This is a genomic window from Anoxybacillus sp. EFIL (assembly GCF_013096955.1).
Taxonomy (GTDB): Bacteria; Bacillota; Bacilli; order Bacillales; family Anoxybacillaceae; genus Anoxybacillus; species Anoxybacillus ayderensis.
Window position 1 is genome coordinate 115,344 of sequence record NZ_SDLH01000005.1, and the last position, 56,023, is coordinate 171,366.

A 56,023-nucleotide genomic window follows, 5' to 3' on the forward strand; every position below is an offset into this window, starting at 1 on the left:
TCTCACATTTGGAACTGAAGACGAGCACAGGGGAAGGTCCGGGAACGTTGCTCATCTTAAAAGGTGGAGAGCTTGTACAAAATGGTCGGACGAGCAGTCGAAAAGGAACGGATATTACCGTTTCGCACTTATTTTTCAATACGCCAGCTCGCTTAAAATACATGAAAACGATTCATACGGAACTTGGTCATATTGTTGATGTGATGAATCGTTTAGCACTTGCTCATCCACATATTTCGTTTCGATTAACACATAATGGGAAGCAGCTGTTTTATACGAACGGAAATGGGGATGTGCGGCAAGTATTAGCAGCTATTTACGGATTTGATGTTGCGAAAAAAATGGTTGCGATTTATGCAGAAACGCTTGATTTTACGATTGACGGCTATGTTGCTTTACCTGAAGTGACGCGCGCTTCCCGGAACTACATGACAACGATTGTAAATGGACGATATATTAAAAACTATCCGCTATATAAAGCGATTGAAGAAGGATATCACACGCTTCTTCCGATTGGCCGGCATCCGATTGCATTTTTAAATATCGTCATGGATCCGCTTCTTGTAGATGTGAACGTTCATCCAGCGAAGTTGGAAGTGCGTTTTAGTAAAGAAGGGGAATTAAATGAACTTGTTCAACAAACGATTCGTCAAGCATTTCAAAAAAAGACGTTAATTCCTGAGGTAACGGCACCGCGAGTAGAAAAGCCGAAAACAGAGCAACAAACGTTTTCGTTTGAACATATTGTGAAAGAATCGCATATTGTTCCTCCGCGTACAACGATTTCACATCATGAACAAGAAAAGAAAAAAGAAGAACGAATGGTGTTAGAGGAACGGGAAGAACGTGTTTACGAGAAGGATACGAAGCCGCTTGATGTCGAACCAATCGTTGAAAATAAACATGTAACAGCTGAAACAAATCAAGAGCGCATTCCGCCATTATATCCGATTGGACAAATGCATGGGACGTATATTTTAGCTCAAAATGAAAATGGTTTGTATATTATTGACCAACATGCGGCACAAGAGCGGATCAAATACGAATATTTCCGTGAAAAATTAGCAACCGTTACAAATGAATTACAGCCGTTGCTTATCCCATTGACGCTCACTTATTCATCAAGCGAGTATGTACTGATCGAAAGCTATCGCGAACAGTTAGCTGCTTGCGGTGTGTTTTTAGAGCCATTTGGTCATAACAGTTTTATTGTTCGTTCTCATCCTCAATGGTTTCCAAAAGGGGAGGAAGCTACAATTATTGAGGAAATGATTAAGCAAGTGTTAACGATGAAAAAAGTAGACATAAAGCAACTTCGCGAAAAAGCAGCAATCATGATGAGTTGTAAACAGTCGATTAAAGCGAACCAATTTTTGCGCAACGATGAAATATTTGCGTTGCTTGAATCGTTGCGTAAAACAAGCGATCCGTTCACATGTCCACACGGTCGTCCGATTATTATTCACTTTTCTACTTATGAATTAGAAAAAATGTTTAAACGAGTCATGTAAAAAGCGGATGTTTTTCATCCGCTTTCAAATAAAAATTTTTTAAAATGAGATGATAAAATGTACATCGTTTGTCTATAATAAATAAATGTGAATTAGCGTGGAAAGTAGTGGTATTTTATGGGAGAGAAAGTCGTTGTGTTAATTGGTCCAACGGCTGTAGGGAAAACAAAAATGAGCATAGAGTTGGCCAAGCGTTTACATGGAGAAATTATTAATGGAGACTCGATGCAAGTATATAAAGGATTAGATATTGGAACCGCTAAAATTCGTCAAGAAGAAATGGAAGGCGTACCACATCATTTATTGGATATAAAGGAACCGCACGAATCTTTTTCTGTTGCAGAGTTTCAGACGCTTGCTCGTTCGCTCATTACAGATATAACAAAACGCGGAAAACTGCCGATCATCGTTGGTGGTACAGGGCTATACATTCAATCTGTGATTTACGATTATCAATTTTCAGATGCACCATCAAATGAAGCGTATCGCCAGTCGCTAGAACAATGCTCACCGCTTGAACTTTACGAGCGACTCAAACAAATTGATCCGCTAAGTGCGGAACGTATTCATCCGAATAACGTTCGTCGTGTCATTCGTGCATTAGAAATTTATCATTGCACAGGGAGAACAATGACAGAATGGCTAAAAGAACAAAAAAGGAGACTCGTGTATAACGCAGCGCTCATTGGATTGACGATGGAACGTGAGAAACTATATGAGCGCATTAATGAACGGGTAGATCAAATGATTGATCGAGGGTTGATTGAAGAAGTGAAACGATTGTATGAACAAGGTTTACGCGACTGTCAAGCGATTCAAGCGATCGGTTATAAAGAGCTATATGCATATTTAGATGGACAAATCACGCTTGAAGAGGCGATCGAACAGTTGAAACAAAACTCTCGTCGTTATGCGAAACGTCAGTTTACATGGTTTCGTAATCAAATGCCTGTTCAATGGTTTGACATGACTGATGATACAATGTTTGAAAGGCGAGTAAATGAAATTTCGCATTACATAGAAGGAAAGTTTCACTTTGAGGCGAATATATAGACGTAATGTAGAGAGAAAAGAGGAGGACGAAGTAATGAAAAACACAATAAACATTCAAGACCAGTTTTTAAACCAATTGCGCAAGGAAGAAACGACGGTTACTGTATTTTTACTCAATGGATTTCAATTGCGTGGTTTAGTAAAAGGATTTGACAATTTCACGGTGTTATTGGAAGTAGATGGAAGACAACAATTAATTTATAAACATGCGATTTCTACGTTTGCACCTCAAAAAAATGTGAAAATTGAAATGGAGTAAGCCAAATCGCTCACCATATCGGTGGGCGATTTTTTCGTTAGGCATTTGTCACGAAATGGGCGACAACAGCGTATATTGATAAAAGAAGCAACGATGAAGGAGAGGTGACGTCGCCTTGTCAGAGTTGACGATGAAGCAAACAAAAAGTCAAATTAATATTGTGCTTAATGCAAAAAACGTCAATTACTTATCGAAAGAAGAAACGACAAATCGAATTGATTATCATCAACATGCTGTGTTAAAAGAGATTCAAAAAGAACTAGATGAATTAGTCGGGTTAAATGAAGTGAAAAAATTAATTAAGGAAATTTACGCATGGTTATATATTAATAAAGCACGTCAAGCCAATGGATTAAAAGGGAATAAACAATCGCTTCATATGATTTTTAAAGGAAATCCTGGGACAGGGAAAACAACAGTGGCCCGTATTCTTGGAAAGTTATTTTTAGAAATGAACGTCTTATCTAAAGGACACTTTATTGAAGCAGAACGTGCAGACTTAGTTGGGGAATATATTGGACATACAGCGAATAAAACGCGCGATTTAATAAAAAAAGCGCGGGGTGGGATTTTATTTATTGACGAAGCGTATTCACTTGCACGCGGAGGAGAGAAAGATTTTGGAAAAGAAGCAATTGATACGTTAGTAAAAGGAATTGAAGATTTTTCGGATGATTTAGTCGTTATTTTAGCGGGATATCCAGCTGAAATGGATTATTTTTTGTCGTTAAATCCAGGATTACCTTCCCGCTTTCCGTTGATGCTCGAATTTCCTGATTACACAACGGAAGAACTTGTACAAATCGCAAAACAAATGCTCCATATAAGAGAATACGAGCTTACTTCTGAAGCCGAGCGAAAGTTGCGCGAACATATTGAACAACTACTAGCTGGGGGATATCAAAGAAAATTTAGTAACGGTCGCTACATTCGAAATTTGATTGAAAAAGCAATTCGGAAACAAGCGGTACGTTTGTTGCATGAAGGGCGCTATGACAAAAAAGAACTAATGATCATACGAGAGAGGGATTTAGTTGTTGAATAGAGAGGGAAAGGGGAATTTTGAAAGATAAAAAAGCAGGAGCCTCCTTTGAGGTCTCCTGTTTTAGTTGTTTGTTTTTAACGATTTATTCGGCAATTTCCAGTTGTATGTATACGATAAAATGCGCAATGTCGCAACGACAATAAACAATACATATAAGCTAATTGGAGAATGTGCGATGCCGGTTCCGACCGCAACGCCCGCTAAAATCGCCCAAACAGCATAAATTTCATCACGCAATACGAGAGGTTTTCTTCCCGCCAATACATCGCGAATCATTCCGCCTCCACTTCCAGTCAATACAGCAGCAACAATGACTGCACTTAACGGGTGATTCATTTGAACAGCATATAATGCTCCTTGAATGGCGAAGGCTGACAATCCGAGAGCATCAAAAAAGTTTCCCCAACGTTGCCAATGTGGTAGCATTTTGTGTGGAAACAAATAGACAATAGTCATCGCGATAAACGCGATGAAAAAAAGTGTTTGCTGTTGCCAAAGAACAGATACCGGTACGCCAATTAATACGTTGCGCACAGCACCGCCGCCGAATGCGGTTACAATTCCGAGAATGTATACACCTAAAATATCGTATTCCTCTTCCATAGCGACAATCGCTCCGCTAATCGCAAAAGCAACAGTGCCAATTATACTTAATACTTCCCAAGTCATCATCGCAATCCTTTCTGTTATGTAACATTACGTTAAAATTTTATGTATAAAATATAAAAAAATCAATGATCATTTTTCGGCCATAGCGCTTTTAAACTAGATTTGTTATGATGAGAACAGATGTTCAATAGGAAAGAGGGGAAATATGGAAAAGGAACGAGTCATTATTGTTGGATGTCAATTGCCACATGTTGATGATGAACGATTTTCGTATTCGCTAGAAGAGCTTGTTTCGCTCGTTCATACAGCAAATGGCGAGGTAGTCATCACCCTTACGCAAAAACGGGATACGATTCACTCGGCTACATATATCTGAAAAGGAAAAGTCGACGAGCTCGTGCGTCTTGTCGAACAATTTGAGCCAGATGTCGTTATTTTTAATGACGAACTGTCGCCAAGCCAAAACCGTAACTTAACAAAGTTGTTAAACGTACGCGTCATTGACCGAACGCAGCTTATTTTAGACATTTTCGCAAGCCGCGCGCGCTCCAAAGAAGGGAAATTACAAGTCGAACTTGCCCAATTGCAATACATTTTGCCGCGCTTAAGTGGGCAAGGCGCAGCACTTTCCCGATTAGGTGGTGGAATTGGAACGAGAGGACCGGGGGAAACGAAGCTTGAAACAGACCGCCGTCATATTCGCCGCCGCATCGATGAAATTAAAGCGCAACTAAAAGTCATTGTCGAACATCGCGAACGCTATCGCGAGCGGCGGAAGAAAAATGCGGTGTTTCAAATCGCGCTCGTCGGCTATACGAACGCTGGGAAATCAACGCTTTTTAACCGCCTAACGAATGCGGATGCGTTTGAAGAAAATTTATTGTTTGCTACACTAGATCCGCTCACGAGAAAACTTGTGCTGCCAAGCGGTTATACCGCGCTGTTGACGGACACGGTCGGCTTCATTCAAGACTTGCCGACAACGCTCGTCGCGGCGTTTCGTTCGACGCTAGAAGAAGTGAAAGAAGCCGATTTTATTTTACATATTGTCGATTCATCGAATCCGAATTATATTCAACATGAACAAACAGTTTATCGCTTGCTCGAAGAATTGGAGGCGACGACGATTCCAATTGCGACGATTTATAACAAACGAGACATTGTCCTTCCAAGCTTTGTTCCAAGCCCGAAAACCGATTATATGTTAGTGAGTGCGTTTCATGAACAAGACGTTCAAAACTTGCGCCAATTTATCGAAGAAAAAATAACTGAAGCAATGGAGCGTTACGACGTGACGATTCCAGCGTTTGAAGGAAAATTGCTGGCACAGCTAAAAGCAGAAACGATTGTGCGACACATGCACTACAACGAACAAAGCGGCATGTATGAATGCAGCGGCTACTTATTGCGAGAACATCCACTTTTGTTACAACTAAGAACATACCAAAAATAGAAAGGGTTTTTTTATGTTTCAACATTTAACACACGGAGAAATGATTTCTGCACTCGTTAAAGAAATTGAAGCACAAATTGCGCCGATTCATCGGGCGATTGACGAGCGCATTGACTACAATCAATATCGCGTATTACAAAGCTTTCGCCGTTATCAAGTAAGCGACGCACATTTTATTCCGTCGACAGGGTATGGCTATGATGACATGGGACGCGACACGCTTGAAAAAGTGTATGCGGACGTATTCGGTGGGGAAGCGGCGCTCGTTCGTCCACAAATTATTTCTGGTACGCACGCCATTACAATTGCCTTATTCGGTATTTTACGTCCGGGTGATGAACTTTTGTACATTACCGGCAAACCGTACGATACGCTAGAAGAAATCGTTGGCATTCGCGGCAAAGGAATTGGTTCATTAAAAGAGTTTCATATCGGCTACAACAGCGTACCGCTTACAAACGAAGGAAAAGTCGATTTTGCAGCGGTCAAACAAGCAATCAATGAACGAACGAAAATGATCGGCATTCAACGCTCTAAAGGGTATGACCCACGCCCGTCGTTTACTATTGCTGAAATTAAAGAAATGATTGATTTTGTAAAAGCCATCAAACAAGACGTTGTCGTTTTTGTCGATAACTGTTACGGGGAATTTGTCGAAGAACAAGAGCCGTGCCATGTCGGCGCTGATTTAATCGCTGGTTCGCTCATTAAAAATCCTGGGGGTGGATTAGCGAAAACAGGAGGATATCTCGTTGGTAAACGCGAATATATTGAAATGTGTGCATACCGAATGACATCACCGGGAATTGGGGCAGAAGCGGGCGCCTCGTTATACAGTTTACAAGAAATGTATCAAGGTTTTTTCTTAGCACCACATGTCGTCGGACAAGCGTTGAAAGGGGCGGTCTTTACGGCGGCGATGCTCGAACGCATCGGCATGAATACGTACCCGACATGGAACGCTACACGTACGGATTTAATTCAATCGGTACAATTTGACGATGCTGAGCAAATGATTGCGTTTTGTCAAGCCATTCAATTTGCCTCACCGGTCAATGCGCACTTTACTCCATATCCGAACTATATGCCAGGATATGAAGATGACGTCATTATGGCGGCAGGCACATTTATTCAAGGGGCAAGTATTGAGCTATCAGCCGATGGACCTATTCGCCCGCCATATGTTGCATACGTGCAAGGGGGATTGACGTACTCACACGTTAAAATTGCTGTTTGTATCGCGATTGATCGGTTGCTTGAGAAACAATTAATTAAATTATAAAATATTTTCAGAAAAAAACATGTGATAAAATGTAACATATTATTGACATATAAAATAACATAGAATAAAATAAAAATACGTATTACGTAAGGAGGGGTCGACATGAATAGTCACATTCGTCGCTCCATGCCGTTATTTCCTATCGGTATCGTTATGCAGTTAACGGATTTATCAGCGCGACAAATTCGCTATTATGAGGAACACGGTCTCGTTTCACCTGCGCGAACAGAAGGCAATCGTCGGTTATTTTCGTTTAACGACGTGGATCGGTTGCTCGAAATTAAAGATTTAATTGAACAAGGTGTGAATTTAGCAGGCATTAAACAAATTTTTGCCTCACGTCAACAACAGCACGTAGACACCGTACCACCTGTCGCGCCAAAAGTAGTGAAACAAGATTTATCCGAAGCGGAATTACGCAAACTGTTACGTGCCGAATTAATGGAAGCGGGTCGTTTGAATCGTGCCTCACTTCGTCAAGGGGATATCGCTCGCTTTTTCCATTAAAATTTATGTTTTTTACACAAATGATTTTTTATTTTGGGGGAGGAATATGTAATGGCTAAGTACACAAAAGAGGATATTTTTCGTATTGTAAAGGAAGAAAATGTAAAGTATATTCGTTTACAGTTTACAGACATTCTTGGCACGATTAAAAACGTCGAAATCCCTGTAAGCCAACTACAAAAAGCGCTCGATAATAAAATGATGTTTGACGGATCGTCAATTGAAGGATTTGTCCGTATTGAAGAATCAGATATGTATTTATATCCTGATTTAGATACATTTGTTATTTTCCCATGGACAGCTGAAAAGGGAAAAGTAGCTCGTTTCATTTGTGACATTTACAATCCAGATGGCACACCATTTGAAGGTTGCCCTCGTTATAATTTAAAACGTGTATTGAAACAAATGGAAGAGCTCGGATTTACAGAGTTTAACCTAGGCCCAGAGCCAGAGTTTTTCTTATTCAAGTTAGATGAAAAAGGAGAGCCGACGTTAGAGTTAAACGATAATGGCGGTTACTTCGATTTAGCACCAACGGATTTAGGTGAAAACTGCCGTCGTGATATCGTATTAGAGCTAGAAGAGATGGGTTTTGAAATTGAAGCCTCTCACCATGAAGTCGCACCGGGCCAACATGAAATTGACTTCAAGTATGCCAATGCGGTAAAAGCGTGCGATGACATTCAAACCTTTAAACTTGTTGTAAAAACAGTAGCACGCAAACACGGTTTACATGCGACATTTATGCCAAAACCTCTCTTTGGTGTAAACGGTTCGGGCATGCATTGCAACTTATCGCTCTTTAAAAATGGTGAAAATGCCTTTTTTGATCCGAATGGTCAATTGCAACTAAGCGAAACAGCATTGCAGTTTATTGCGGGTGTGTTAAAGCATGCTCCAAACTTTACAGCGGTAACAAACCCAACAGTGAACTCATATAAGCGTCTCGTTCCGGGTTATGAAGCCCCTTGTTACGTTGCATGGTCAGCACGCAATCGTAGCCCATTGATTCGTATCCCGGCATCACGTGGCATGAGCACGCGTATTGAAGTGCGTAGTGTAGACCCAGCGGCAAATCCATACTTAGCGATGGCTGTATTGTTGGCTGCTGGATTAGACGGCATTAAAAATAAATTGACACCGCCAGCACCGGTTGACAGAAACATTTATGTGATGACGAAAGAAGAGCGTTTAGAAGAAGGTATTGTTGATTTGCCTGCAACATTAGCGGAAGCGCTCGAAAACTTAAAATCCGATGAAGTAATCGTAAATGCACTTGGTAAACATTTATTTGAACATTTCGTTGAAGCAAAAGAAATTGAATGGGATATGTTCCGCACAGCGGTACATCCGTGGGAACGCGAACAATATATGAGCCTTTACTAAAAAAGCTAACGGTTTTTCCGTTAGCTTTTTTAATGAATTGAGCGGTATACGCCAATCACTTTTCCTAAAATCATTGCATTCGAAACAATGATCGGTTCCATGGATGAATTTTCAGGTTGCAGGCGAATATGGTCTTTCTCTTTAAAGAAGCGTTTGACGGTTGCTTCGTTTTCTTCTGTCATCGCTACAACGATATCTCCGTTATTAGCCGTTTGTTGTTGACGGACGATCACGTAGTCTCCGTCTAAAATACCAGCCTCAATCATACTTTCTCCGACAATTTGTAACATAAATACTTGGTCATCTGGTGAGACGAATCGTTCTGGAAGAGGGAAATATTCTTCAATGTTTTCGATTGCGGTAATCGGTTGTCCAGCTGTTACTTTTCCGACGATTGGAACGTTGACGACGTTTGTCTTTGGGATGGATTCGTACTCGTCCAAAATTTCAATGGCGCGTGGTTTTGTTGGATCGCGTCGAATGAAGCCTTTGCTTTCTAAACGAGCTAGATGACCGTGAACGGTTGAACTTGATGCTAAACCGACTGCTTCTCCAATTTCCCTCACTGATGGTGGATACCCTTTTGTGCGTACTTCTTGTTTAATGAAATCTAATATTTGTTGTTGTCGTTTTGATAATTTCGCCATTCTTATACACCTCTTCCTTTTCATCTTTGCCCATATTATAACATAATTTTTGTTTTGAATACAAACATAAGTTCGAAAATATAGTTGACACGAACAAAAGTTCTCGTTATTATAAAAACAAACAAACGTTCTGTTTTTAGGGGGTAGAAGGTATGGGGAAAATACATTATGTCGTGATGTTTTTATTTAGTGTATTGTTTGTTTGGGCGTTTTTGCACGTCACACAATCGGTTGATAAACAAAAATATGTTGAGATTACTGTGTCAGCTGGTGATACGTTATGGAAGCTTGCGGACAAATACAAACATGAACATCAATTGTCCCATGAACAATTCATTCAATGGGTGATGTCAGTAAACAACCGTTCAGACGAACGATTAATCATTGGTGAGAAAATTGTCATTCCTGTGTTAAAATCAAATAGCGAAAATCGGCTTGTTGCGAATAGACCGTAAAGAAAGGGATGACGAATGAACGCCATTATTTATTGTCGTGTAAGTACAACGAAAGAAACGCAAGAAACATCGTTACAAAGACAAAAAGAAGAGTTAGAACAGCTTGCGGCGGAATACGAAATGAATGTTGTCAAAATTATTCAAGAGCAAGCAAGTGGCTACGACATCGAACGGGAAGGGATTATGGAGTTGCTTGATACGATCAAGCAACATCGCATTGATGTCGTTCTCGTACAAGATGAGACAAGACTTGGACGTGGGAATGCAAAAATTGCTCTCCTTCGTTGTTTACAAAAAGAAGGTATTCGGGTGTATACGGTGAGCCATCGAGGGGAGCTTCAGCTATCAGAAGCGGATTCGATGGTGTTAGAAATCATTAGCATTGTAGAAGAGTATCAAAGGAAAATACATAATTTAAAAATTAAACGTGGGATGCAGCGAGCTGTTCAAAACGGCTATCGACCAGAAAACAATTTGCGCAACGTAGGTGAACACGCTGGACGTGATCGAAAAGATGTACCAATTGAAGACATTATTCGGTTGCGTCAAAATCGCTTAACGTTCGCTGAGATTGCTGCAACGCTTCGTTCGTTTGGTTATGATGTATCAAAAGCGACCGTGCATCGACGATACAAAGAATATGAGCAACTTGTCAACAATGAAAAATTTTTGTATGATGGTACGGACGAGAAGTAAATACAAAAGGATGAGGCTAAATGTTATCTTCTGAGAAAATAGCAAGAATTAATGCGTTAGCTAAAAAAGCAAAAATGGAAGGTCTTACGGCTGAAGAAAAACAAGAACAGCTTCAACTTCGCACAGAGTATATTGCTGCGTTTCGTGCGTCGATGATCGAAACATTGCATCACGTAAAAGTCATTGATCCAAACGGAAATGATGTCACTCCAAAAAAATTAAAAGATAGTAAGAAAAAACGAATGCATTAATATGCGCATGATGGAGAACATACTGATAGATGTTCTCTTTTTTTCGTCAGTTTGTCAAAAAAAATGTTGTGAAGCATTGTACATTTTACGAACTTTTCTATATCATAAAAGGTGAGAATGTTTGCAAATGAAAGGATGAAGATGATGACACACTCTATTGAACAATTATCGATTGCAGCGATTCGTACGTTGTCGATTGATGCAATTGAAAAAGCAAATTCAGGTCACCCAGGAATGCCGATGGGGGCTGCGCCAATGGCGTATACATTATGGACGAAGTTTATGAACCATAATCCGCGCAATCCAAAATGGTTCAATCGCGATCGTTTTGTATTATCAGCAGGACACGGTTCGATGCTACTGTATAGTTTGCTTCATTTAAGCGGTTATGACGTCACAATGGAAGACATTAAACAGTTTCGCCAATGGGGGAGTAAAACACCAGGCCATCCGGAATATGGTCATACACCAGGTGTAGAAGCAACAACAGGACCGCTTGGACAAGGAATTGCGATGGCTGTCGGAATGGCGATGGCGGAACGTCATTTAGCAGCTACATACAACAAAGACCAGTTCGAAATGATTAACCACTTTACATATGCGATTTGTGGTGACGGCGACTTAATGGAAGGAGTTTCTGCAGAAGCTGCTTCGTTAGCTGGTCATTTAAAACTTGGACGCCTCATCGTTCTTTATGATTCGAATGATATTTCACTTGATGGCGAATTGAATCTTTCTTTCTCAGAAAGTGTAGAACAACGGTTCAAAGCGTACGGATGGCAATACATTCGTGTAGAAGACGGCAATAACATTGAAGAAATTGCTCAAGCGATTGCTGAAGCTCAAAAAGATTTACAACGCCCGACATTAATTGAAGTGAAAACAACGATCGGTTATGGCTCACCAAACAAAGCAGGAACAGCCGATGTGCACGGTGCTCCGCTTGGGAAAGATGAAATTAAGTTAACGAAAGAAGCGTATAATTGGACGTTTGAAGAAGACTTTTACGTTCCAGATGAAGTGTATGCTCATTTTGAAAAAGTAGTAAAAGAAGCAGGAGAGAAAAAAGAAGCGGAATGGAACGCTTTATTTGCTGAATATGAGAAGGCGTATCCAGACTTAGCAAAACAATTACGCATGGCGATTGATGGTAAACTTCCTGAAGGCTGGGAAAAAGCATTGCCGGTATATGCAGAAGGAAAAAGTTTAGCAACACGCGCTTCTTCTGGGGAAGTATTGAATGCCATCGCCAAAGTTGTACCGCAATTTTTAGGTGGGTCTGCGGACTTAGCTGGTTCAAACAAAACGTTAATTAAAGGGGCAGGAGACTTCTTGCCAAGTAGCTATGAAGGTCGCAACATTTGGTTTGGTGTCCGTGAATTTGCGATGGGGGCTGCGCTAAATGGCATGGCGCTTCACGGTGGTGTGAAAGTGTACGGCGGTACGTTCTTTGTCTTTTCAGACTATTTACGTCCAGCCATTCGACTTGCTGCGCTGATGGGATTGCCTGTCACATATGTATTTACGCATGATAGCATCGCTGTCGGTGAAGATGGTCCAACGCATGAGCCAATTGAACAACTTGCCTCCTTACGAGCAATGCCAAATGTATGTGTTATTCGTCCGGCAGATGCAAATGAGACAGCTGCTGCATGGCGCTTGGCTGTGGAATCTACAGATCGTCCGACTGCTCTTGTGTTGACACGTCAAAACCTTCCTACGCTAGCGACGACAGCTGAGCGCGCTTATGAAGGGGTGAAAAAAGGAGCATATGTTGTTTCTGAAGCCAAAGGAGAAGTACAAGCATTATTGTTAGCATCCGGTTCAGAAGTTAGCTTAGCTGTAGAAGCACAGAAAGCGTTAGCAAATGAAGGGATCCATGTTTCAGTTGTAAGCATGCCTTCATGGGATCGTTTTGAAGCGCAAACAGCTGATTACAAAGAAAGTGTGATTCCGAAACATGTGAAAAAACGCCTTGCAATTGAAATGGGCGCATCTCTTGGTTGGGAGCGATATACAGGAGATGAAGGAGATATTTTAGCGATTGATCGCTTCGGGGCTTCTGCACCTGGAGAAAAAATTATGCAAGAATATGGATTTACAGTGGAAAATGTCGTTGCACGTGTCAAAGCATTACTAAATAAATAATAAAACGGGGAGCGCATCTCCCCGTTTTATTATCGAATAAAGATTTTTTACTGAACATATTGTACAAACCGTCATTGTTTAGTATAGTGTAATGTAGACAACATGAAGGAGGAAAAAATATGTGGGAAATGATTTTAGTAGGCATTGTAGCGCTTGCTGCCGGCGTTGCGCTCGGATTTTTTATTGCGCGTAAAACAATGATGAACTACTTGAAGAAAAATCCACCGATTAATGAACAAATGATTCGAATGATGATGATGCAAATGGGCATGACTCCATCGCAAAAGAAAATCAATCAAATGATGAAAGCAATGAACAACCAATTAAAATAAAAGGCAAGGCACTCAGCAACGAGTGTCTTTTTTAGCACAGAAAGAAGCTGTTGCTCATATTTGTATTTTTTTGATAAAATATAGGCAAATGAAGAAGAAATGGAGTGTCAATCATATGGACATTCAACTGTTTGTCGCGTTTGGGGCGGGTGTACTTTCGTTTATTTCCCCGTGCTGTTTGCCGCTTTATCCAGCTTTTTTATCATATATCACAGGAATGTCGGTTAGTGATTTAAAATCTGATTATGCGTTGTTGCAAAGAAGAAGTTTGTTACATACGTTATTTTTTTTGCTCGGATTTTCATTTATTTTTATTGCTATCGGTTTTGGTACGTCGATGCTCGGACAATTTTTCCATACATACCAAGATCTCATTCGTCAAATTGGTGCAATATTGATGGTGTTTTTTGGGTTTGTGATTATCGGAATTTTTAAACCGAAGTTTTTAATGACTGATCGTCGTTTATCCTTTCAACATCGTCCATCTGGTTACATCGGTTCTTTTCTTATTGGCATGGCATTTGCTGCTGGTTGGACGCCATGTACGGGTCCAATTTTAGTATCCGTTATCGCTTTAGCAGCGACAAATCCGAGTTTAGGTGTTGTTTATATGGCAGCCTATTCACTTGGCTTTGCTTTGCCATTTTTGCTTTTGTCTTTTTTTATCGGAAAAATGGGGTGGATTCGAAAACATCATGTTAAGTTAATGAAAATCGGTGGATATGTCATGGTAGGGATGGGTGTCGTATTATTTTTTGATTGGATGACGAAAATTACAATTTATATGACAAATATATTTGGTGGTTTTACAGGTTTTTAGTTTTTAAAGGTGTGGAGGGGAAGGAAATGGCGAGAATTTTAATTGTGGATGATGCGAAGTTTATGCGCATAACGTTAGCCAATATTTTAAAAAAAGCAAATCATGAAGTTGTTGGGGAAGCGGAAAATGGGAAAGAAGCTGTTGATTTTTACATGGAATTGAAGCCGGACGTTGTGACGCTTGATATTACGATGCCGGTGATGAGCGGACTTGAAGCAGTGAGGGAAATTAAGCAACGCGATCCGCATGCAAAAATTATTATGTGCTCAGCTATGGGACAACAAAAGATGGTCGTTGAAGCCATTGAAGCAGGGGCGCTTGATTTTATCGTAAAACCATTTGATGAAAGCCGTGTGATTGAAGCGATTCAACGTGTGTTGCAGTAAAAAAGAGAGGGAGATTCACTTTGGCCATTTTTAGTTCGGTATTCGCTGTATTGATGGCTGGATTTGCGTTTTTTATTCGAATGAAAGCAGCAGAAAAACCGACAAACGCAAAAAAAATTATATTACCGCCTATTTTTATGAGCACAGGTGCATTGATGTTTGTGCATCCGACGTTTCGGGTAACGGCGCTTGAATGTGGAGAGGCCATTTTCATCGGGGCACTTTTTTCTATTTTGTTAATTAAAACATCTTCGTTTGAAGTTCGAGGCAATGAAATTTATTTACAACGCTCAAAAGCGTTCGTTTTTATTTTTGTTGGTTTAATTGTATTACGCTTAGCTCTAAAAACATATTTAAGCCGTACCATTGAGTACGGAGAGCTTGCCGGAATGTTTTGGATCCTCGCTTTTTCGATGATTGTTCCTTGGCGAGTAGCGATGTATGCATCATATCGTCGTCTTCAACGCGAAATAACAGAAAAAAGCTAATCAACGAAGGGTGATTAGCTTTTTTTCGTTAGCAGATGTTCGTATTTTGCAAAATCAATTTGTTTTTCCCGAAGAGCTTTAATTAAAAATTTATGGTCGCGTTTTGGTGTGGCGAGAATATAGCCACGAACAACTAAATCTTCTGTAATCCGATTCGCTTTTTCTTGTAACGCCAACTCTCCGATTTTACCAGCGATTTTTTGACGGGCTACATCCCGAAACAGTTCAGGAACAGGACGAACTAAATCCTCGAGCAACGCTTTTTCTTTTTCAGACCATAAATGGCGTGTTTGTTCAATGTAATATTGCTGCCAATCTAATTCGGATTTCCCATCTTCTTTCGGCAGCCGTTTTAAAAATTTCCGGAACATAAAAAAGCCACCGATCGACATCGTAACAAGGAGAAAAACGACCCAAAATAAAATAAACCATAAAAACCAACCTGTTAGCATACATTCCACCTCAACGTTTATTATGTAAAAAAATAAGAGCGGAATCAAGAAAAAGAGCTGACGTTGCGTCAGCTCTTTCACATATCGTGACTGGAGTTATGCTTTTGACGGGTATGATTTTGATTTTTTACTTTTTTCGATCCGCTAAGTGGTTCTGGTTGTCCTGGGTTATCTCCTTTTGGAGCATTTTTTCGCATATCTTTGCTTGTATTTTTGTTCATACCATACACTCCTTTCCTTCATATGATGGCATGGTAGATGAGATTTATGCATATTTCGCTCATGAATAGGCACGATAAATATTAAAAAGAGAGGAAGTGAATGAGATGCCTTATCATAAAAATAAGCAACAAGCGTTTGAAGCTGCCCAACAAGGAACAATGGAGGCGAAAGAACGGTACGATCATCTTGTGAAAAGTGATGCAGATTATGGAAGTCAATTGCATCATTTAAAACAAGAAGTAAACGAAGCGTTTGAGCAAATTAATAATGCGCTTGAAGTAGCTTCTGAAAAACAGCGAAAACAGCTTGAACAATTTCGCGATGATTTGCAAGCGATTGTAGAGGAAGTAAATATGTATGAATAATCCCGCTTCAAGCGGGATTATTGATTTTTCTTACGTTTTTTATTATTTTGTTTTTGAGCTTCAGTAAGTGGTTCATTAGAGAGTTCTTCATTGTAACCTGCGCCTTTTCCTTGAGCGCTTGCATCATTCATGCCCGGAATGACATGATTTGCTTTTCTTTTTACCATCTTTTTTCACCTCCTACAACTATTGTTGGAAAGAGAGCAAAAAAATATGCATTTATCTGAAACTTATAAACAATTATTATTTACTTATGTAGAGCATTGTATTAAGATAAAAGCGTAGGAATTTTGTGGGTTTGGGAGAAGATGACTTGTTAGAAGGGGGTAATACATAATGGTGAAAAATGATGTATTTCAAGCGCGTTCTACATTTGAAGTAAACGGGAAAACATATCATTATTATCGCTTACAAGCGCTTGAAGAAGCGGGAATTGGAAACGTATCACGTCTTCCGTATTCGATTAAAGTACTTCTTGAATCAGTACTTCGTCAAGTTGATGGACGTGTCATTACAAGAGAGCATGTTGAAAATTTAGCGAAATGGGGAACGAGCGAACTAAAAGATGTAGATGTTCCATTTAAACCATCTCGCGTTATTTTGCAAGACTTTACAGGTGTTCCTGCTGTCGTTGATTTAGCTTCGATGCGCAAAGCGATGGCGGACATTGGTGGAGATCCGTATGAAATCAACCCCGAAATTCCTGTCGATCTTGTCATTGATCACTCTGTTCAAGTTGATAAAGCTGGAACAGAAGATGCGCTCGAGTACAATATGAATTTAGAGTTTGAGCGTAATGCAGAACGCTACAAGTTTTTGAAATGGGCACAAAAAGCGTTCAGCAATTATCGTGCTGTCCCACCAGCAACAGGTATTGTGCATCAAGTAAACTTAGAGTATTTAGCGAATGTGGTACATGTCGTTGAAGGAGAGAACGGTGAATATGAAGCGTTCCCGGACACGCTTGTAGGTACAGACTCTCACACGACAATGATTAACGGCATTGGCGTGCTCGGTTGGGGTGTTGGTGGTATTGAAGCGGAAGCAGGTATGCTTGGACAACCTTCTTACTTCCCAGTACCAGAAGTCATCGGTGTACGTTTAACAGGAAAGTTACCAAACGGTACAACAGCAACAGATCTTGCGTTAAAAGTGACACAAGTACTCCGGAAAAAAGGGGTCGTCGGCAAGTTTGTTGAATTTTTCGGTCCAGGTGTGGCAACATTACCTTTAGCTGACCGTGCCACAGTAGCAAACATGGCGCCTGAGTATGGTGCAACGTGCGGCTTCTTCCCAGTTGATGCAGAAGCGCTTGATTACTTGCGTTTAACAGGCCGTGATGAGCAGCATGTTCAAGTTGTTGAAGCATATTGCAAAGCTAACGGTTTGTTCTATACACCAGATGCGCAGGAGCCTGTATTTACAGATGTTGTTGAAATTAACTTATCAGAAATTGAACCGAATCTTTCTGGACCAAAACGTCCACAAGATTTAATTCCGCTTTCAAAAATGAAAGAATCGTTCCGTCAAGCGGTAGTTTCTCCACAAGGAAACCAAGGCTTTGGCTTGACAGAAGCGGATTTTGATAAAGAAATGACAGTAACGTTAAACGGCGAAGAAATGAAAATGAAAACAGGTGCGATCGCGATCGCTGCGATTACAAGCTGTACGAACACATCGAACCCATATGTGTTAATTGGAGCAGGTTTAGTCGCGAAAAAAGCAGTGGAAAAAGGATTAAAAGTTCCAAAATACGTAAAAACATCGCTTGCACCTGGTTCAAAAGTCGTCACAGGATACTTAAAAGATTCAGGACTCCTTCCTTATTTAGAGCAAATTGGATTTAATATCGTTGGTTACGGTTGTACGACATGTATCGGTAACTCTGGTCCACTTGCTCCAGAGCTTGAAAAAGCAATTGCAGAAAATGATTTGCTTGTGACGAGTGTATTATCGGGTAACCGAAACTTTGAAGGACGCATTCATCCGCTCGTCAAAGGTAACTATTTAGCATCACCGCCGCTCGTTGTGGCATATGCACTTGCTGGAACGGTTGATATCGATTTATTAAATGAGCCGATCGGTAAAGACCAAAACGGAAATGACGTGTACTTTAATGATATTTGGCCGTCTACAGAAGAAGTGAAAGAAGTCGTAAAACAAGCGGTGACACCGGAATTGTTCCGCAAAGAATACGAGCGAGTATTCGACGATAACGCCCGTTGGAATGCGATTGAAACGACGGACGAGCCACTTTATCAATGGGACGAAAATTCAACGTATATTCAAAACCCTCCATTCTTTGAAGGGTTATCACCAGAAGTGGAGGAAGTGAAACCACTTACTGGATTACGAGTAGTTGGTAAATTTGGTGATTCTGTCACGACAGACCATATTTCTCCAGCTGGATCGATCGGTATAAATACACCAGCAGGACAATACTTAATTTCTAAAGGTGTTGATCCGAAAGACTTTAACTCGTATGGTTCTCGTCGTGGTAACCATGAAGTGATGATGCGAGGTACGTTTGCTAACATTCGTATTCGTAACCAAATTGCCCCTGGTACAGAAGGTGGCTATACAACATATTGGCCAACAGGCGAAGTCATGTCGATTTACGATGCTTGCATGAAATATAAACAAGACGGTACAGGACTTGTTGTTATTGCTGGAAAAGATTACGGCATGGGAAGTTCGCGTGACTGGGCAGCAAAAGGAACATATTTACTTGGCATTAAAACGGTCATCGCTGAAAGCTTTGAGCGTATTCACCGTTCCAATCTTGTGCTTATGGGTGTGTTACCACTTCAATTTAAAGAAGGGGAAAATGCCGAAACGCTTGGATTAACGGGCAAAGAAGTATTTGAAGTACACATCGATGAACATGTAAAACCGCGTGACTATGTAAAAGTTACAGTAACAGACGAACAAGGAAACAAAAAGGAATTTGAAGTACTTGTACGCTTTGACAGCGAAGTGGAAATTGATTACTATCGCCATGGCGGTATTTTACCGATGGTATTGCGTGAAAAATTAAAACGATAAGAAGAGAGCAGATCGCTCTCTTCTTTATTTTTTGTTTGTTTTTTTCGCCGCATTTTCTAATGCGCTTTTTGGATCTGGGGTAAATGTGGCATCATATCCTTGTGGATTGACACTTGGAGCGTTTTGGCCGCGATTTCTTCCATTATTTTTGCTCATGACGTCCACCTCCTGTGCATATTGTATCCGTCTTTTCGAAAAATATATGCAAGGAGGCAAGGACATGAATCGAGCCATTCAAACAGCATTATGTACAATTGCGTTAGCACAATTTTTAAAAATTCCATTGGCGAAAAGAAAAACAAAAAAATGGGATTGGTCACTGTTTTTCGAGACAGGTGGTATGCCAAGTTCGCATTCCGCGGGAGTTGCTTCACTTGCCACGTATGTTGCTTTAAAAAGAGGAGTGCAGAGCATAGATTTTGCCCTTGCGACCATTTTTGGCTTAATTGTTATGTACGATGCTCAAGGGGTGCGTCATCAAGCAGGGGAGCTAGCTATTCGTGTGAATGAGTTAACTGAAGAGATCGAAAAGATAAAAGGAGCTCCTGATGATGGGAAGCTTGACCGGAAAGAGGAGTTATTGCGTGAACGGCTTGGTCATCAACCTATTGAAGTCATTGGTGGAGCGTTTCTTGGTATTGTTACAGGAGGATTATCTTACGTAATAAGTAGGTGGAAGCGCTCGCTATGACAGGCGAGCGCTCTTTTTCCTTTGCCATATATGTTGAGGGAGTTCAGACAAAACCATCCCTAATAAAATGAGTGCAGCTCCGAATAAGGCAGTCTGTTGAAGACGTTCATCATTCCATATATACGCAGTCAAAGCAGCAAAAACAGGTTCTAGAGCAAAAATTAAAGCAACACGTGTTGGAGATGTATATTGTTGAAAATGCGTTTGAATAAAGAAAGCAATGGTTGTTGCGAATAGTGCGGTGATGAGTAAAGCGCCCCATACATCAAATGTTAAAAAAGTGGAGAGCGGAATAACGGACCAATCTTCGAACAAATATGAACATATAAAACAAATAATAGATACGGTCTGAACTTGAACGGTTGTTAGCAGGACGGCTGAAAATTTTGTCGCATAAATGCTTGTTGAAACGATATGTAATGCAAAAGCGATGGCGCATAAAAAGACGAAGAGATCACCTTTGTTCATTGACATATCTCCATTTATAGTCAAAAAATATAGCCCACACGTAGCTAACACACTTCCAACGACAGCATTCAGCGAAGGTTTTTGCTTTAAAATCATAAATGAAAAAAAGGGGACAAGAACAACATTTAGTCCGGTAATGAATCCTGCTTTTGAAGAAGTAGTATACAATAAGCCAATTGTTTGAAGAGCATACCCAAGACATAACCAAATGCCAAGAATAAATCCAGAGAGTATAAGCTGTTTATCTAGCGGTTTTCGTTCAAAGATGAACACCCAAATCCATAGCAGTATGCTTGCGATCGCAAAACGTACGCCATTAAACAACAATCGGGGCAAAAAAGAAACGGCATTTTGAACGACGACAAACGTCGCTCCCCAAACGAATGCAACAAACAATAAACTTAAATCTGCTTTGTATTTCATATTCCTCTCCTTTACAAAAAATGTTGTGCGAGACAGAAGCCTCACACAACATTTTACCATCATTCCATATATTTTGGAGATATTTTTTTTGCGATATATACGAAAGGTGTATCTAACATTGCGACAATCCATTTTAACACATACGTCGTAATAAAAATTTGTATCCAATCGTGAAATGGAAATACACCGAGAAACGCGATCGATGCAAAAACGAGCGTATCGATTAATTGGCTAATCATCGTACTTCCATTATTGCGAATCCAAAGTTGAGAATCGTGCGGAAATTTCTTTTTAAACCAATGAAATAAGTGAACATCAAGTGACTGGCTAATTAAAAAAGCAAGCAAACTGCCAACTGCGATACGTGGCAACAAACCGAAAATCGTTTCTAATGCCGGTTGTGCGAAGTCAGTAGCATGCGGCTTAAATAATAAAGCAAGTTGCATCACGATCGTGAGTGAAATGAGTGTAAAAAAGCCGAGCCATACCGCTTTTTGTGCTTCTTTTTTTCCGTACTTTTCACTTAAAATGTCAGTCACTAAAAAGGCAGTTCCGTACATGACGTTTCCAAGTGTAGCTGTCATACCAAGTAATTCAACCGTTTTAACGACTTGTAAATTAGCGACAACAGTAGAAAAACCGATCCATACGAATAAACCTGAACGACCGAAGAAACGATAAATGAGCAATACAAGTGAAAATGTGACGATAGCAGAAAAAAGACCGAGTATTTCATTGAACATGGTGATCCCTCCTCTGTATGAAAGTATAAAGACACAAAGGATATTATACAATTGAGATCATTTTTTGTCTAAACTGTTATAATAAAATCAAAAAGAAAAGGTGAGCGATGTGAAGGTATTTATGGAGTGGACATATGTAACACCGAAAAAAAAGGAAATGGTGTGGACATCAAAAGAAATGGAAGTGGAAGAAGCTTTCGTTTTTGCGGAAGATATAGAGAAAACGGGAAGAGTAAAACAACTTTTATTTTATGATGCACGTGGTATAGCGTGGACAAAGAAAGAGTTAGCCAAACTAATGAAAGAAATCGAAGCGGATCCGCATGATGTTGTTGCATATTTTGATGGCGGTTTTGATCATGAAACAAAAAAAGCGGGAGTTGGCGTTGTTATTTATTATAAACAAAACGGCGATCCATTTCGCATACGCGCAAATGCGCAGCTAGATGAATTGCAGTCAAATAATGAAGCGGAGTATGCAGCATTCCATTTTTTACTCGAACAGCTTGAACATCTCGGTGTTCATCATTTACCCGTCGTTTTCCGCGGAGACGCACATGTCGTATTTCATCAATTATCTGATGAATGGCCAGTATTTTCAGAAGAGGGGAGATGGATTGAGCGAATTGAGCAAAAAATGAAGAAACTTTGTATTTCACCAATTTATGAACCAATTCGTAGAAAACAAAATGGTGAAGCGCACCAATTAGCGACACAAGCGCTTCGTGGAACGATCATTACGAGTACAATGCGGTTGGGGCGTGAACGATGAATCGAAAAGACGTGTTACTTCGGTTAAATGAGTTGTTTGATACGTATTGCGAAGGATGTTTTGTGAACAGAACATTTCGTAAAGAGTGCGGAAAGTCGTATGCGCAATCGTTTTGCATTCAGACATGTACAGTAGGCAAAAAAATACAACAATACGGTCAGTTGCTTGTGAAACAAAAAGTGTAACAAGGTGTCCCGGATGCTCGGGACACCTTGTGGCTACATGTGATTGATCGTCTCAAATAATTGATGATGTGCGTCTGCTAGTTCCTTTTCACATTGTAACAATAATGGATCGTCTTTGTTTGTTTTGGCGCGCGCAATTGCTTCTTTTGCTTGTTCAATTGCCTGTTTTGCATGATCAAACGCATGGTCATCTAAACTCATTGTTGCAGTTGCAACCATTTTTTTTGCTGATTCAACGGCTAAATGTGCATTTTCAATTTTAGTAAATACGCTATCGGACTGAAGATGCGGCTTTTTTGGATTTTGTGTCATTGCTATCCCTCCTCGTTTGTAGTATTTGTGTGAAAGGAGGGGAGTATGTAATGAAAAAAGACCAGCGTTTGCTGGTCTTTTCGTCGAGCTATATATGAATCATCTCAGACGATTATAATTTCACTACGTTTGCAGCTTGAGGGCCACGGTTTCCTTGAACGATTTCAAAAGAAACAGCTTGACCTTCTTCTAACGTTTTGTAGCCTTCACCTTGGATTGCTGTGAAGTGTACGAATACATCGTCTCCGCCTTCAACTTCGATGAATCCGTAACCTTTTTCATTGTTAAACCATTTTACTTTACCGTTTTGCATAATACTGAATCCTCCTAATACCTTTTAGCCAATAGGCTAATGAAAAAATTTTTCATATAACGGAATATATCCACAGCAACCAATCGGTGCAGGATATATATTCAGTTAGATGATAATTAGACTATACACGAATGACAAGGAAGAGTCAAGACAAAAAGGCGATTTTTTCAAAAAATTTTTTTAGAGGAGGATTTTTGTAATAAGTGCATAACATTAACAGTAAGGAGTATAGAAAGGGAGTGAGCGGCATGTATCGTGGTCAAATTTGTGGAAAAGAAGTCATCATTAAGTTAAGTAACCATGTACGAAAGCAAAAAGTCGATCAAGAAAAGCTATATCAAACGGTTTTAGCGTTTAGCGAAGCAGCATTTGAACAGCAGAAAGAACAATTTGGTATTGTAAGCAAACAAGGGTTAATTGTTGCCTCGGTTGAACAGCATGATTTGCCTGTGATTTCGGTAGATTATATCATTCCGTCTCACCATGTATATGATTAAAGCCCAGATCATCCTGGGCTTTCACTATGATAGGTGTTATTTCGTGATTCATGAATTTTTTTATGGAAAACAACTGTGAAAATATGTATGATCATAAATATATGAGGATAAAGGTGGGAAGATATGATGATGAAACGATGGACGATTCAAACAACGAAGCGAGATGAGTTTGTAGATGTTACTTCGTTTGTTCAATCATTTGTTACAGAAAGTGGAGTACAAGAAGGAATTGCTGTTGTTTATTGTCCACATACAACCACAGGAATGACGATAAATGAAAATGCTGATCCAGATGTGAAACGAGACATGATTCGTCGTTTTGATGAGTTGTATCCATGGCATCATGCGCTTGATCGGCATAGTGAAGGAAATACTGCGGCACATATGAAAGCAAGCACGGTTGGATCATCGGTGCATGTTATTGTCACGAAAGGTCAGCTGCTTCTTGGGACATGGCAAGGCATTTATTTTTGCGAGTTCGATGGGCCGAGAACGCGTACATTTTATGTAAAGGTGATGGAAGGATGAACGGACAACGTATTTTGCCTGCTGTACGTTCGATGAAAGATTTTGATAAACTTATCAAAATGAATTACGAATATGGGGTATTTTTAGATATTCATATTGGTATGCTGAAAAGTGTGTATACATACGCAAATGAACATGGTAAAAAAATGTTTCTTCACGTTGACTTAATTCAAGGGCTAAAAAGCGACGAATATGCGACGGAATTTTTATGTCAGCTCGTCAAACCATATGGATTGATTTCGACAAAAAGCAGCGTAATTACGAAAGCGAAACAAAAAGGTGTGATCGCAATTCAACGCACATTTATTATTGATTCGAATGCGTTTGAGCGAAGCGTTCAACTTGTAGAAAAAACAAACCCGGATTATATTGAAGTGTTGCCCGGTGTTGTTCCGAAAGTCATTTCCCAACTTCATGAACGAACGGGGAAGGACATTATCGCTGGCGGATTAATAGAAAATGAAACAGAGGTCGAAGCAGCGCTTGCCGCAGGGGCTGTTGCGGTAACGACATCAAATGTCGAACTTTGGCGGTATTTTGCTCCGTAACAAATGTATTGACAGCGTTTTCAAAAACGATTAGTCTTATAATTAAGTTTATTATGTTAGTGAGAGAGAGGAGAGACTCACACGCGTTTTGATGAATCGCGGTGTGGGTCTTTTTTTGCAAGGGGGATCGGTTTATGTACATTTTAGCTCTTGATCAAGGGACAACGAGTTCACGTGCCATTTTATTTAATCAAAAAGGGGAAGTTGTGCATATTGCACAAAAAGAGTTTACACAATATTTTCCTCAACCAGGATGGGTCGAGCATAATCCGAATGAAATTTGGGGTTCTATTTTAGCAGTCATTGCAACCGTATTGTCCGAAGCGGCTATTGAGCCGAAGCAAGTTGCGGCTATCGGTATTACGAACCAACGGGAAACGACAGTCGTATGGGATAAACAAACAGGGCAGCCGATTTATAACGCGATTGTATGGCAATCACGCCAAACAGCACAAATTTGTGAACAATTGAAACAGGCTGGATATAATGATGTATTTCATAAAAAAACAGGTTTGCTCATTGACGCTTACTTTTCAGGAACGAAAGTGAAATGGATTTTAGACCATGTTGATGGTGCACGTGAAAAAGCAGAACGTGGGGACTTATTGTTTGGAACAATTGACACATGGCTTACTTGGAAACTGTCTGGCGGGAAAGTACATGTAACTGACTACTCTAATGCGTCAAGAACGTTAATGTTCAACATTTATGAGCAAAAATGGGATGATGAGTTACTAGACATTTTACAAGTGCCGAAAGCGATGTTGCCAGATGTTCGACCATCTTCAGAAATTTACGCACATACGGCACCGTACCATTTCTTCGGACAAGAGGTACCGATCGCTGGAATCGCAGGGGATCAGCAGGCGGCATTATTCGGGCAAGCATGCTTTGAAGAAGGAATGGCGAAAAACACATACGGCACAGGTTGTTTTATGTTAATGAATACGGGTGAAAAAGCCGTTCAGTCAAAGCATGGTTTGTTAACGACGATTGCGTGGGGGATTGATGGGAAAGTCGAGTATGCACTAGAAGGGAGCATTTTCGTTGCTGGATCTGCGATTCAATGGCTACGTGACGGATTACGAATGATTAAAGAAGCAAAAGATAGCGAGGCGTATGCAATAAAAGTGCAATCAACAGATGGCGTATATGTCGTGCCAGCATTTGTAGGGCTTGGGACACCGTATTGGGATAGCGACGTACGAGGAGCGGTATTTGGCTTAACGCGTGGAACGACAAAAGAGCATTTCATTCGTGCCACACTTGAGTCGCTTGCATACCAAACGAAAGATGTGTTAACTGCAATGGAAGCGGATGCGGGTATTACGTTAAAAACGTTGCGTGTAGACGGCGGAGCAGTGAAAAACAACTTTTTAATGCAATTTCAAAGTGATATTCTCGGTGTACCAGTTGAAAGACCGGTTGTGAATGAAACAACAGCGCTTGGTGCGGCATATTTAGCAGGACTTGCGGTTGGATATTGGCAAAGTAAAGATGAAATTGCGAAGCAGTGGAATATTGATCGTGCCTTCGAACCGAAAATGTCTACTGATGTTCGCCAACATTTATATGATGGATGGAAAAAAGCAGTTCGCGCTGCACAAATGTTTAAATGAAAAAAAAACCAGCTACCCACTCGGTAGCTGGTTTTTTTAAAAATAAAACTATGTTCTAAATAATCAATAGAAAAACAGAAATATTTCATCAATATAACCGTTTTCACATAAAAAAAAATGTGATAATATAATCAATAAAAAGACAAAAAATTTTGGTTTTAAAGAAATGTGAGGGCTATATGGTATACGATGGAATTATTTTAGGAATTCTCATTGGCTTATTTCGCGGAGGTAATTTCAAAGGCATCGCAACTTTGAAGTTAAAAGGAGGTTGGATTTTTCCAATCTTATTGCTTGTGCAATGGATTTTTTTCTTGTTGCAGGATCGTATCGCTATTTTAGCGAATATAAGTAACATCACATTTATCGTTGTCTACATCGTTGGATTAACGTTCATTTGGCTTAATCGTCATTATCCGGGGATGAAAACGATTTTTGCTGGTGTGCTTTTAAATTTCATTGTCATTGCTTTGAATGGCGGTAGAATGCCTGTTTCACTTGAAGCGACACAAGCTGTTTTAGGACAAGAATACGTCGAGCTTCTAAAAACAGGACTTTACGGGAAGCATACGGCTATTACAAATGACACCATTTTCCCGTTCTTAGGGGACATTATCCCTTTAGCACCGCCTTATCCGCGTGCAAAAGTGATTAGCATAGGCGATGTAGTCATGAATATTGGTGTGTTTTTGTTTATTCAGTATTTAATGATGAAGGAAAAACAAACAAATTCTCTTCAACCAACACATGAAGGGAGGTGAAAAACATGAACGCACGCGTGAAAAACGTACTTATTAATCTCGTCGTTATCGGTTCTGTTATTGTTGCGTTGACTTCAGGGATTAGAATAATTGGGGTATAAATAAATTGGGGAGGTTTTACCTCCTTTATTTTTAACATTTTTATCCGATTATAGATTCAGGGTGAGTGACTAATATATGGTGAAAACTCGATCGCAGGTATACATTTATATTTTGGGTTTATTTTCCTTTTTTTCGAGTAGTATGGTGTTTCGTTCTTATTTTCACCTTCCGACTGTTGAAGAATGGGTATGGATCTATTTTTTAGCTATCACAGCGTTTTTTTTAACTTATTTTGAGATTCAAGTAGTTGAAAATAAGAACACTTTTTCTATGGATTCAGCTATTTTTCTGGCAGCGGCACTACATTTTGGCCCTTCTGTGGCAATTTGGAGTTTTTTACTTTTTTCTTTGGTTAGAATTATATATCACAGGCATATTCCGTTATGGGCGCATCTTTTGAATTTTTCAATGTATTTATTGATGATGGTAGCAGCGTTTTTGCTCTTTTTCTTCTTCGGAGGTAAAATAGGTGATGAAGTTTCAGAAAATCTATATCCTTACATATTCAGCTTGACTGTATATTTTGCAATTAACATTTTGATTATAGCAGGGTTTTATTTAACAGATAGATCGAAGAAGTTTAATAGGGTATTTAACATAGGTCTTTTAAAAGAAGTATTTTTTGCATATTTCGTCACACTACTTCTTTCTTTAGTGCTTATTATTTTAATTGATAACGAAGGTTTTTTTGGGTTGTTTTTATTTACAGTTTTAGTTGTTTTGTTATCCATTACGTTTGGAAAAGTGCTCGAGTGGTATCAAGAAATGGCTAACCAGGCAAATAAAGATTACCTCACCGGCTTATATAACCACGGATATTTTAAAGATTACTTAAAGGAACTATTTCGGGAGACGAAAAGAACGGGTGGTCAGTTTTCGGTTGCTTTTTTAGATTTAGATGATTTTAAAAAATATAACGATTATCACGGTCATGTGCAAGGTGACCGATTGTTGAAATTTGTTGGGGAGTATTTAAAAAATGAAACGAAAGATCGTGGTTTTACAGTAGCACGATATGGTGGAGAAGAGTTTGCGATCATTTTGCCGAAAACGGAGAAACACGAAGCAGCAGCTTTTATGGATCAATTGCGGAAAAAATTAAATGACACGCCATTTGACGGGGTCGAACGACTTCCATATCGTTGTATTTCGTTCTCATGCGGAATTGCTGAGTATGAATCTGACATGTATGAAGAAAGTGAACTGCTACATAAAGCTGACCAAGCGCTTTATTATTCGAAAGCACAAGGAAAAAACAATGTGCAATTGTATGATGAGAAAAGAATATCTCGTGATGCATTGAAATTTAAAGAAGACTTAGATGCAATTGAAGAGCAGCTGAAACTGTTGCTTTATAAAGACGTGTATACATATCGTCATAGTAAACGTGTATTTACATATGCAATGGAATTTAGTGATCGATTGCCGCTTACAGAAGAAGAAAAACGGACTCTTATTTTAGGGGCACTCGTTCATGATATTGGTAAAATCGAAGTTTCGCGAGACATTATTAATAAAACAGGCAAACTCACCTCTGATGAATGGGAAATGATGAAAAAACACGTCATATGGGGGAAAGAAATTGTTCTCTCCGATGGTCGTTTTGAAGAAGTGATTCCACTTGTTGAACTTCATCACGAGCGTTACGATGGACGAGGTTATCCTTATGGGCTAAAAGGGGAGGAAATACCAAAGTTAGCCCGTATTTTGTGCATTATTGACTCATTCGATGCGATGACGACAGACCGCCCGTATCAACGAACAAAAACATTCTCCGAAGCGATTGTTGAATTGCGCCGTTGTTCTGGTACGCAATTTGATCCTCAATATGTCGAGCCATTTATCCAAATGATTGAAGAATATTATCCTGAGAAAATCACCAATAAAACTGTCTCTACATGAGGCAGTTTTTTATTTTTCTGAAATATGATTGTTTTTGAATGATATGTAAAAAATAATGATAATTTTTGATTAAAATTGAATGAATTTGATTGATTTTTTGGTGATACTTCGGTATGATAAAGATGTAAGCGGTTTAAAAAGGAGGTGTAAAATTGTTAACACCAGAAAGACATCGCATTATTTTGCAGTTGCTACAAGAAAAAGAAGTGGTAAAGTTACATGAATTTGTTGAAGCGACACAATGTTCAGAATCGACGATTCGACGTGATTTAAGCCAACTAGAAAAAGAAAAAAAATTAAAGCGTGTTCATGGTGGGGCTGCGTTGTTGCAACAAAAAAGAGAAGAGTTGAGCGTTTTTGAAAAATCGACGAAAAACATTCATGAAAAACAGCTCATTGGAAAATACGCAGCAAGTCTTATTCAAGATGGTGACTGCATTTATTTAGATGCAGGAACGACAACATTACAGATGATTCCTTATATTGAAGCGAAAAATATCGTCGTCGTAACGAATGGTATTATGCATATTGAGGTACTGTTAGAAAAAGACATTCCAACGTACCTTGTTGGCGGACTCATTAAGAAAAAAACGAATGCGTTAATTGGTCGAGGAGCTATTCACTCGTTGCAACAGTATAGTTTTGACAAATGTTTTATCGGTGTAAACGGCGTTCATATTGATTTTGGTTATACAACTCCAGATCCGGAAGAAGCGATTATAAAACAAACCGCTATTCATTTATCACAACAAGCTTTTGTATTAGCCGATCACTCAAAATTAAACGAAAGTACGTTTGCCAAAATTGCACCATTACAAGAGGCAACGATGATTACGGATGAAACAGATGAAGAGTTGCTAGCAATGTATGAAGCAAAAACGACAGTAGAGGTTGTGAAATCATGATTTATACATGTACGTTAAATCCTTCCGTCGATTATGTTGTGACAGCACAACAGATCGAACTTGGAAAATTAAATCGAGCAACAAAAACGGCATATTTTCCGGGCGGAAAAGGAATTAATGTGTCGCGTGTATTGAAACGGTTACACGTTCATAATATTGCGCTTGGATTTATTGGTGGATTTACAGGTCAGTTTATTGCTGATGAATTGAAAAGGGAGCATATTTTAACAGATTTTATTACTGTGCCTGGACAAACGCGACTAAACATTAAATTAAAAGGGGAAAAAGAAACGGAAATAAATGGGGAAGGACCGATCATTAGCGACGAACATAAAGAAGCGTTAATTGCTAAAATTAAGCAATTAAAAAAAGGAGATATACTCGTTTTAGCAGGAAGCCTTCCACCCTCGGTAGATGATACATTTTACGTCACGATGATGGAAGAAGCAAAAAAACGACGGGTTGCTGTTGTCGTTGATACGAGTGGCAATGCACTGAAACAAGCCGTTGCATACGAGCCGTTTTTACTTAAACCAAACCAAATGGAGCTTGGGGAATTGTTCGGAGTCAGTATTCATAGTCGTCATCAAACGTTGGAATACGGAAAAAAACTGATTAACAATGGTGTCCAGCACGTTATTGTTTCACTTGCTGGGGATGGGGCCATCTTGTTCCATAAAGATGTGATATTAGTCGCTCAAGCCCCAAAAGGAATAGTAAAAAATTCGGTTGGTGCTGGTGATTCGATGGTAGCGGGGTTTTTAGCTGCATATGTGAACGAAGCATCGCTTGAAGAAGCGTTTCGTTATAGTGTTGCCGCGGGGAGTGCCACAGCATTTTCTGAAGATTTATGCACAGAAGAAGAGGTTCATCGCTTATTAGATGAAGTAAAAATTATACGAATGGAGGAGCGTGTATGAGAATAACAGATTTGTTGACAGAGGATACGATTGTCCTTGATTTGAACGCGCGAACAAAAAAAGAAGTGATTGAAGAATTAGTAGACGTTCTTGAGAAGACAGGAAAATTAAACAATCGTCAAACGTTTATTGAAGCTATTTTTGCCCGTGAAGCGCAGAGCACGACAGGGATTGGCGAAGGAATTGCTATCCCTCATGCAAAAACGAAAGCGGTGCGCACTCCAGCCGTTGTTTTTGGACGTTCAAAAGAAGGAATTGATTACGATTCGTTAGACGGAAAACGAAGCCATTTGTTTTTTATGATTGCTGCACCAGAAGGAGCGAATAACACACATTTGGAAGCGTTATCTCGCTTGTCGACATTGTTAATGGATGCATCGTTTCGCTCGAAAATTGAAAACGCTTCGACAAAACAACAGATCATTCAAGCGATTCAAGAAAAGGAGGGAGAAATGGTGACAGAAGAAAAACAACTATATGGAAAGAAAAAAGTGTTAGCTGTTACGGCTTGTCCGACAGGAATTGCGCATACGTATATGGCTGCTGACGCCTTAAAGGCAAAAGCGAAAGAAATGGGAGTAGATATAAAAGTAGAAACAAACGGTTCGAGTGGTGTGAAAAATGAGTTAACACAACAAGAAATTGAAGAAGCGGTCGCCATTATCGTTGCAGCAGATAAGCAAGTAGAGATGGATCGATTTGATGGAAAACATGTCATCCAAGTACCTGTTGCCGATGCTATTCGTAAACCAGAGCAACTCATTGATCGCGCATTAAAACAAGAGGCTCCAATTTATCGCGCAAGTGGTGGGCATCGTTCGTATGCACCGAAAGAAAGAACAGGATTTTATAAACATTTAATGAACGGCGTATCGAATATGCTTCCGTTCGTTGTTGGTGGCGGTATTTTAATTGCGATCTCATTTATTTTTGGTATTAAAGCATTTGATCCAAATGATCCATCATTCCATCCGATTGCAAAAGCGTTGATGGATATCGGTGGTGGTAGTGCCTTTGCACTTATGATTCCAGTGTTAGCTGGTTTTATTGCGATGAGCATAGCGGATCGTCCAGGGTTTGCTCCGGGGATGGTCGGCGGATTTATGGCAGCAAATGGCGGTGCAGGCTTTTTAGGTGGACTAATTGCGGGCTTTTTAGCCGGTTACCTCGTTGTCGGATTGAAAAAATGGTTTAGTCGTTTACCACAATCGCTTGAGGGAATTAAACCGGTTCTTCTTTATCCGTTATTTGGGATATTGCTTACAGGATTCATTATGATGTATGTCGTCATTGATCCAGTAAAAGCGTTAAATGAAGGAATGAAAACATGGCTTGAAAATATGGGAACAGGCAACCTTGTTTTACTTGGTCTTATCCTCGGTGGTATGATGGCGGTTGATATGGGTGGACCGATTAATAAAGCGGCGTTTACGTTTGGCATTGCGATGATTGATGCCGGAAATTACGCACCACATGCAGCCATTATGGCAGGTGGAATGGTGCCTCCTTTAGGATTAGCACTTGCAACAACATTATTCAAAAAGAAATTTACAAAAGCGGAACGAGAAGCAGGAAAAACGTGCTATATTATGGGTGCTTCGTTTATTACAGAAGGGGCTATTCCGTTTGCGGCAGCTGATCCAGGACGTGTCATTCCTTCCATCATCGTCGGTTCAGCCGTTGCGGGAGCGTTGACAATGATGTTTGGTATAGGACTTCCAGCGCCACATGGCGGCATTTTCGTTATCCCGATTGTAAAAGGGAATCCATTGTTATATGTACTTGCCATTTTCATCGGTTCACTTGTGACTGCGTTAATGGTTGGATTATGGAAAAAAGAAGTGAAAGAATAATAGATTATGAGCGCGCGATGAGAAAAATCGCGCGTTTTTTACTAAAATATTTTGACAAAGATAATCATTATCATTTAATATATAATTGTTGAAAATTATTATCAATTATATTTATAGGGGGATTACTGATGGCAAAAGTAATCATGGTATTTACAAGCATGACAGGCAATACAGAAGAAATGGCAGAAGCGATTGCTCAAGGTGTACGTGAACAAGGGGTCGAGTTGGATGTAAAAGAAGTGTTAGATGCTACAGCGACAGAACTTGAGCAATATGACGGTATTTTGCTTGGAGCGTACACATGGGGAGATGGTGAATTGCCAGATGATTTTTTAGATTTTTATGATGAATTGGATGACGTGGACTTAACAGGAAAAAAAGCGGCTGTTTTCGGCTCATGCGACTCAAGTTATGAAAAATATGGTGCTGCGGTTGATATTTTAATCGAAAAACTGCAAGAACGAGGGGCTGAAGTCGTTCTCGAAGGTTTGAAGATCGAATTGACGCCAACAAATGAAGATAAACAGTTGTGCATTGCGTTCGGTAGAGAATTTTCTAAACAGCTATAGAAGGTCGTTTGACATACGACCTTTTTTCATTAATTAAACTATGTTCTAAATAATCAATAAAACAAAAAAAAGAACAAGTCAATAAACAACTTGTTCAAATTGGAATCGCTTTTTCGTTTTTTCGTGAAAATTTCTCGACATCTGTTTTATAATAGGATGGAAAATACATATATACGTCTGTCCCTTCACCAACTTCACTATGAATAAATAAATCTCCTTTCATCGTCTCAACAATGCGATAAACAACCATCATCCCAAGACCTGTCCCTTTTGTTCCTTTCGTTGTAAAATAAGGTTCCCCTAAACGTTCAATTTGTTCTTTTGTCATGCCAACTCCTGTGTCACTAATATGAATAAGTACGTAATCTTTATCGATCGATACGTTAATACGTAATGTACCTCCATTTGGCATCGCTTCAATAGCATTTTTCATGACGTTCAATAAACATTGTTGAAATTTTTGGCGTTCTCCTTTTACCGCAAATGGCACTAGAGACGTTTGAATTTCAATGCTGTTCATATTGGCGAGAGGGCGTAAAATATCAATTACTCGCTCAATTTCGGTTTTTACATTTAACTTTTCGACATGTTCTGGAGCTGGTTTGGCAAACGTTAAATAATCTGTAATAATTGCTTCTGCGCGGTCAATTTCTTCAATTGCGATTTGAATGTATTGTTTATCTTTATAATTCATTCGTTCACTTTGTAGTAACAACTGCATAAATCCTCGAGATACAGTTAATGGATTGCGCACTTCATGCGAAATCGAAGCGGCTAAATGGCCGACCACTTCCATCTTTTCGGCACGAACAATGCGGCGACGAAGATCGTTATGTTTTTGGATCGTTTCAGTAATATAAGCACCTAAAAACGCTGCAACTGGTTGTGCTAGAAAATATGTTGAAATGATATGTAAAATTTGATAGTCATCAACAATCCATATGCTAGAGAGTATCATTGTTAACATAGCTGTTCCGATCGATAAAAGAATAATCGAAGTAATCCGTTGTTTCGGGGAAAAAGACGTTTGGAATTTTCGGTAAAGAAAGAAGGAAATAATGACTTGGATGGTTGTAATGATCATCGTCACAATAATACCTTCCGTGCCACCGATAATGATGCGATAAATAACAGCCATGCTCGAAAGAAAAAGGGCTGACAATGCTCCTCCGTATAAACCGCCAATCCAGATGGCGACTTGACGTAAATCAAAAATAAGACTATCCGTTACGTGGATAGGAAACGTCATACAAAATATAATACATATCCCGATTGCCATCGTTTTTAAAATCGTTTTTGCGTGATCGGATATGCGCCGTTCTTCAAGCCAAATGGGAACAATTAATAGCGCTAATATAATAAAAAATAAATTTAGCAATATTTCTTTAATTAACGAGGGCATATAAAGCCGCTCCTTTCGACATATATTTCGAATAATTTGAATATTTTCGTCGAATCGTCTCTTTACATTGTAGGCGAATTTAGTTATCGTGTGAATATATAACTATTCGATGTTTTATGTCACGTTTCTACAAAATTTGCGCTATTTCGCACCTTTATGTGATGTGATGGGAAGAAAAGGAGATGAGATGAATGGTTGAGAAAGCGTTGGCGAATAAAAACATTGCACTATGTGCCTCACGTAAAATAGAGGAAATGAGTGCGCTTATCGTTAAACAAGGGGGTATTCCAATTTCACGACCTGCTCAAGGAACGATGTTTTTTAATGAAGAACTAAAACAACAACTTTATCAAATCGTCAATGAGCCAGTCGATTGGTTTATTTTTACGACAGGAATTGGTGTTGAAACATTAATGAAAAAAGCAGACGAGTGGGGAGTAGGAGAAATGTTTCTTCAAGCCATTCGTCAAGCGCATGTGGCGGTGCGTGGGTATAAAACGACGAACGTCCTACGTACATACGGCATAAACCCACACATAACGGCAGACGATGGAACGACAAAAGGTCTTGTTCATGTGCTAGAAGAAGTGGATTGGACAGGTAAACATGTTGTTATTCAGCTTTATGGAGATTCAGCTCCGTCATTGCAACAATTTTTAACTAAACGAGGAGCTTTATATCAAGAGATATGGCCGTATCTCCATACTCCACCTGCGCCTCATTTAATGAAACAGCTTGTTGACGAAATTATTTCTCGATCTGTACAAGCAGTTTGTTTTACATCAGCGATTCAAGTACGCTTTTTCTTTTCGTTTGTGAACGAAGGTGGATATGCACAAGAAATAAAACGAGCATTTGACGGTGACGTTGTGGCTGTTGCGGTAGGAAAAGTAACGAAAGAAGCGTTACACGAGGAAGGGATTGCGCATGTCATTGCTCCAGCTCACGAACGGATGGGGGCGATGATTGTTGAATTAGCGAAATATTTTGACAAGAAGTAGACGTGCATAGATGTATGCACGTCTATATACGAAATGATTCCACTGTTGTGCGTAACTGATCGCCAAGTTGGGCAAGCGTTTGGGCAGCGGAAGAAATTTGTTCGTTCATCGCTAACTGTTCTTCCATCGTCACGGCACTTTCTTTACTTCTTTTCATCACTTCGTCCGCTATTTGTTTTAATTGTTTCATTGTTTCGGTTATTTCGTTTGAAATCGCGGTCATTTGTTCAATTGCTGCGGATGTCGTTTGTACTTTAGAAAACACTTGTTCTACCGATTGATTAATAACTTGAAATGAACGTTCTGCTGTGTCATAGTATGTCGTGCCATCAACAAGTTTTTTCGTGTTTTCCTCCATGGCTTGCGCTACTCTTTTTGTTTCGACCTTTATTTGATCTAGCATCGTTTCAATTTCTTTTGCCGCTTCTTTCGATTGTTCGGATAATTTTCGCACCTCATGAGCGACGACAGTAAATCCTTTTCCGTGTTCACCGGCACGCGCAGCTTCAATGGCGGCATTTAGCGCAAGTAAATTCGTTTGTTCGGCAATAGCCGTAATGACGTTTGTAATTTTTCCGATTTTCTCTGAACGTTGTTGGAGAGATTCAACAAGTGTTTTTGTTGTAAACATAGCATCGCGCATATCGGCGGCTTGTGCTGTCACTGCTTGAATGGAATGTTTTCCTTGATTGACAAAATCATGTGCTCGTTCGGCTGATGTAAGCAAATCTTCTGTACTTTCAGCAATTTGATTCATTCCGATCGCAAACTCATGTAAAGAATGATCAGCTTCTTTTAACATACGCAATTGTTGCTCGGCTTGCCCATATGTTTGCTCCGCCATTTCTGTTGCTTTTTCAGCTGCTTGTGTACTTTCTTCTGCACTTGTGGAAAATTGTTCTGCTTGCGATGCCATATGAATAGAAATGTCTTTCATCGTTTCGATCGTTTCTTTTAATTTTGCTTTCATATGATTAATCGATTCAATCATATATTTTGTTTCATCTTTTGTTTTCACGGGTAAAGGTGGGGAAGATAAATCTTGTTTCGCTACGCGCTGTAACTCATCAGAAACGAGATGGATCGGTTTAGAAATTTGACGGCTAATAAAAAAGGAAGCAGCGCTACCAAATAAAATGAGGGATACGATAATTATGAGTGATATCATATACGTTTGTTTCATGTACTGTTCAATGCGTTGTTGATCCGTTGCTAATAATGTTTTTTGTCGCTGTAACATTTGTTCAGCGTTTTGTAAAAAATGGTTCCCTGTTTGCTGAAGCTTCTGGACAATACTTGCTTGTTCTTGTTTATTAGTTGTACGTAAAAATTGTTGTACAAGTTGGAAATATTGATATTCTAGTTGTTGTAATTGGTTAATAATCGTTTTGCTTTCGGTTGTTGTTAACATTAAGCTTATTTGTTCATAATTTTTATAAAAACTCCTTCGTTTTTCTCCATAACTCGCTAAAAATTTATCATCTTTTAGTAGCAAGTAAGTTAGTATATCTTTTCTCTCTTCATAAAAAAGAGTGACCATTTCATCTGTTTTTGTAATGATATTAAAACGATGATCGATTAAGTGATTGTACATCTCTTTTGTTTCAGTCATTCTAAATATTTGGAATCCTCCTAAACAGATCACAAACAATAAAGTGACGAAGTAACCTAAGAATATTTTTCGGCTAATGCTCATATTTTTCCTCCTTTTGCTATTTGTCCGATTTATTATATGTTGGAAATAGGAAGAGGTTTGTGCAAATAAAATAAAAAGACATCCCTAAATTTAACTCGGGATGCCTTTTTTCAGTTTTGAAATCGTTGGGATTGAAAGTGTCCGATGTTCACGCGCTTGACCGATAAAAAGTAAGCTAAATGGTGTGGCGTGTATCATATAACAAATGCCGACCGAAGCCACGGTTGTAATTGTAAACAAGATCACCGCTTGTAACAGTGAATATATCGTTGTCGGAATGGTCGGTGCAAACATATATAAGAAAAACACATGTCCGATATATGCTCCATACGTATATCGGCTAACGAAACGTAACGTTGTATATAGTCGTGATTTTGTTTGTACGATAGTAATTGACAAACCGTATAACAAAACAATTTCTGATGTAACATATAACACCATCGACGGCTTTAAATACGTAATCGCGCTTAAATCGATAGAAAAAACACCTTGAGATATAAACAACTCATAACCAACAAAAATAAAAAGCGATAAAAATAAAAACGTGTTAAGCGGAATGGCTCGAATAACAAATTTTCTCCAAGATGGCAATGTGTACGCAGCCATACTACCTAAACAAAAATAGAAAAAATAAGCTAAAAATGTACGGTCAACGTAATGTATATATGATTTGCTTTGAACGATTGGAGAAATGAATGTAATGAAGCCCATGTAAGTGATCGCACTAACGATAATAAATAATTTCCAATATTTTTTTTCATTCAGCCATCGGAAAAATGTAACAATGGCGACAATAAGCAAATGAAATTGTATAATCATGACGACGTACCATAAATGAGGAGCTGTTTCTCCAAGCAATAGTTGTTTCACCGCTTCAAATGCATGTGAATGACTAGAAAATAATATCAAATAAATAAACGACCATGTTATATATGGAACAATGAGCTCTCTCCATTTATGGGCCATGTAACGTGAATAATGAATCGCATCTGTTTGTTGTGCGATATGAAATCCGACTAAAAAGACGAACACGGGCGCAGAAAATTTGACGACTTGAAACAATATACTGATCATAATCGCTTCCTCAGCATGTGGAGAGCGATGATTCATAACATACAATAACGCACTTTGAAAAACAACAGCGAAAAATGCTAAACTTTTCATAACGCTTAGTTCTGCAGGTGTTTTTTTTATCATTTTTTCTCACCAGCTTCATTTGTCAATTTGTTCATATACTAGTATAATGCTAATAGTTTCACAAAGTTGGTTGAAGAAATGAATATTTATTGAAAAAACAGTCGCAAATTCATGAATGTTAATAATAAATGTCATGTGAAACGTTTACAAAAAGGGAGGTGAAAAACCATGCGTTATCATACTCATATTGTTTCATCATTAGCCATTGGTGCCGGGATTGCAACATATACCTCTATATCTTTTACTGTTACCTATGCAGCCGGATTAGCGATTGGAGGGTTGCTTCCTGATATTGATGAACCAAATTCATATATTGGTCGCCGTTCACTTGGTGTGGCGAAACAAGTGAAAAAGGCGTTCGGTCATCGCGGATTTACACACTCGCTATTAGCATGGGGAGCGATCACAGCCGTTTTATTATTCCAACATTTTTCTCCTTTTACGCTCGGATTATGTCTCGGTTATGCGTTTCATGTGTTAGCTGATTACTGTTCGAGTCAAGGTGTTCCGCTACTTTGGCCATTTTCTAAAAAAAGATATCGTTTTATTATGACTTATCGTACGTCTAGCTTTTTTGAAACGTTGCTTTTTTACTGCTTTCTCGTTTTGTTTATTTATTTTTTAACGAACGGAGCGATAGAAGAGAACAGTTCGTTCTTTTCGCTTTCATTTATTGATTTTTCTGAATAAATTGAATATGATTATGTTGAGATTGACAAAAATGGGGGATGAGGATGAAAACGGCAGATTTATGTGATCAATACGGGGAACGTGTACGCGTTTGTTCACTGACATTTCAAAGTTACGGTGGAAAAACATCGTTTTATGGACCGATTACAACGGTAGATGTTTTCGAAGATAATGTGCTTGTTCGAGAGGCGCTAGAAACAGTACCAGCAGGAAGTGTAGTCGTTGTTGATGGAAAAGGATCAAAACAATGTGCGCTTGTGGGTGATCGGCTGGCACAAATCGCATATGATCGCCAATTAGCAGGTATTATTGTACATGGATGTATTCGTGATTCGAAAGAAATAAGTACGATGCCAATTGGTGTACTTGCCCTCGGAACATGTCCGCGCAAAAGTAAAAAAGAAGGAAAAGGGAAACGGGACACAGTTGTTTATTTCGGGGATATAGAGTGGAAGCCAGGTACATACGTATATGTTGATGAAGATGGAGTGATTGTTTCAGACGAGCCTTTGCATGAATAACGTTTTGTTCGGTTATTCTATCGTCTAGGGGGGATAGACGATGGAGGAAAAACGAACAATGCGAGAAGATGAAGTAGCGTTTGCTGAACAAGAGATCAATCGTTATTTTTATGACCATCGACATGAAGAAGGCGTTCCGTTATATATTGGGAACAACACACCAGCTATTCGTGTTAGCAAGCGAGAAGAATGAGTCGGGCGATCAGCCCGACTTTTTTCATTACTCTGTTTTATCGCTTTGGCTTTTGTTTTGCTTACGGCCTTTACTGTTGTCTCCTGCACCTTCATATAGTTGCCCGTGTTGTGTCGGTGCATTTTGATTTCGACTTCCTTCGTTCACTTTTTTTGTCATGTTTCCGCCTCCTTTCTGCTACAATAAACGTAACATGTTTATTTTTTCAAAAAGGGGTGGAGTTATGCGCGCGTGGCATAAAGAAGCGGAGAAGCAATGGGATGAGCGAGCAGAGTGGTGGCATCAAAGTAGTGAAGACATGTGGGAGAAAGGAAGTCGAAAGGCGATTATCCCGTTTGTGAAGACATATATGCCGAAAGAAGGATATATTGCAGATATTGGATGTGGGGATGGATACGGGTCATATAAACTATGTCAACAAGGATATCGTGTCATCGGATTAGATTTATCAAGCGAAATGATTGAATTAGCGAAAAAACAAAGATATCATGAACATCTTCATTTTCAACAAGCAGACATTATGAACTTGCCTTTTCCAGATGAAACGTTTTCCGGGGCGATGATTATTAACTGCTTGGAATGGACCGAACGCCCACTTGCTGCACTTGAAGAAGTTCGTCGGGTATTAAAAACAAATGCACATGTATGTGTAGGCATTCTCGGCCCAACAGCCGCTCCTCGAGTGAATAGCTATCGTCGTTTATATGATGAAGCAGTCATTTGTAATACGATGATGCCATGGGAGTTTGAACAGTTAGCAAAGGAAAACGGATTCACGATTGTTGCGCAAGAAGGGGTATATAAGCGTGGCGTCGATGAGCATTTCATTCAGCAGCTACCAATAGAATTAAAACAGGCTGTTTCGTTTATGTGGTTATTTATGTTGCAAAAAAGGTAGAGGACGTGTTACTGCCCCCTGCCTTTTTGTTGCACTTCTAATTTTTCATTTCCCATAAAGAGAATTGCTAACGCAGCAAATGCAATCGGAATTAATGCGATAGAAAACGAATACGTAATCGACGAAGCCATCGCATCCACAATTTTTTGTAATACGTTTGGTGGAATTTGTGCCCGTGTCCCTGGCTCAAACAATGCATGGGGATCAGGAATAAATGATGTTGTGCTCGCACCGAACGTTTCGCGTAATTCGCTCATTAGTTTATTCGATTGGATTGTTCCAAAAATGGTTATACCAATCGTCATGCCGAGCGAGCGAAAAAACGAATTGGTTGAATTCGCTGTTCCGCGAAAACGTGGTTCCAAGTTATGCATAGATGCCGATGGTAAAAGTGAGAAAGAAAATCCGACTCCAAGTCCAGTTAATACCATATAAATCGTTAGCCATAATTTTGACGTTTCTGGTGTCATAAAACTAAGCGATAGCATGCCTGTAAAGTAAGCGATCACAGAAATAAACATAATGTTTCGATACGATGTTTTCGTTTGTGAAATACCAGCGAACGAACTGCCTGCAACAGATCCAAGCATCATCGGCATTAAGATGAGTCCAGCATTTCTCGCTGTACCGCCATAAACTGCTTGTACAAACACCGGGATAAAAACAGCTAAAATGACAAATGTCGCACCGTATAAAAAGGCAAGCAACTGCGCTACAGCAAACGTTCGTCGTTTAAATAGCGAAAATGAAATAATTGGTTCCTTTACTTTTGTTTCTACATACAAAAATGTTAGTAAGAAAATGGCACTAATCATAAATAACGATATGATGGTGAATGAATTCCAATCATATTTTTTCCCGCCTAATTCAAGGGCGAACATTAAGCTAACGACTGTAACAATGAGAGTGAGTGCGCCAAACCAATCGATTGTTTGCTTCGTATGTGGCGTTGTTTCTTTGTAATAACGAACAATGAAAAAAATAGACAATAAACCAATTGGCACATTGACGTAAAATACCCAATGCCAACTTAAGTAATCGGTAATATAAGCACCGAGGAGCGGACCAAGCACGCTTGACATTCCAAAGACTGCCCCGAGCAATCCTGTCATTTTTCCTCTTTTTTCTGGTGGGAATACGTCAAATACGATTGTAAATGCAATTGGCATTAATGCCCCGCCACCAATTCCTTGAATCGCGCGGAAAATGCTAAGTTGTACAATGCTTTGTGCTAAACCGCAGAGCGCAGAACCGATTAAAAAGACGATTAACCCGAATAAAAAGAAACGTTTTCGACCATACATATCGGATAACTTCCCGAAAATCGGCATACCAGCCATCACGGTAACCATGTACGCAGATGTCACCCAAACAAATTGATCCACGCCACCTAAATCGGCAACGATCGTCCCAATTGCCGTTGCAACAATCGTGTTATCCATCGCTGCCATTAAAATAGCTAACAGCAATCCTGTCACAATAAACGAAACATGTCTCGTTTGATCAACCATCTTGCACGTCTCCTTCCTTTATGTATACAAGACATTATATGCCTTCTTTACATATTTACCAATAAAAAAGCTCTCGCAAAAAGCGAAAGCTTACTCCCAAATGTATGGCGTTTCTTGATACACATAGTAGTTGAGCCAATTGACAAACAGTAAATTCGCATGGGAACGCCACGTGTTATATGGTTGCTTATTCGGATCGTCATGTGGAAAATAATATTTTGGGATTTGAATGTCCAACCCTTTGGCAACATCTCGCTCATATTCTTCTTTGAGCGTTGTGGCATCATACTCTGGGTGTCCTGTTAAAAATACTTGTTTTCCATCATTTGAAATGACGAGACAGACGCCAGCTTCTTCGGATGAAGATAAAATTGTTAACTCAGAAACCGCTTCGATATGTTCACGTTTCACATCTGTATGGCGCGAGTGAGGGATTTTATGAATATCGTCAAATCCACGAGTAAGTTTGACGTGCTTTTGTTCTAACATATGATCGAATACGCCGAAACATTTTTGTGGCAAATCGTATTTTGGAATACCGTAATGATAGTACATCCCTGCTTGTGCACCCCAACAAATATGTAACGTAGATGTGACATTCGTCTTTGTCCATTCCATAATTTGAGTTAACTCATCCCAGTAATCGACTTGTTCAAACGGCAAATGTTCAACGGGTGCACCAGTAATAATCATGCCGTCATATTTTCTATGCTGAACATGTTGAAATGTTGTATAAAATTGATCAAGATGATGTTTTGATGTTGTTTTCGCTTCATGTGTTTCGGGACGTAAAAAAGTCACATGTACTTGTAGCGGTGAATTTCCAAGCAAACGCAATAGTTGTGTTTCTGCTTTTTCTTTTTGTGGCATTAAGTTTAAAATAATAATGTTTAACGGTCGAATGTCTTGAGAATAGGCGCGATCTTCATCCATGACGAAAATATTTTCTTGTTCTAATATTTCTTTAGCTGGAAGATCACGTGGAATATTAATTGGCAATGTTCTCAACCTCCATTTACATCATATAAATACATTCATTATAAAAATTTTTAGAAAATTGTTCAATGTTTTTTATTTTATTGATTTTTCTATTTGCATTGTTGTATCCTTGTAAAAGCAAGAATGATTTGGAGGGATGCACGTATGTTTATGTCATATGAAGAATATATGCGTCAAGTCGTACAACCGATGCGTGATGAATTAGTCAGCGGTGGCTTTAAAGAATTACGGACGAGTGAAGAAGTGGAACAATTTATGGAACAAGTAGAAGGAACGACGTTTGTTGTCATTAATTCTGTTTGTGGTTGTGCGGCAGGGCTTGCACGTCCAGCAGCTATTCAGGCGGTACAAATGAGCGAGAAAAAACCAGACCATCTTGTGACCGTATTTGCTGGACAAGATCGTGACGCAACGGCTAAAATGCGTGAGTATTTTGTTGGCATTGAACCTTCTTCGCCATCGATGGCCTTATTAAAAGGAAAAGAAGTTGTCCATTTTATTCCACGCCACGATATTGAAGCCAATTCTCTTGAAAATATTATGCAAAATATTATGCAAGCTTTTGAAAAACATTGCTAAGGGTGTCCAATTGACATCCTTTTTCTTTTGGGGTGACCGTATGATTGTGACAACTGCTGGCCGAACGAATGAACAAATGATTGAAAAAGCGAAACAAATTGCCGATGAATTACAAATTCCGTACATCCCGCGTCAAAAACGTTCCATTACAGCCATCCAGCAACAGATAGCTGAACCTGTTCTGGTCGTAGGGAAAGAAAGATTAGAAATCCATTTGATTAACGGAGATGAACCGTTATTTTTTCATCCAAATTCTGCTTCCTTTCGCGCAAAGCGTATTTTAAAAGGGGAAAGTGAACCGTTTTTACAAGCGACGAAATTACAAAAAGGGATGACGTTTTTAGATTGTACGCTTGGATTAGCAGCTGATAGCATAATTGCTAGCTTAGTTGTTGGTGAGAAAGGAAAAGTGGTGGGAATTGAAGGGAGTGCACATATCGCTTACTTAACAAAACAAGGGTTACGTCATTGGGAAAGTGATGTCGTTGAACTTAATGAAGCGATGCGACGCATTCATGTACATCATGCCGATTTTCGCTCTTTTTTAGCGCAATGTGATGATCAGTCATATGATGTTGTTTATTTGGATCCGATGTTTGAAGTAACTATTGATGAAGCGGATGGAGTAAGGGGATTAAAACAGGCAGCGCTATATACGGATGTGACAGCAGAAGATATCGAACAAGCAAAACGAGTAGCTCGACAACGAGTTGTACTAAAAGATCATTGGCAAAGTTCACGTTTTGAGCAATTTCATTTTTTCGTTTATCGAAGAAAAACGGCAAAATTTCATTTTGGTACGATTGAACTTTCATAAATGATGCAAAATAAGACAGTAGGAGGTGAATGAAATGGGTAAACGAAAAAAGGATGCTTCGAAAACAGGATTAAGTTCACCGGAGATCAAAGGACAAGGTACGACTGAACACGAAACAGGAAATATTGAAGTAGATTCGAGTCGCAAAAAAACAAAGCGGATGTAAACTACCACATTATCGTGGTAGTTTTTTTTGTAAAAAAAGAAATTAAACTACTTTTCTAACAATTATATTCATTTTTTCTTTACAATTTTAAAAAAAACATTTACAATTGAATAGGTTCTCTCCCTTAACCCTTTTCCCGAACGAAGTTGAATACGTTTTACAGCAAAAGACGCAGAATTTGATGGAGGTGTGGATATGTCAATGACGAAAAAAATTTTACTAGGAATGTTTGCAGGAATTATCGTTGGACTCATTTTCAACTTAGCTCTTCCAACAGAATGGTTTGACCTCGCAAAAACATACGTACTCAATCCGCTTGGAACAATATTTATTAACTTAATTAAACTGCTTGTTGTTCCAATTGTTTTTGTATCGCTCGTTTTAGGAGCAGCTGGTGTTGGTGACCCGAAAAAGCTCGGTCGTATTGGTATGAAAACAATTGCATTCTTTTTAATTACTACTTCTCTTGCGCTTATAATTGCTTTAACATTAGGATCTGTCATTCGTCCAGGAGAAGGGAATTTTAATTTAGAAGGGGCATCGTTTGAAAAGAAAGAAGCTCCGCCGGTTGTAGACACATTATTGAATATTATTCCAACAAACCCATTCCAAGCCATGGTTGAAGGAAATATGTTACAAGTCATTGTATTTGCGGTGCTTGTTGGAATGGCTGTCGCCCGCCTTGGTGATCGAGTAAAACAAGTGAGAGTCATCGTAGAGCAAGCAAATGATCTTCTCATGTATTTAGTAGAATGGGTGATGAAATTTGCGCCATATGGTGCGTTCGCATTAATTGCGATTGCGATTGGCGGACAAGGATTTGATGCGATTGCAGCGATGGGGAAATATATGTTTGCTGTATTGTTAGCGTTATTTATTCATTTCTTCGTCGTGTATGGTACGGCGGTATGGACACTTGGGAAAATGAGCCCTATCGCATTTATTAAAGGATTTTCTCCAGCGATGGCTGTTGCGTTTAGTACATCGAGCAGCAATGCTACGTTGCCAGTGTCGATGGAAACAGCACAAAAAAATTTAAACGTTCCGAAGAGCATTAGCGGTTTTGTTCAACCTCTTGGAGCCACAATTAATATGGATGGAACAGCCATTATGCAAGGTGTGGCAACGATGTTTATCGCACAAGTGTATGGTGTGGACTTAACATTTAGCGATCTTTTGACCGTCATTTTAACGGCAACACTTGCGAGTATTGGTACAGCAGGTGTTCCAGGTGTTGGTTTAATTATGCTTTCCATGGTGTTAACATCCGTTGGTCTACCTGTTGAAGGAATTGCCCTTATTTTAGGAGTTGACCGCTTACTTGATATGACGAGAACAGTCGTGAATATTACAGGCGATGCGGCATGTGCAGTTATTATTGCAAAATCGGAAGAAAAATACGAAAAACAATATGAGAAAGCAAGTTAAACGAGGGAATACATCCCTCGTTTATTCTTTATAATAAATAAGGTGGGAAAAACAGCGGCAGTCCGATGAGCCAAATTTTTTTACAATCCATTGTCCTTTGTATTGTTGAAACAGCTGTTGGGCTCGTTCACATTCGCTCAGTTCGGAGGAATACGTTTGAACGTGTGTAATTTCACCGTATGGACGAATGTAATCGATATGCCAGCGTTTTCGCTTTTCCAGTTGCATATGGCGCTGAATACGTGATTGAATGTTTCGTTTCGCACTTCCCACATAAATATAGTTTCCGCTCGGGAATAAAAAGCTGCCTAATTGCCCGACTTTTACGGTAATATCGCTAGATATGGTAAAGAAAATAGCGTATACTGTATGTCGATTGTCAAACATTTCTCACACCTCTTAAAAATTTGTCATTGAAAAATGAAGATCTTAGCAATACAATAAAAGAAGCGTATGTATAAAAAAAAGGAGATGACGTTATGCTTTCAAATATCGGAGTACCTGGCTTAATTTTAATCCTTGTCATCGCTCTTGTCATTTTCGGACCGAAAAAACTACCTGAAATCGGACGGGCTTTTGGTGAAACATTGCGTGAATTTAAAAAGTCAACAAAAGGATTGCGTGATGAAGTATTAGAGGAGCTTGATGAAAAGAAAGAAGCGCGTAAATCATAAGGCGGCAACGATGTGTTGCCGTTTTTAACATGGAAAAAGGTTGGTGTTTACGCTCGTGGAAGAAAAGAAACGATATGAAGATAAAGAGATGACGTTAGTCGAACATTTGGAAGAATTACGCAAACGCGTGTTTATTGTTGTTGGGGCACTTATTTTATTTTTTATTTTAGGATTTATTTTTGTGCAAGATTTATACCGTTGGCTTATTGCTGATTTAGATGTGAAGCTAACGATTTTAAGTCCGACCGATATTTTATGGGTATATGTGATGTTAGCTGGCGTGTTTGCGATTACAATGACGATTCCTGTATTCGTTTGGCAAGTATGGATGTTCGTGAAGCCTGCTCTTACACCACGGGAGCGAAAAGTAACGCTGTCATATATTCCAGCTACGTTTTTACTATTTGTACTCGGCTTATGCTTTGGATACTTTGTTGTGTTGCCTATGGTGTTTCATTTTTTAATGAGCCTCGGTGAAGATTTGTTCGCAACGATGTTTACAACAGAAAAATATTTTCGGTTTATTTTGAACATGACGATTCCGTTTGCGATATTGTTTGAATTGCCGATTATCGTTATGTTTCTAACAAGCATTGGCATTATTAATCCATACGCGTTACAAAAAGTAAGAAAATACGCGTATTTTGTATTAGTAATTATCGCGGTTACGATTACACCACCAGATTTTATTTCTGACTTTTTAGTAACGATCCCGTTGCTTTTGTTATATGAAGTAAGTATATCAATCTCGAAATTTGTGTATAAACGAAAAGAAAAACAGTTGAAGCAAGAAGCGTCTTCCGAATAGAAGGCGCTTTTTTATTTATCTACTTATTATAATAAAAACTATTTTCATGTTGTTAATATATTTAAGAACATTTTGTGACAATTAAACCATTAAAATAACATAAAGGGAAATAATCATATATAATTAAATGTAAACGCTATCATGTGAAGGGGAGGAGCTATGTGAAAAGAAAAACTATTTTAGAAGAAGTGCTTGATCGCGGTTTTACGAGACGCGATTTTTTAAAAATGTGTACAGCACTTGCGGCGACAATGGGGCTTGATTTTTCACAAACGGACCAAGTGGTTGCAGCGATGGAAAAGAACCAGCGTGTTCCGGTTATTTGGTTACAGTTTCAAGACTGTACAGGGTGCTCTGAATCATTTATTCGTTCGACGCATCCGAAAGTGGAAAGTGTGCTGTTAAATATGATTTCTCTCGAATATTCGGAAGTGCTTTCTGCTGCTTCGGGTCATCAAGTTGAAGCTGCGCTGGAACATGTTCTTGAACATTATCCGGGAGAATACATACTTGCAGTGGAAGGAAGCTTGCCAACAGACGATGCATTTTTAACCGTTGGTGGCGTATCGGCAAAAGAAACGTTTCTTCGCGCTGCTAAAGGAGCAAAAGCGATTATTGCATATGGAAGCTGTTCATCGTGGGGAGGGATTCCTGCGGCATATCCAAATCCAACAAAAGCCAAACCGATTACGCATTTTGTGAAAGATAAACCTATTATATTAGTCCCAGGATGCCCGCCAATTGCAGAAGTCATGACAGGTGTTATTGCACACATTATTACGTTCGGGAAATTTCCAGAGCTTGATCATCTTGGCAGACCAAAAGCATTTTATCGTCATCGTATTCACGATAAATGTAATCGTCGCGCATATTTTGATGCAGGCTTATTTGCGGAATCGTTTGATGATGAAGGAGCAAGACAAGGATATTGCTTATATAAAGTAGGCTGTAAGGGGCCAACAACATATAACTCCTGTGCGGAAATGCGCTGGAACGGTGGGGTTAGTTATCCAATTCAATCCGGCAATCCATGTATCGGTTGCTCCGAGAAAGGTTTTTGGGATAACGGTCCTTTCTTCGTTCGTCGTGCAAAAATTCCTGCATCTCAAACGACGATTAATCCAGAAACGGTCGGAGCGATTGCGGTTGGTGTGACTGCTGCAGGTGTCGCTGCTCATGCTGCGGTAACAGCAATGAAGAAAAAAGATGAACATCATGATCGAGGTGAATAAAGATGACAGAACGTATTGTTGTCGATCCAGTAACACGAATTGAAGGGCATTTACGCATTGAAGTAGATGTTGATGACAGCGGTGTCATTCAAGAAGCATTTAGTTCAGGTACAGCCGTTCGTGGCATTGAGTTAATTGTACGAGATCGCGATCCACGGGATGTTTGGGCATATGTGCAACGCATTTGCGGTGTTTGTACAACAACTCATGCTTTAGCTTCTATCCGTTCCGTTGAAGATGCGCTTGATATTAAAATTCCAAGAAACGCACATTTGATTCGTGACATTATGAACGCGGCTGTTTTTTTACATGACCATGTCGTTCACTTTTATCATTTACATGCATTTGATTGGGTTGATGTATTAAGTGCGCTTAAAGCAGATCCAAACGAAACAAGCCGCATTGCTCAGTCGCTTTCTAGTTGGCCAAAATCGTCTCCAGGTTATTTTAAAGACATTCAAATGAAAGTACAAAAAGTTGTGGATAGTGGACAACTCGGCATTTTTGCAAACGGCTATTGGGGGCATAAAGCATATAAGTTACCACCTGAAGTGAATTTACTTGCTGTTGCTCATTATTTAGAAGCGCTTGATTGGCAAAAAGAAATTGTGAAAATTCATACGATTTTTGGAGGAAAAAACCCACATCCTCACTATGTCGTCGGTGGGATGGCTACGCCAATTGATATTAATAGCGATAATGCCATTCATGCCGAACGTTTGATGCATGTTTCGCAAATTATCGATCAGGCAGTAGAGTTTGTAAATAATGTTTACATCCCAGACTTATTGGCGATCGGCTCATTTTATAAAGATTGGACATATGGTGGTGGTTTAAACAACTATTTATGTTATGGAGATTTTTCAACAGGCGATATTCGAGACGTTCACTTATACCGTTTCCCACGTGGTGTCATTTTAAATGGAAACTTCAATGAAGTGCTCGATGTCGATCCGAAAGATCCAGAACAAGTAAAAGAGTTTATCGATCACTCGTGGTATACGTATGACGGAAAAGAAGGGGGCGTTGGTAAGCATCCGTGGGAGGGTGAAACGTCACTTCGTTATACAGGACCAAAGCCACCGTTTAAAACATTAAATACAGATGAAAAATATAGCTGGTTAAAATCCCCAAGATGGAAAGAGCATCCGATGGAAACAGGTCCACTTGCACGCATGCTCGTTGGCTATGCTTTAAAGAAAGATGAGTTTGTCGGATTAATAGATGACACGTTGAAAAAATTGAATTGGCCGCTTGAAGCGATGCGTTCAGCACTTGGTCGCACAGTAGCGCGCGGACTTGAGTCCATTCTTGTTGCAAAATGGATGCGTGACGATATGGACGCATTATTGGCGAATATTCGCAATGGAAACCAAATTACATTTGATCGAACAAAATGGGAGCCAAGTACATGGCCGAAAAAAGCGAAAGGAGTCGGATGGATGGAAGCGCCACGTGGAGCGCTAGGTCATTGGATTGAAATTGAAGATGGAAAAACGAAAAACTATCAAGCGGTTGTTCCGACGACGTGGAATGCTTCACCGCGTGATCATAAAGGACAAATTGGTGCGTATGAAGCATCTTTAAAAGGAACGCCATTGCTCGATAAAGAAAAGCCGTTAGAGATTTTGCGCATCGTCCATTCGTTCGATCCATGTTTAGCATGTGCGGTTCATTTAACAGATCTTGAATCGAAACAAACGACTCATATTCGTATTGGGTAGGAGGGGAGTGTATGTCGATCCCGACAAATCCAAAAATTGAACAAAAACGGACGGAAGTCATTTGGAAGCGGTCACGAAAAGCAAAACATATTGAATTAAACGATCACATGGTGAAAGTGTACGTATGGGAGCTACCTGTTCGTATTTTTCACTGGATTAATGCTTTTTCTATTCTAGTGTTAATGATTACGGGCGTGTTCATCGGTCGCCCGTTTGTGTCCGCATCTATTCAAGAAGAGGCATATTATTCCTTTTTAATGGGGTGGGCGCGCTATATCCACTTTTTCGTTGCTTTTCTTTTTACTATTAACTTAGCTGTCCGTTGGTATTGGGTGTACAAAGGAAATGAGCATGCGACATCGAATCCGTTTCGCCTTTCTTTTTGGAAGGAAGCGTTTGAAACAATAAAATATTACTTATTTATGAAAAACAATAAAAAACATTACATTGGACATAATCCACTCGCCCAATTAAGTTATTGGATTTTTATTGGTCTTGGTTCGATCATTATGATGCTTACAGGTTACTATTTATTATTTGAACCACAACCAGAATCAATTTATGGAAAAATGTTTATGTGGGTTGCCCATTTATTTGGTGGCGATAGCTATTCTGTTCGTTCGTGGCATCATCTTGTAGCATGGGGGTTTATCATTTTTACTGTTGTACACGTATATATGGCATTTCGCGAAGACTATTTACAACGAAATGGAACGATGTCATCCATTTTTACTGGCTATAAACTAGAAAGAAAAAAAGAAGCATTAGGTGAACAGGATGAAAAATAAAAAAATAACTGTTCTCGGAATAGGAAACTTACTATATTCCGATGAAGGAGTAGGCATTCATATTTTGCCTTTATTAGAAGAAAAATTGGCGAAATATGACGACGTAGAAGTGATTGAAGGTTCAACTGATGGGATGCGTTTACTTGGGACAATTGAAGAGACGGAGTATTTGGCAATTGTCGATGCTGTCAATGCAGGGAAAGAAGCAGGAACAATCGTTACGTTAATCGATGATGAAATTCCAGCATATTTTGGAATTAAAATGTCCATTCATCAACTCGGTTTTCAGGAAGTGTTGTCAGCCGCCAAAATACGTCAAACATGTCCAAAACAAATGGTTTTATTTGGTGTTCAACCTGCATCTTTATGTCTCGGATTAGAGTTATCGCCAATTGTCCAAGCACAACTTCCACACGTTGTTGAGCGAGTTGTTCACCAAGTAGAGAAGTGGTGTCGTACGCCATGAATCGCCTGCAATTTTTAAAAATGATGCGTAATAGTTTAATTGAAACAATGAAAGAAGCTTCCGCCCCATTATTAGAAGACGAGGTGGAAAAAGTGAAGAAATTATTTTCTAATCATCGCACGTGGCATGCTATTGGCCCGTGCGATGATATATGTGACGTTGAAATCAAAACTGTTGATCGCATCCCGCTCGTTGTTTACAAACATGAAGGGACGTTATATGTAAGAAAAGCTATTTGTTCACATTGTCAAGTCATGCCGCATTATATTCAGCAAGATCATCGTTTTATTTGCTTGTATTGTGATCGTGAATGGCATGTATTTTCACAAAAAGGAACGTTGCATATGCCACTTCTTCCTACAAAACGAGAAGGAGATGAGTGGTATGTGCAAATAGAAAGGGATTCTTATGCATGAGATGGCGTTAATGGGAGAAATCGTTCAGTTAATCGAGCAAGATGCTCAAATGAAAAAGATAAAATATGTGAAAAAAGTAGAATTGCTTGTTGGCACGTTAAGCAATGTGCTTCCGGATGCATTACAATTTGCGTTTGATGTGTACAAAATGCAAGCAAATAACTGTTTAACAATGAATGCTGAATTGATCATTCATATAGAGAAAGCGAAAGCAGTTTGCGCAATTTGTGGAAGCCAATATGAGCCCGTGACAAAAATTGCTCAATGTCCAGCATGTTTACTTCCGAGTGGAAACATTGTAGCAGGAGAAACATTTCGTATATTGGCATATGAAGGGAGTTTGACGCATGAAAATTACATTGGAAGTTGATGTGTTAACAAACAATAACCGTGCAGCTGCGTTTAACCGTCAATTATTTGAGGAAACGAATACGCTTGTCATCAATATAATGAGCTCACCGGGCGCAGGGAAGACAACTATTTTAGAGAAGACGATTGAGGCGTTAGCAAATGAGTTTCGTATCGGTGTCATTGAAGGGGATTTAGCAACAGAAAAAGATGCAGATCGCATTCGTGCCCTTGGTGCGCAAGCCGTACAAATTAATACGCATGGAGGGTGCCATTTAGATGCTCGCATGATTGCGGCTGTTTTACCGCAATTTGATTTTCAACATCTTGATATTTTATTTATTGAAAATGTAGGAAATCTTGTTTGTCCATCCGGTTATGATTTAGGACAGCAACATAAAGTAGCTGTGTTAAGCGTACCAGAAGGGAATGACAAAATCCCAAAATATCCGACGATGTTTATGAGAACAGAGCTTGTTTTACTAAATAAAATTGATTTACTACCGTATCTTGATTTTGATGTCGAACAAGCGAAAGAAGATTTATCATGTATTCATCCACAGTCTAAGTTGCTTCCATTGTCAGCAAAAACGGGTGAAGGAATGGATGAATGGTTACATTGGATTCGAGAAGGGGTTGCTCGATGCAAAAAGCAGTCAATATCACAGTGAAAGGACGAGTGCAAGGAGTTGGCTTCCGTCCTTTTATTTTCGCACTTGCCCAGCGATATCAAGTAAAAGGAATAGTCCAAAATAATATGGATGGGGTTTTTATTCATATCGAAGGCGATGCATATGCAGTTGACCAGTTTATTTACTCTTTACCGATGGAGGCACCGCGGCTATCTCGCATCGATGAGATGGTTGTAACTTTATCACAATGGCGTGCTTTTAAAGATTTTTCTATCATTCCGAGCGAACGAACAGGAAGTTCTTCGCTCGTAATTCCAATTGATACGGCTGTTTGTGAAGATTGTTTACGAGAAATGTATGATCCAAATGATCATCGGTATCGCTATCCGTTTATTAATTGCACACAATGTGGCCCTCGTTATACAATCATTGAACAGTTACCGTACGATCGTCCGTTTACATCGATGCGCTCGTTCCAAATGTGTGAACGATGTGAGCAAGAGTACAAAGATCCTATGAACCGCCGTCATCACGCTCAGCCTATTGCTTGTCCAACATGCGGTCCATCTGTTGCATTATTGATGCCAGATGGGCAAGCGTTGCAAGGAGATGCCATTGAACAAGCGAAGGAATATATTCGTGCTGGGGCGATTGTTGCGGTGAAAGGATTAGGTGGATATCACTTAGCTTGTGATGCGACAAATGAAGTGGCTGTCCGACAATTACGAATAAGAAAACAACGGCCTCATCGTCCGCTAGCTATCATGGCAGCCTCCCTTGATATTGTAGAACAATTCTGTCATGTAACTGTGGAAGAAAAACGGTTGTTAACTTCGCCGGAAGCTCCCATTGTTGTTGTGAAACAAAGAAAAAACACAATGATTGCTTCATCGGTTGCTCCGGGGTTACAAACAGTTGGAGTGATGTTACCGTACACCCCACTTCACCATTTATTGCTTGATGACCGATTGCCTGTTGTCGTGATGACAAGTGCGAATCGTTCAGGGGTGCCCATGATATACGAAGATGAACAAGCTTTACGTGATTTACAAGGCATTGCTGATTATTTTCTTGTACATAATCGTCCGATTGTTCACCCTATTGATGATTCTGTTGTTCAAATAGAGAGTGGCAAGATTCATTTTATTCGACGAGCGCGTGGCTTTGTTCCCGATCCATTAGAGACGAAGTATGACGTTCATGAAATTGTAGCACTTGGTGGGCAACAAAAAAATGCATTCGCGTTTGGGAGACATCATCAAATTTTTTTAGGACCTCATATTGGTGACTTAGAGCATGTAGAAGTCGTTGAACATTTCCAAAGGGAATACGAACATTTACGCACTTGGATGGGAGTGACACCAAAAGCAATTGCTGTTGATTTGCATCCAAACTATGAAACGTGGAACATCGCAAAACAATGGCATACCGATATTGTAGCTGTCCAACACCATCATGCACATATGGTTTCGTGCATGGAGGAAAATCACATATATTCCCCTTGTTTTGGCCTTATTTTAGATGGAACAGGATACGGGGAGGACGGACATATATGGGGGTTTGAGCTACTGTACGGAGATGCTTCACAATATAAACGGCTCGGGCATTTAACGTATACTCCGCTTCCAGGTGGAGAGCGTTGCATCAAAGAGCCTTGGCGTACAGCCGTCGGCATGCTCGGACATTATTTCGGTGAACAAGGATATGCTCTGGCGGAGAAGCGATTTACCGAAAGAGCACAAGAGGTACGTGTATTAAAACAAATGGTCGAAAAAGGGCTACACTCTCCTTTAGCAGGTACGTGCGGGAGGCTATTTGACGCCGTTAGTGCCTTTTTGTACGTTTGCACGCATAGTACGTACGATGGAGAGGCGGCTGTTCGACTTTCTGAATTTATTGATGATACAAAAATATATGAAGCTTATCCGTTTCATATAAAAAAACAGGATGAATGGGAAATTGATTTGGCAAAGATGTGGCAAGCGATATGGGAAGATGTTGAAGCTCATGAACAAGTAAATATCATTGCTGGTCGCTTCCATGAAACAGTCGTGCAAGCGTCTGTCGAATTGGTTCGTTTAGCTTTACAACAATATCCAACGTACGAACGAAATATCGTATTATCGGGAGGGAGTATGCATAATCGTTATATCGTTAAACGTCTTCGTCAAGAACTCAGTAAGCTTGGATTGTGTGTTTACACGCATCAAAAAGTACCGTGCAATGATGGAGGACTAGCTCTTGGACAGTTAATCATCGCAGCACATAGGAGGGATCGTGTATGTGTGTAGGAGTACCGGCAAAAGTGTTACAT

General features: G+C 39.5%; 67 protein-coding genes and 1 pseudogene (2 of these 68 only partly in view). 51 read left to right on the top strand and 17 right to left on the bottom strand.

The window, feature by feature from the left end:
* The 4 genes from mutL to spoVK all read left to right on the top strand — a co-directional run.
* Window positions 1-1,511 carry the 3' portion of a DNA mismatch repair endonuclease MutL gene (gene mutL / locus ES017_RS09500; protein ID WP_021094612.1) on the top strand. 316 nt of this gene lie to the left of the window's left edge, so 1,511 of the gene's 1,827 nt are visible here — the last part of the coding sequence; the start codon falls outside the window, past its left edge; its stop codon occupies window positions 1,509-1,511.
* A 117-nt stretch (window positions 1,512-1,628) separates the two neighbouring features.
* Window positions 1,629-2,564, top strand: coding sequence for a tRNA (adenosine(37)-N6)-dimethylallyltransferase MiaA (gene miaA / locus ES017_RS09505; RefSeq protein ID WP_021094613.1), 936 nt, complete (start codon window positions 1,629-1,631; stop codon window positions 2,562-2,564).
* Between the two features lie 34 nt (window positions 2,565-2,598).
* The gene (gene hfq, locus ES017_RS09510) at window positions 2,599-2,823 is read left to right on the top strand and encodes an RNA chaperone Hfq (RefSeq protein WP_009362664.1); all 225 of its coding nucleotides are present in this window, start codon (window positions 2,599-2,601) and stop codon (window positions 2,821-2,823) included.
* 115 nt (window positions 2,824-2,938) lie between these two features.
* Window positions 2,939-3,868 (top strand): stage V sporulation protein K, encoded by a 930-nt coding sequence (spoVK, locus tag ES017_RS09515; protein WP_019418281.1) that lies wholly within the window; start codon window positions 2,939-2,941, stop codon window positions 3,866-3,868.
* A 60-nt stretch (window positions 3,869-3,928) separates the two neighbouring features.
* Here the strand turns inward: spoVK and ES017_RS09520 are convergent, their stop codons facing one another.
* Window positions 3,929-4,537 (bottom strand): trimeric intracellular cation channel family protein, encoded by a 609-nt coding sequence (locus ES017_RS09520; protein ID WP_035063111.1) that lies wholly within the window; start codon window positions 4,535-4,537, stop codon window positions 3,929-3,931.
* Window positions 4,538-4,682: 145 nt separating this feature from the next.
* Between ES017_RS09520 and hflX the strand changes: the two are divergent.
* From hflX to glnA, 4 genes and pseudogenes are all read left to right on the top strand, one after another.
* Window positions 4,683-5,930: pseudogene (gene hflX, locus ES017_RS09525) on the top strand (GTPase HflX).
* Between the two features lie 13 nt (window positions 5,931-5,943).
* Window positions 5,944-7,212, top strand: coding sequence for a methionine gamma-lyase family protein (locus tag ES017_RS09530; protein ID WP_042534002.1), 1,269 nt, complete (start codon window positions 5,944-5,946; stop codon window positions 7,210-7,212).
* 102 nt (window positions 7,213-7,314) lie between these two features.
* A complete protein-coding gene (locus ES017_RS09535) occupies window positions 7,315-7,719 on the top strand; it encodes a MerR family transcriptional regulator (protein WP_021094619.1) in 405 nt (134 codons plus the stop codon).
* 51 nt (window positions 7,720-7,770) lie between these two features.
* The gene (glnA, locus tag ES017_RS09540) at window positions 7,771-9,105 is read left to right on the top strand and encodes a type I glutamate--ammonia ligase (protein WP_021094620.1); all 1,335 of its coding nucleotides are present in this window, start codon (window positions 7,771-7,773) and stop codon (window positions 9,103-9,105) included.
* A 29-nt stretch (window positions 9,106-9,134) separates the two neighbouring features.
* On the opposite strand, the gene lexA is transcribed toward glnA, so the two are convergent.
* Entirely contained in the window at window positions 9,135-9,752 is a 618-nt protein-coding gene (gene lexA / locus ES017_RS09545) for a transcriptional repressor LexA (protein ID WP_021094621.1), read from the bottom strand.
* A gap of 152 nt (window positions 9,753-9,904) precedes the next feature.
* Between lexA and yneA the strand changes: the two genes are divergently transcribed.
* The 8 genes from yneA (at window position 9,905) to ES017_RS09585 (ending at window position 15,328) form a co-directional block, all read left to right on the top strand.
* Window positions 9,905-10,207, top strand: a complete 303-nt coding sequence (gene yneA, locus ES017_RS09550; RefSeq protein ID WP_021094622.1) for a cell division suppressor protein YneA — start codon at window positions 9,905-9,907, stop codon at window positions 10,205-10,207.
* A gap of 15 nt (window positions 10,208-10,222) precedes the next feature.
* Window positions 10,223-10,903, top strand: coding sequence for a YneB family resolvase-like protein (locus ES017_RS09555; RefSeq protein WP_021094623.1), 681 nt, complete (start codon window positions 10,223-10,225; stop codon window positions 10,901-10,903).
* Between the two features lie 20 nt (window positions 10,904-10,923).
* The gene (locus ES017_RS09560) at window positions 10,924-11,154 is read left to right on the top strand and encodes a DUF896 domain-containing protein (RefSeq protein ID WP_021094624.1); all 231 of its coding nucleotides are present in this window, start codon (window positions 10,924-10,926) and stop codon (window positions 11,152-11,154) included.
* 144 nt (window positions 11,155-11,298) lie between these two features.
* Window positions 11,299-13,302, top strand: a complete 2,004-nt coding sequence (gene tkt, locus ES017_RS09565; RefSeq protein WP_035063123.1) for a transketolase — start codon at window positions 11,299-11,301, stop codon at window positions 13,300-13,302.
* A 119-nt stretch (window positions 13,303-13,421) separates the two neighbouring features.
* A complete protein-coding gene (locus ES017_RS09570) occupies window positions 13,422-13,634 on the top strand; it encodes a YneF family protein (protein ID WP_003398951.1) in 213 nt (70 codons plus the stop codon).
* A gap of 115 nt (window positions 13,635-13,749) precedes the next feature.
* The gene (locus ES017_RS09575; RefSeq protein WP_021094626.1) at window positions 13,750-14,454 is read left to right on the top strand and encodes a cytochrome c biogenesis CcdA family protein; all 705 of its coding nucleotides are present in this window, start codon (window positions 13,750-13,752) and stop codon (window positions 14,452-14,454) included.
* A 26-nt stretch (window positions 14,455-14,480) separates the two neighbouring features.
* Window positions 14,481-14,840: a response regulator gene (locus ES017_RS09580; RefSeq protein ID WP_021094627.1), complete on the top strand. Its 360-nt coding sequence runs from the start codon at window positions 14,481-14,483 to the stop codon at window positions 14,838-14,840.
* A gap of 20 nt (window positions 14,841-14,860) precedes the next feature.
* Window positions 14,861-15,328, top strand: coding sequence for a CcdC family protein (locus tag ES017_RS09585; protein ID WP_021094628.1), 468 nt, complete (start codon window positions 14,861-14,863; stop codon window positions 15,326-15,328).
* A gap of 14 nt (window positions 15,329-15,342) precedes the next feature.
* Here the strand turns inward: ES017_RS09585 and ES017_RS09590 are convergent, their stop codons facing one another.
* Both ES017_RS09590 and ES017_RS09595 read right to left on the bottom strand, forming a co-directional pair.
* On the bottom strand, window positions 15,343-15,780 hold the full coding sequence (locus tag ES017_RS09590) for a DUF2621 domain-containing protein (protein ID WP_021094629.1): 438 nt from the start codon (window positions 15,778-15,780) through the stop codon (window positions 15,343-15,345).
* A 77-nt stretch (window positions 15,781-15,857) separates the two neighbouring features.
* Complete coding sequence (locus ES017_RS09595) at window positions 15,858-16,001, bottom strand: small acid-soluble spore protein P (RefSeq protein WP_006318326.1); 144 nt, start codon at window positions 15,999-16,001, stop codon at window positions 15,858-15,860.
* Between the two features lie 105 nt (window positions 16,002-16,106).
* On the opposite strand from ES017_RS09595, the gene ES017_RS09600 reads away from it, so the two are divergent.
* Window positions 16,107-16,367, top strand: a complete 261-nt coding sequence (locus ES017_RS09600; protein WP_021094630.1) for a hypothetical protein — start codon at window positions 16,107-16,109, stop codon at window positions 16,365-16,367.
* A 17-nt stretch (window positions 16,368-16,384) separates the two neighbouring features.
* On the opposite strand, the gene sspO is transcribed toward ES017_RS09600, so the two are convergent.
* Window positions 16,385-16,534 (bottom strand): small acid-soluble spore protein O, encoded by a 150-nt coding sequence (gene sspO / locus ES017_RS09605; RefSeq protein WP_004890592.1) that lies wholly within the window; start codon window positions 16,532-16,534, stop codon window positions 16,385-16,387.
* Window positions 16,535-16,703: 169 nt separating this feature from the next.
* Here sspO and acnA point away from each other — a divergent pair, with 169 nt between their 5' ends.
* Window positions 16,704-19,412 (top strand): aconitate hydratase AcnA, encoded by a 2,709-nt coding sequence (acnA, locus tag ES017_RS09610; RefSeq protein ID WP_171335021.1) that lies wholly within the window; start codon window positions 16,704-16,706, stop codon window positions 19,410-19,412.
* Between the two features lie 24 nt (window positions 19,413-19,436).
* Here acnA and ES017_RS09615 read toward each other — a convergent pair whose 3' ends face one another.
* Entirely contained in the window at window positions 19,437-19,568 is a 132-nt protein-coding gene (locus ES017_RS09615) for a Small acid-soluble spore protein (protein WP_009361161.1), read from the bottom strand.
* Window positions 19,569-19,632: 64 nt separating this feature from the next.
* Here ES017_RS09615 and ES017_RS09620 point away from each other — a divergent pair, with 64 nt between their 5' ends.
* Window positions 19,633-20,103, top strand: coding sequence for a divergent PAP2 family protein (locus tag ES017_RS09620; RefSeq protein ID WP_009361162.1), 471 nt, complete (start codon window positions 19,633-19,635; stop codon window positions 20,101-20,103).
* On the opposite strand, the gene ES017_RS09625 is transcribed toward ES017_RS09620, so the two are convergent.
* The gene (locus tag ES017_RS09625) at window positions 20,098-20,994 is read right to left on the bottom strand and encodes a DMT family transporter (protein WP_171335022.1); all 897 of its coding nucleotides are present in this window, start codon (window positions 20,992-20,994) and stop codon (window positions 20,098-20,100) included. The two genes, ES017_RS09620 and ES017_RS09625, sit on opposite strands and share 6 nt — an antisense overlap.
* Window positions 20,995-21,053: 59 nt before the next feature.
* A complete protein-coding gene (locus tag ES017_RS09630) occupies window positions 21,054-21,737 on the bottom strand; it encodes a queuosine precursor transporter (protein ID WP_026011794.1) in 684 nt (227 codons plus the stop codon).
* Window positions 21,738-21,858: 121 nt separating this feature from the next.
* Between ES017_RS09630 and ES017_RS09635 the strand changes: the two genes are divergently transcribed.
* Window positions 21,859-22,509 (top strand): ribonuclease H family protein, encoded by a 651-nt coding sequence (locus ES017_RS09635; protein WP_083842736.1) that lies wholly within the window; start codon window positions 21,859-21,861, stop codon window positions 22,507-22,509.
* Window positions 22,506-22,694: a zinc-finger domain-containing protein gene (locus tag ES017_RS09640; protein WP_019418306.1), complete on the top strand. Its 189-nt coding sequence runs from the start codon at window positions 22,506-22,508 to the stop codon at window positions 22,692-22,694. The genes ES017_RS09635 and ES017_RS09640 overlap by 4 nt, the downstream gene beginning before the upstream one ends.
* A 33-nt stretch (window positions 22,695-22,727) precedes the next feature.
* Here ES017_RS09640 and ES017_RS09645 read toward each other — a convergent pair whose 3' ends face one another.
* Complete coding sequence (locus ES017_RS09645; protein WP_019418307.1) at window positions 22,728-23,006, bottom strand: DUF2564 family protein; 279 nt, start codon at window positions 23,004-23,006, stop codon at window positions 22,728-22,730.
* A 112-nt stretch (window positions 23,007-23,118) separates the two neighbouring features.
* The gene (cspD, locus tag ES017_RS09650) at window positions 23,119-23,319 is read right to left on the bottom strand and encodes a cold-shock protein CspD (protein WP_003398931.1); all 201 of its coding nucleotides are present in this window, start codon (window positions 23,317-23,319) and stop codon (window positions 23,119-23,121) included.
* Between the two features lie 248 nt (window positions 23,320-23,567).
* Here cspD and ES017_RS09655 point away from each other — a divergent pair, with 248 nt between their 5' ends.
* The 10 genes from ES017_RS09655 to ES017_RS09700 all read left to right on the top strand — a co-directional run bounded on the left by ES017_RS09655 (window position 23,568) and on the right by ES017_RS09700 (window position 33,523).
* Window positions 23,568-23,816, top strand: coding sequence for a hypothetical protein (locus ES017_RS09655; RefSeq protein WP_009361168.1), 249 nt, complete (start codon window positions 23,568-23,570; stop codon window positions 23,814-23,816).
* Between the two features lie 123 nt (window positions 23,817-23,939).
* Entirely contained in the window at window positions 23,940-24,344 is a 405-nt protein-coding gene (locus tag ES017_RS09660) for a secondary thiamine-phosphate synthase enzyme YjbQ (protein WP_081977280.1), read from the top strand.
* Window positions 24,341-24,892, top strand: coding sequence for a glycerol-3-phosphate responsive antiterminator (locus tag ES017_RS09665; RefSeq protein WP_042536057.1), 552 nt, complete (start codon window positions 24,341-24,343; stop codon window positions 24,890-24,892). The genes ES017_RS09660 and ES017_RS09665 overlap by 4 nt, the downstream gene beginning before the upstream one ends.
* Window positions 24,893-25,026: 134 nt before the next feature.
* On the top strand, window positions 25,027-26,511 hold the full coding sequence (gene glpK / locus ES017_RS09670; RefSeq protein WP_042536059.1) for a glycerol kinase GlpK: 1,485 nt from the start codon (window positions 25,027-25,029) through the stop codon (window positions 26,509-26,511).
* Window positions 26,512-26,690: 179 nt separating this feature from the next.
* Window positions 26,691-27,272: a DUF5317 domain-containing protein gene (locus ES017_RS09675; protein WP_042536061.1), complete on the top strand. Its 582-nt coding sequence runs from the start codon at window positions 26,691-26,693 to the stop codon at window positions 27,270-27,272.
* 177 nt (window positions 27,273-27,449) lie between these two features.
* Window positions 27,450-29,276, top strand: a complete 1,827-nt coding sequence (locus ES017_RS09680) for a bifunctional diguanylate cyclase/phosphohydrolase (RefSeq protein WP_021094645.1) — start codon at window positions 27,450-27,452, stop codon at window positions 29,274-29,276.
* 152 nt (window positions 29,277-29,428) lie between these two features.
* Window positions 29,429-30,181 carry a DeoR/GlpR family DNA-binding transcription regulator gene (locus ES017_RS09685; protein WP_021094646.1) on the top strand — a complete coding sequence of 251 codons (753 nt, stop codon included), beginning with the start codon at window positions 29,429-29,431 and terminating at the stop codon, window positions 30,179-30,181.
* Window positions 30,178-31,101, top strand: a complete 924-nt coding sequence (pfkB, locus tag ES017_RS09690) for a 1-phosphofructokinase (RefSeq protein WP_042536063.1) — start codon at window positions 30,178-30,180, stop codon at window positions 31,099-31,101. The genes ES017_RS09685 and pfkB overlap by 4 nt, the downstream gene beginning before the upstream one ends.
* Entirely contained in the window at window positions 31,098-32,954 is a 1,857-nt protein-coding gene (locus ES017_RS09695) for a PTS fructose transporter subunit IIABC (RefSeq protein WP_021094648.1), read from the top strand. Before pfkB ends, ES017_RS09695 begins: the two co-directional genes overlap by 4 nt.
* Window positions 32,955-33,082: 128 nt before the next feature.
* Entirely contained in the window at window positions 33,083-33,523 is a 441-nt protein-coding gene (locus tag ES017_RS09700) for a flavodoxin (RefSeq protein ID WP_021094649.1), read from the top strand.
* 94 nt (window positions 33,524-33,617) lie between these two features.
* Here the strand turns inward: ES017_RS09700 and ES017_RS09705 are convergent, their stop codons facing one another.
* Window positions 33,618-34,925, bottom strand: coding sequence for an ATP-binding protein (locus ES017_RS09705; RefSeq protein ID WP_021094650.1), 1,308 nt, complete (start codon window positions 34,923-34,925; stop codon window positions 33,618-33,620).
* A 191-nt stretch (window positions 34,926-35,116) separates the two neighbouring features.
* On the opposite strand from ES017_RS09705, the gene ES017_RS09710 reads away from it, so the two are divergent.
* Window positions 35,117-35,926, top strand: a complete 810-nt coding sequence (locus ES017_RS09710) for a uroporphyrinogen-III synthase (RefSeq protein WP_042536066.1) — start codon at window positions 35,117-35,119, stop codon at window positions 35,924-35,926.
* Between the two features lie 22 nt (window positions 35,927-35,948).
* Here the strand turns inward: ES017_RS09710 and ES017_RS09715 are convergent, their stop codons facing one another.
* Window positions 35,949-37,622 carry a methyl-accepting chemotaxis protein gene (locus ES017_RS09715; protein ID WP_042536068.1) on the bottom strand — a complete coding sequence of 558 codons (1,674 nt, stop codon included), beginning with the start codon at window positions 37,620-37,622 and terminating at the stop codon, window positions 35,949-35,951.
* A 90-nt stretch (window positions 37,623-37,712) separates the two neighbouring features.
* Complete coding sequence (locus ES017_RS09720) at window positions 37,713-38,819, bottom strand: acyltransferase (protein WP_171335023.1); 1,107 nt, start codon at window positions 38,817-38,819, stop codon at window positions 37,713-37,715.
* Window positions 38,820-38,987: 168 nt separating this feature from the next.
* Here ES017_RS09720 and ES017_RS09725 point away from each other — a divergent pair, with 168 nt between their 5' ends.
* From ES017_RS09725 to ES017_RS09735, 3 genes are read left to right on the top strand one after another with little or no spacing between them, the layout of a single operon-like run.
* Entirely contained in the window at window positions 38,988-39,509 is a 522-nt protein-coding gene (locus ES017_RS09725) for a metal-dependent hydrolase (protein WP_042536072.1), read from the top strand.
* Between the two features lie 44 nt (window positions 39,510-39,553).
* On the top strand, window positions 39,554-40,030 hold the full coding sequence (rraA, locus tag ES017_RS09730; RefSeq protein WP_042536074.1) for a ribonuclease E activity regulator RraA: 477 nt from the start codon (window positions 39,554-39,556) through the stop codon (window positions 40,028-40,030).
* A 40-nt stretch (window positions 40,031-40,070) separates the two neighbouring features.
* The gene (locus tag ES017_RS09735; RefSeq protein WP_167333734.1) at window positions 40,071-40,223 is read left to right on the top strand and encodes a hypothetical protein; all 153 of its coding nucleotides are present in this window, start codon (window positions 40,071-40,073) and stop codon (window positions 40,221-40,223) included.
* 27 nt (window positions 40,224-40,250) lie between these two features.
* Here ES017_RS09735 and ES017_RS16125 read toward each other — a convergent pair whose 3' ends face one another.
* Window positions 40,251-40,382 (bottom strand): hypothetical protein, encoded by a 132-nt coding sequence (locus tag ES017_RS16125; RefSeq protein WP_019416538.1) that lies wholly within the window; start codon window positions 40,380-40,382, stop codon window positions 40,251-40,253.
* A 64-nt stretch (window positions 40,383-40,446) separates the two neighbouring features.
* On the opposite strand from ES017_RS16125, the gene ES017_RS09740 reads away from it, so the two are divergent.
* Entirely contained in the window at window positions 40,447-41,121 is a 675-nt protein-coding gene (locus ES017_RS09740) for a class I SAM-dependent methyltransferase (RefSeq protein WP_042536076.1), read from the top strand.
* Between the two features lie 8 nt (window positions 41,122-41,129).
* Here the strand turns inward: ES017_RS09740 and ES017_RS09745 are convergent, their stop codons facing one another.
* Complete coding sequence (locus ES017_RS09745; RefSeq protein WP_042536078.1) at window positions 41,130-42,632, bottom strand: MDR family MFS transporter; 1,503 nt, start codon at window positions 42,630-42,632, stop codon at window positions 41,130-41,132.
* Between the two features lie 90 nt (window positions 42,633-42,722).
* Entirely contained in the window at window positions 42,723-43,631 is a 909-nt protein-coding gene (metA, locus tag ES017_RS09750) for a homoserine O-acetyltransferase MetA (protein ID WP_021094782.1), read from the bottom strand.
* Window positions 43,632-43,775: 144 nt separating this feature from the next.
* Between metA and ES017_RS09755 the strand changes: the two genes are divergently transcribed.
* The 4 genes from ES017_RS09755 (at window position 43,776) to ES017_RS09770 (ending at window position 46,621) form a co-directional block, all read left to right on the top strand.
* The gene (locus ES017_RS09755; protein WP_042536079.1) at window positions 43,776-44,210 is read left to right on the top strand and encodes a BrxA/BrxB family bacilliredoxin; all 435 of its coding nucleotides are present in this window, start codon (window positions 43,776-43,778) and stop codon (window positions 44,208-44,210) included.
* 40 nt (window positions 44,211-44,250) lie between these two features.
* On the top strand, window positions 44,251-45,027 hold the full coding sequence (locus ES017_RS09760) for a class I SAM-dependent methyltransferase (protein ID WP_042536081.1): 777 nt from the start codon (window positions 44,251-44,253) through the stop codon (window positions 45,025-45,027).
* A gap of 34 nt (window positions 45,028-45,061) precedes the next feature.
* A complete protein-coding gene (locus tag ES017_RS09765) occupies window positions 45,062-45,193 on the top strand; it encodes a YuzL family protein (RefSeq protein ID WP_021094785.1) in 132 nt (43 codons plus the stop codon).
* A gap of 195 nt (window positions 45,194-45,388) precedes the next feature.
* Complete coding sequence (locus ES017_RS09770) at window positions 45,389-46,621, top strand: dicarboxylate/amino acid:cation symporter (RefSeq protein ID WP_021094786.1); 1,233 nt, start codon at window positions 45,389-45,391, stop codon at window positions 46,619-46,621.
* 21 nt (window positions 46,622-46,642) lie between these two features.
* On the opposite strand, the gene ES017_RS09775 is transcribed toward ES017_RS09770, so the two are convergent.
* Window positions 46,643-47,008 carry a GIY-YIG nuclease family protein gene (locus ES017_RS09775; protein WP_021094787.1) on the bottom strand — a complete coding sequence of 122 codons (366 nt, stop codon included), beginning with the start codon at window positions 47,006-47,008 and terminating at the stop codon, window positions 46,643-46,645.
* A 92-nt stretch (window positions 47,009-47,100) separates the two neighbouring features.
* On the opposite strand from ES017_RS09775, the gene ES017_RS09780 reads away from it, so the two are divergent.
* From ES017_RS09780 to ES017_RS09830, 11 genes are all read left to right on the top strand, one after another.
* A complete protein-coding gene (locus tag ES017_RS09780; protein ID WP_009361196.1) occupies window positions 47,101-47,295 on the top strand; it encodes a twin-arginine translocase TatA/TatE family subunit in 195 nt (64 codons plus the stop codon).
* 88 nt (window positions 47,296-47,383) lie between these two features.
* Window positions 47,384-48,103 carry a twin-arginine translocase subunit TatC gene (tatC, locus tag ES017_RS09785; RefSeq protein WP_171335026.1) on the top strand — a complete coding sequence of 240 codons (720 nt, stop codon included), beginning with the start codon at window positions 47,384-47,386 and terminating at the stop codon, window positions 48,101-48,103.
* Between the two features lie 161 nt (window positions 48,104-48,264).
* Window positions 48,265-49,335, top strand: a complete 1,071-nt coding sequence (locus tag ES017_RS09790) for a hydrogenase small subunit (RefSeq protein ID WP_021094789.1) — start codon at window positions 48,265-48,267, stop codon at window positions 49,333-49,335.
* Between the two features lie 2 nt (window positions 49,336-49,337).
* Window positions 49,338-51,059, top strand: coding sequence for a nickel-dependent hydrogenase large subunit (locus tag ES017_RS09795; protein ID WP_021094790.1), 1,722 nt, complete (start codon window positions 49,338-49,340; stop codon window positions 51,057-51,059).
* Window positions 51,060-51,070: 11 nt separating this feature from the next.
* On the top strand, window positions 51,071-51,847 hold the full coding sequence (gene cybH, locus ES017_RS09800) for a Ni/Fe-hydrogenase, b-type cytochrome subunit (RefSeq protein WP_021094791.1): 777 nt from the start codon (window positions 51,071-51,073) through the stop codon (window positions 51,845-51,847).
* A complete protein-coding gene (locus tag ES017_RS09805; RefSeq protein WP_021094792.1) occupies window positions 51,837-52,313 on the top strand; it encodes a HyaD/HybD family hydrogenase maturation endopeptidase in 477 nt (158 codons plus the stop codon). The genes cybH and ES017_RS09805 overlap by 11 nt, the downstream gene beginning before the upstream one ends.
* Window positions 52,310-52,729: a Rieske (2Fe-2S) protein gene (locus ES017_RS09810; protein WP_021094793.1), complete on the top strand. Its 420-nt coding sequence runs from the start codon at window positions 52,310-52,312 to the stop codon at window positions 52,727-52,729. Before ES017_RS09805 ends, ES017_RS09810 begins: the two co-directional genes overlap by 4 nt.
* Window positions 52,722-53,099 (top strand): hydrogenase maturation nickel metallochaperone HypA/HybF, encoded by a 378-nt coding sequence (locus ES017_RS09815; protein WP_021094794.1) that lies wholly within the window; start codon window positions 52,722-52,724, stop codon window positions 53,097-53,099. The genes ES017_RS09810 and ES017_RS09815 overlap by 8 nt, the downstream gene beginning before the upstream one ends.
* The gene (gene hypB, locus ES017_RS09820) at window positions 53,077-53,748 is read left to right on the top strand and encodes a hydrogenase nickel incorporation protein HypB (protein ID WP_021094795.1); all 672 of its coding nucleotides are present in this window, start codon (window positions 53,077-53,079) and stop codon (window positions 53,746-53,748) included. Before ES017_RS09815 ends, hypB begins: the two co-directional genes overlap by 23 nt.
* Entirely contained in the window at window positions 53,721-56,000 is a 2,280-nt protein-coding gene (hypF, locus tag ES017_RS09825; RefSeq protein WP_021094796.1) for a carbamoyltransferase HypF, read from the top strand. Before hypB ends, hypF begins: the two co-directional genes overlap by 28 nt.
* Window positions 55,991-56,023 carry the 5' end (the start) of a HypC/HybG/HupF family hydrogenase formation chaperone gene (locus ES017_RS09830; protein WP_021094797.1) on the top strand. The gene runs 195 nt beyond the window's last position, so 33 of the gene's 228 nt are visible here — the first part of the coding sequence; the start codon lies at window positions 55,991-55,993; its stop codon lies beyond the right edge, outside the window. The genes hypF and ES017_RS09830 overlap by 10 nt, the downstream gene beginning before the upstream one ends.

Bases quoted from the DNA above. Each gene is read 5' to 3' on its own strand.
- miaA (WP_021094613.1), top strand. From the start codon at position 1,629: ATGGGAGAGAAAGTCGTTGTGTTAATTGGTCCAACGGCTGTAGGGAAA.
- hfq (WP_009362664.1), top strand. From the start codon at position 2,599: ATGAAAAACACAATAAACATTCAAGACCAGTTTTTAAACCAATTGCGC.
- ES017_RS09520 (WP_035063111.1), bottom strand. From the start codon at position 4,537: ATGACTTGGGAAGTATTAAGTATAATTGGCACTGTTGCTTTTGCGATT.
- ES017_RS09530 (WP_042534002.1), top strand. From the start codon at position 5,944: ATGTTTCAACATTTAACACACGGAGAAATGATTTCTGCACTCGTTAAA.
- ES017_RS09535 (WP_021094619.1), top strand. From the start codon at position 7,315: ATGAATAGTCACATTCGTCGCTCCATGCCGTTATTTCCTATCGGTATC.
- glnA (WP_021094620.1), top strand. From the start codon at position 7,771: ATGGCTAAGTACACAAAAGAGGATATTTTTCGTATTGTAAAGGAAGAA.
- lexA (WP_021094621.1), bottom strand. From the start codon at position 9,752: ATGGCGAAATTATCAAAACGACAACAACAAATATTAGATTTCATTAAA.
- yneA (WP_021094622.1), top strand. From the start codon at position 9,905: ATGGGGAAAATACATTATGTCGTGATGTTTTTATTTAGTGTATTGTTT.
- ES017_RS09555 (WP_021094623.1), top strand. From the start codon at position 10,223: ATGAACGCCATTATTTATTGTCGTGTAAGTACAACGAAAGAAACGCAA.
- ES017_RS09560 (WP_021094624.1), top strand. From the start codon at position 10,924: ATGTTATCTTCTGAGAAAATAGCAAGAATTAATGCGTTAGCTAAAAAA.
- tkt (WP_035063123.1), top strand. From the start codon at position 11,299: ATGACACACTCTATTGAACAATTATCGATTGCAGCGATTCGTACGTTG.
- ES017_RS09570 (WP_003398951.1), top strand. From the start codon at position 13,422: ATGTGGGAAATGATTTTAGTAGGCATTGTAGCGCTTGCTGCCGGCGTT.
- ES017_RS09575 (WP_021094626.1), top strand. From the start codon at position 13,750: ATGGACATTCAACTGTTTGTCGCGTTTGGGGCGGGTGTACTTTCGTTT.
- ES017_RS09580 (WP_021094627.1), top strand. From the start codon at position 14,481: ATGGCGAGAATTTTAATTGTGGATGATGCGAAGTTTATGCGCATAACG.
- ES017_RS09590 (WP_021094629.1), bottom strand. From the start codon at position 15,780: ATGCTAACAGGTTGGTTTTTATGGTTTATTTTATTTTGGGTCGTTTTT.
- ES017_RS09595 (WP_006318326.1), bottom strand. From the start codon at position 16,001: ATGAACAAAAATACAAGCAAAGATATGCGAAAAAATGCTCCAAAAGGA.
- ES017_RS09600 (WP_021094630.1), top strand. From the start codon at position 16,107: ATGCCTTATCATAAAAATAAGCAACAAGCGTTTGAAGCTGCCCAACAA.
- sspO (WP_004890592.1), bottom strand. From the start codon at position 16,534: ATGGTAAAAAGAAAAGCAAATCATGTCATTCCGGGCATGAATGATGCA.
- acnA (WP_171335021.1), top strand. From the start codon at position 16,704: ATGGTGAAAAATGATGTATTTCAAGCGCGTTCTACATTTGAAGTAAAC.
- ES017_RS09615 (WP_009361161.1), bottom strand. From the start codon at position 19,568: ATGAGCAAAAATAATGGAAGAAATCGCGGCCAAAACGCTCCAAGTGTC.
- ES017_RS09620 (WP_009361162.1), top strand. From the start codon at position 19,633: ATGAATCGAGCCATTCAAACAGCATTATGTACAATTGCGTTAGCACAA.
- ES017_RS09625 (WP_171335022.1), bottom strand. From the start codon at position 20,994: ATGAAATACAAAGCAGATTTAAGTTTATTGTTTGTTGCATTCGTTTGG.
- ES017_RS09630 (WP_026011794.1), bottom strand. From the start codon at position 21,737: ATGTTCAATGAAATACTCGGTCTTTTTTCTGCTATCGTCACATTTTCA.
- ES017_RS09635 (WP_083842736.1), top strand. From the start codon at position 21,859: ATGGAGTGGACATATGTAACACCGAAAAAAAAGGAAATGGTGTGGACA.
- ES017_RS09640 (WP_019418306.1), top strand. From the start codon at position 22,506: ATGAATCGAAAAGACGTGTTACTTCGGTTAAATGAGTTGTTTGATACG.
- ES017_RS09645 (WP_019418307.1), bottom strand. From the start codon at position 23,006: ATGACACAAAATCCAAAAAAGCCGCATCTTCAGTCCGATAGCGTATTT.
- cspD (WP_003398931.1), bottom strand. From the start codon at position 23,319: ATGCAAAACGGTAAAGTAAAATGGTTTAACAATGAAAAAGGTTACGGA.
- ES017_RS09655 (WP_009361168.1), top strand. From the start codon at position 23,568: ATGTATCGTGGTCAAATTTGTGGAAAAGAAGTCATCATTAAGTTAAGT.
- ES017_RS09660 (WP_081977280.1), top strand. From the start codon at position 23,940: ATGATGATGAAACGATGGACGATTCAAACAACGAAGCGAGATGAGTTT.
- ES017_RS09665 (WP_042536057.1), top strand. From the start codon at position 24,341: ATGAACGGACAACGTATTTTGCCTGCTGTACGTTCGATGAAAGATTTT.
- glpK (WP_042536059.1), top strand. From the start codon at position 25,027: ATGTACATTTTAGCTCTTGATCAAGGGACAACGAGTTCACGTGCCATT.
- ES017_RS09675 (WP_042536061.1), top strand. From the start codon at position 26,691: ATGGTATACGATGGAATTATTTTAGGAATTCTCATTGGCTTATTTCGC.
- ES017_RS09680 (WP_021094645.1), top strand. From the start codon at position 27,450: ATGGTGAAAACTCGATCGCAGGTATACATTTATATTTTGGGTTTATTT.
- pfkB (WP_042536063.1), top strand. From the start codon at position 30,178: ATGATTTATACATGTACGTTAAATCCTTCCGTCGATTATGTTGTGACA.
- ES017_RS09695 (WP_021094648.1), top strand. From the start codon at position 31,098: ATGAGAATAACAGATTTGTTGACAGAGGATACGATTGTCCTTGATTTG.
- ES017_RS09700 (WP_021094649.1), top strand. From the start codon at position 33,083: ATGGCAAAAGTAATCATGGTATTTACAAGCATGACAGGCAATACAGAA.
- ES017_RS09705 (WP_021094650.1), bottom strand. From the start codon at position 34,925: ATGCCCTCGTTAATTAAAGAAATATTGCTAAATTTATTTTTTATTATA.
- ES017_RS09710 (WP_042536066.1), top strand. From the start codon at position 35,117: ATGGTTGAGAAAGCGTTGGCGAATAAAAACATTGCACTATGTGCCTCA.
- ES017_RS09715 (WP_042536068.1), bottom strand. From the start codon at position 37,622: ATGAGCATTAGCCGAAAAATATTCTTAGGTTACTTCGTCACTTTATTG.
- ES017_RS09720 (WP_171335023.1), bottom strand. From the start codon at position 38,819: ATGATAAAAAAAACACCTGCAGAACTAAGCGTTATGAAAAGTTTAGCA.
- ES017_RS09725 (WP_042536072.1), top strand. From the start codon at position 38,988: ATGCGTTATCATACTCATATTGTTTCATCATTAGCCATTGGTGCCGGG.
- rraA (WP_042536074.1), top strand. From the start codon at position 39,554: ATGAAAACGGCAGATTTATGTGATCAATACGGGGAACGTGTACGCGTT.
- ES017_RS09735 (WP_167333734.1), top strand. From the start codon at position 40,071: ATGGAGGAAAAACGAACAATGCGAGAAGATGAAGTAGCGTTTGCTGAA.
- ES017_RS16125 (WP_019416538.1), bottom strand. From the start codon at position 40,382: ATGACAAAAAAAGTGAACGAAGGAAGTCGAAATCAAAATGCACCGACA.
- ES017_RS09740 (WP_042536076.1), top strand. From the start codon at position 40,447: ATGCGCGCGTGGCATAAAGAAGCGGAGAAGCAATGGGATGAGCGAGCA.
- ES017_RS09745 (WP_042536078.1), bottom strand. From the start codon at position 42,632: ATGGTTGATCAAACGAGACATGTTTCGTTTATTGTGACAGGATTGCTG.
- ES017_RS09755 (WP_042536079.1), top strand. From the start codon at position 43,776: ATGTTTATGTCATATGAAGAATATATGCGTCAAGTCGTACAACCGATG.
- ES017_RS09760 (WP_042536081.1), top strand. From the start codon at position 44,251: ATGATTGTGACAACTGCTGGCCGAACGAATGAACAAATGATTGAAAAA.
- ES017_RS09765 (WP_021094785.1), top strand. From the start codon at position 45,062: ATGGGTAAACGAAAAAAGGATGCTTCGAAAACAGGATTAAGTTCACCG.
- ES017_RS09770 (WP_021094786.1), top strand. From the start codon at position 45,389: ATGTCAATGACGAAAAAAATTTTACTAGGAATGTTTGCAGGAATTATC.
- ES017_RS09775 (WP_021094787.1), bottom strand. From the start codon at position 47,008: ATGTTTGACAATCGACATACAGTATACGCTATTTTCTTTACCATATCT.
- ES017_RS09780 (WP_009361196.1), top strand. From the start codon at position 47,101: ATGCTTTCAAATATCGGAGTACCTGGCTTAATTTTAATCCTTGTCATC.
- tatC (WP_171335026.1), top strand. From the start codon at position 47,384: ATGACGTTAGTCGAACATTTGGAAGAATTACGCAAACGCGTGTTTATT.
- ES017_RS09795 (WP_021094790.1), top strand. From the start codon at position 49,338: ATGACAGAACGTATTGTTGTCGATCCAGTAACACGAATTGAAGGGCAT.
- cybH (WP_021094791.1), top strand. From the start codon at position 51,071: ATGTCGATCCCGACAAATCCAAAAATTGAACAAAAACGGACGGAAGTC.
- ES017_RS09805 (WP_021094792.1), top strand. From the start codon at position 51,837: ATGAAAAATAAAAAAATAACTGTTCTCGGAATAGGAAACTTACTATAT.
- ES017_RS09810 (WP_021094793.1), top strand. From the start codon at position 52,310: ATGAATCGCCTGCAATTTTTAAAAATGATGCGTAATAGTTTAATTGAA.
- ES017_RS09815 (WP_021094794.1), top strand. From the start codon at position 52,722: ATGCATGAGATGGCGTTAATGGGAGAAATCGTTCAGTTAATCGAGCAA.
- hypB (WP_021094795.1), top strand. From the start codon at position 53,077: ATGAAAATTACATTGGAAGTTGATGTGTTAACAAACAATAACCGTGCA.
- hypF (WP_021094796.1), top strand. From the start codon at position 53,721: ATGCAAAAAGCAGTCAATATCACAGTGAAAGGACGAGTGCAAGGAGTT.